Consider the following 43,254-nt stretch of genomic DNA (forward strand, 5'->3'; position numbering starts at 1 on the left):
AATCTCAGTTATAGACAGTACCTATACAAAATAGATCTACAACCTTTAGAAATAGTAAATTGTGAAGAAATTTTATACAAAATAGATCTACAACCTTTAGAAATAGTAAATTGTGAAGAAATTTTATATCCTTTAGATATAATGGTTGTAGATACATTTCTGGTTTTAGGAGAAAAAACTAATAATTCTTCTTCCCTTTTTATTTACAATACCAACAATAATCTTTTTGTTGATAGCATCCTGCGTCGTGGAGGTGGTCCTAATGAAAGTTCTGGATATTTAAAAATACTTCAATATGAAGTGGTTGATAATGATCCGGTTCTTTGGATCCGTTCCATAACTCCTTACATGGCACATTTGAACTTGAACCATTATAAAGACAAACCCAATACCTTCTTTGATAAAAAATATTTCTTTGAATCGGAAGGACGCTTGGATATTTTTGCAGAACTATCTTCCTACTACAATTTGGATGAAGATAATTCTTGTTCAGAAAATCTTTAAGTAATGCAGGACTGTTTTCAAAAGGCATTTATACTTATTACTGAGAAAAATACAACTATAAAACGAATACGGTAACAGATACATATTATGAGTATTCGTATAAAAAAGACGAAATAGAACAATATCATCTTGCCACCTTGCCGGAATCTGCATTAAAACCGGATAAAAAGAAATTGGCTTTATTCCAGGGAGGATTGGAAATTTTTTCGATTATAGATTTAGAGAAAAAACACGTAAGGATATTTTGTTGGATAAGAAAGGATTTGATATCGGTTATGCTGCAATGTCACGCAGGATAGGGATACATTATGATGCACAGGCGACAAACGAATTGATATTTTCTTTACGGAAAAACGGTCAATCAGGAAATAGCTATTTGAGGGTATACGATTGGGAAGGTATTCCTAAATATGGAATCACGTTGGATAGGGAAATCAGAGAGTTTAGCATACAAGAAAAGACGAAACGGTTATATGCTATTGCGGATGAATCAGAAGTATTAGTATATGATTTATCTAATATTTTATAAACACAAACACGAGGATTGCATTTGCTTGTGGAAATTAGGTATAGAATAAGATTATACAATAAAATATGGGGTTTGTACAATACAGAGGCATGAGTATGTGGTACTTTTGGAAATTGAAAACATTTTAAAATCAATAAACATGAAAAACTTATTACTTAAAACAATCTGGGTTGCCTTGTCCTGCTCTGTTGCAATTTTTACCCTTTCCGGGCAAGAAAAAGCGAAAGAGAAAGTCTTGAAATCGGCAGAAGGGAAAGAGTTGAATATGCCATATTCGCAAATGGCTCTGACTGCTAAGCTTATCGGACCGGCTATTGATGAAAAAGACTGGTTCAATTGGTGTGTTTCTCCTCTTGTCGGGAAAGACAAGAAAATACATATATTCAGTGGTAGGTGGCCAAAGTCGGATGGAATGGAAGGTTGGAGGAAGAAAGGAGCCGAAATCGCCCATTTTGTCGCCGATCGTCCTCAGGGACCGTTCAAATATGTATGTTCGGTATTAAAGTCGGATATGTTGGCCGATTCGTCCACAATGTTGGCACCTTGCAATCCCCGGTTGGAATACGTAGATGGCAAGTATGTCCTTCTTTATATTTTGCAAAACCCTTCAAAACCCAGACAGATGAGAATCGGTATGATGACTGCTGACGAATTGGAAGGCCCGTGGCATTTTGCAGGAAATAATAATGGCATTATGCTGGATGCCTCTTGGGATTCTTCCCTTTGGACATATAAGGCTCAAAGTGGCATTAATAATCCGGCTTTTTTGAAGATCAAGGATAAATATTATATTTATTTTAATTGTATAATCCAACCTCATGCAAAGGTAACCCACAATTATGGTTGTGCGGTCGCAGATAAATTGGAGGGACCATATAAAATATGTGATGTGCCAGTGACTGATAATATATCATATATAGAAGATGCCCAGGCATTTACTATGAATGATAAATATTATTTGTTGACTACGGATAATTTCGGGAAAAATACAGGCGCGTATGGTAACATTATTCTTTGGAAATCGGATAATGGCTTGCAGTTCAAGCTGAAAGACGCGAAAATCGCCATGGGGACATTGTTCGACTATTGGGGAACAGAATCTGACCGGGAGAAGTTAATGAAAACCCCAGGACTGTTTGTCAGAAGTGCTTCGGGTAAGTTGGAAAGACCTGCTATATTGAAAATAGATGGAAACCCCGCTTATTTTTATGCAGTAGGGGATGTTAATCTCGAAGGTGGATCGGTTGCCAAATCGTATGTGTTTAAGATCGAATGGGATGATGCTGATATGAGGTAGGCTTACTCGCTTATCAATTCTAGTAATAGGATAAGATCATACAAGAATATATGAATTTTATTCAATTGGATAATATGTGCAAGAACTACTTTTGTTTTTCGTAAAAGTAGTTCTTGCCATATAAAATTCATGAATTTACAGAATACTAGAAATGAAACTGCACTTTGGAAACTTTTTAGAGAAGGAGATGAACAAGCATTCTCTATGCTTTTCGAGTTAACATCCGATAGATTATACAGGTATGGTACTAAATTTGTGAATGATGGAGAATTGGTAAAAGACTGTATCCAGGAACTATTTATTAAGCTATATGAAAACCGCCACCAGCTCCCGCCTTTGAGTAATCCACTTTTTTATCTGTTTGGTTCATTGAAGAATTTATTGATAGATTCCCTTCGTCATAATCAAAGAATGGTTTATATATCTCCGGAAGAGTTGCCTTTTCATGCCCAATTTGTATTTAATCAGGAAGATGATGAAGAACCGGATGACGATATAAAGGCCAGGTTTGAAGAAGTGATGGCTCTTTTGTCTGATAGGCAAAAAGAGGTAATATATCTGCATTTTCAGGCGGATATGACGTATGAGGAAATTTCTCAGTTACTATGTATAAATAATCAGTCGGTACGCAATATTATTTATCGTGCTATGGAAAAGGTACGAACTTGTTTGAATTTAGATACGGCACTAATGGCCTTGTTTATTAACATGTTAAACTAGTAGTGAAATTTTTTTTATTTTTTTCTTTGTTTAGTGAGTACAAAACCGATTCCATATTCGTTTCCCTGATAAATATGTAACACAATACAGTGAAGTGAGTAATTCGAAAGAAAATAAACAATGCTCGGAAGAAGATCTCCGATTGCTGAAACGGAGGATTAAAGTTCTTGATGAAGGATTGTCTTCGGAAGACCGAATGGAATTGTGGTCAAAGATTGAAGCTGCAATTTATCATCGGAAACGTAAGACCGTATCTCTTTCGTTATTTATCCGCTATGTGGCTGTTGTCGCCATATTGTTTACTGCTACCTATTATATTACAAACATATCTTTTCGGAAAGAGGTAGATTACAGTAGTATCCTTTCTGCTACCCAATTGCCGGATGGGGCGTTGGAAAATGTAACAGTGATATTGGGAGATAAAGAAAAAATAGAAATAGAAGACAAAGATGTGCTGGTTTCTCATGATGAATATGGGAATATGTGTGTCAATAAAAAGAAAATAGATCTTCCTGAATCTTCCTCCTATGAATATAATCAATTAATTGTTCCATATGGGAAAACCACTCAAATAACCTTAAGCGATGGTTCGAGTATTTGGGCTAATTCAGGAACCAAACTGGTCTATCCGGTTGTTTTTGCTTCCGACAAACGAGAAATATATGTTGAAGGAGAGATTTATTTGGAAGTAGCACGCAATGAGGAACATCCGTTTGTTGTAAAAACAGATATGACGGAAGTCAATGTATTGGGAACTTCTTTTAATGTTTCTGCCTATAAAAATGATAAACAACAGTTTGTTACTTTGGTAACAGGTTCTGTGGCAATCAAAATTACGGATAAAAAGAATACGACAGTCATAAAGCCTAATCAACTGTATACTTTCGAAAAAGAATCACATAGTACTCGTTTGCAGGAGGTAGATGTTAATGAATATATCTGTTGGAAAGACGGTTTCCTGATTTTCCATAATGAGTCGTTGGCTGAAGTTCTAAAGAAAATAGAACGGTATTACAATGTAGTACTGGTATTTGATCCTGTTGAAATAAGTAAAGTGACGGTAAGTGGGAAACTAGATTTGAAATCGGATATTAATGAAACATTCCGGATTATATCAATTACGGCGTCGATTGTATATGAGAAGGAAGAAAATGTAATAAAAATTAGTGTTAAACCTTAAAAATAAATGCCATGAAAGAGAAGACATAAAAAAGAAACCGGAAAGTACTGGTCCTACTTCGGTTGGGTTCAAATTAAAAAAAGATTTACTAAAAACATTTTTTAATCAATTAAACAAATACAAATGTATGAATTTAATCGCAAATCTTAGGAATTCAGAGAAAGAATTTCGAAAAGTACTTCGTGTTATGAAAATAACTTTCTTATTTCTGCTGGTTGCTATTTGTGGTTGGGCAAATGAAACAACATCATATGCTCAGGTTACAGAAATTCGTTTGTCGGCAGGAACTAAAACACTTCAGGAAGTTTTCAGTGAAATTGAAAAGGAAACAGAATTTATTTTCTTTTACAATGACAATGCAATTGACTTGTCTAGAAAAGTCACAGTACAAAAAACTCAAGGTTCTATTGATGAGATTTTAGCTGGTTTGTTGGAAAACACTGGGGCTGGTTATAAAATTGTGGATCGACAAATAGTTTTTTACAATGTAAAGGATCTTAAAAATGAAAAGACAGCAATAGCCGGTCTCAATCAACAGAAGAAAATGGTCACAGGTCTGTTGACAGATACCGATGGTAATCCAATTATCGGAGCAACGGTAGCTATCAAAGGCACGAGCTATGGTGTAACAACAGATATAGATGGTAAATACATACTCAATAACGTCAGTGAAGGAGATGTTTTGGAGTTCCGGTATATCGGTTACAACACGGAAGAAAAGATATACAAAGGCGAAAAGACCATCAATATCCGTATGGTGGAAGCTCGGTAGGTTTGGAAGACGTAGTAGTGATTGGTTATGGACAACAGAAGAAAAGTAGTGTCGTTTCTTCTTTGAATACTATCGGTCCGGCGGAATTAAATGTAAAGCAGCGTAACCTGCGCAACACGTTGGCCGGACAAATTGCCGGTGTAATTGCCGTACAAAGAAGCGGTGAACCGGGTAACGATGCGGCTGCATTTTATATACGTGGACAGAGTTCGTATGCAGGTGGAACATCTGCGTTAGTATTAGTTGACGGTGTTCCAAGAAGCATGGATGATATTGATGTGGACGAGATCGAAAGTTTTACTGTGCTAAAAGATGCGGCAGCTACTGCCGTTTATGGAGCAGAGGGTGCGAATGGGGTTGTATTAATAACATCCAAACGTGGTAAAACACAAAAAACGACTGTAAATTTCAGTGCTCAATATAGTATTGTAACTCCGACACGTATGCCTGAGACATTAAATTCTTATGATTATTTATCATTGTATAATGAAGCATAATGGAATGATCAAGGAAATCCAGATAAGAAGTTTTTTAATCCACAATACACTGATGATGTATTAGAGAAATACAGATCGGGGATAGATCAAGACTTGTATCCTTCTGTCAATTGGTTTGATTTACTTAAAGAACATACACAGAGCCAACGGTATACAGTAAATTTTAGAGGGGGATCGGAGAAAGTACACTTTTTTACATCCGGTTCTTATTACTCAGAGGATGGTATATTTAAATCTAATCCAACAGAAAAATATAATGCCAATATAGGTTTGCAACGTTTTAATCTTCGTTCCAATGTGGATATGGATTTGACAAAAACAACCAAATTGTCTGTGGATATGAGCGGGCAATATTTGAAAAAAAATACCCCTGGATTTGGAACAAATGACATATTCGCATTTATCAGCCATTTCCCAGTACACGTTATACCTATGTATTATTCTGATGGTACGGCATCAGATCATGGTGCGCCTGGGTTCGGAGTAGATAAGCAACCATATAATATGCTTAATAATAGCGGTTATTCTAAAACTTGGAGTGCTTTTCTACAAACAAAAGTGACTTTAAAACAAGATCTGAAATTTATTACAGAAGGGCTTTCTGTAAAAGGAACTGTTAGCTTTGATGCAGATTTCTATTCAACAATGAAAAGATCCAAAACACCAAAAACAATTTTTGTTTCAGGTAAGGAAGAGGATGGAACATTCATAAAAAGGACTATTAAAGAGGGTTCTGAACTTGGTGATCCGGAAATAGGTGGACGCGACGGTACAAAGAAAATTTACATGGAAGCATCTTTGGATTATCGGCGTACGTTTAACAAACTCCATGATGTGACAGGTATGTTGTTGTATATGCAGAAAGAAACACAATATCAGAATAAAAATGGATTACAACTTCTGCCTTTCCGCAAACAAAGTTTTGTGGCACGTGCAACTTACGGGTATGACAATCGCTACATGTTAGAAGCTAGTATGGGTATGACAGGTAGTGAAAATTTTTCTCAAGGACACAGGTGGGGAGTTTTCCCTTCGGTTGGCTTAGCTTGGTATGTTAGTCATGAAAAGTTTATGAAAGGAATAGAAGAGTATGTCAATAAACTGAAGTTCAGAGTTTCATACGGAATGACAGGAAATGACAATATTGGCAATAACACTCGATTCCCATATCGGGAAAGCATAAAAACAGATATGGGAGGATATAGCTTTGGATTAACTCCTGGAGCAAATGGTTCTGCTAGCAATTCACCCGGTAAAGGAATTGTGGAAGGTAGTTTCCCGATGCCAAGTTTATCATGGGAGGTAGAAAATAAATTGAATACAGGTGTTGATTTGGGCTTGTTTAATGGACGTGTAGACTTTAGTGCTGATTACTTTTATAATCGTCGCAAAGATATTTTATTACAAAGAAGGACTATTTCTAATGTGACAGGATTTAGGACGATGCCATTTCAAAATTTTGGTATTGTCACCAATCAAGGAATGGATGCCAACTTGATTTTAAAGCAAAAAATTGGAGAGGTTGATTTGTCCGCCCGTGGAAATTTGACTTATGCAAGGAATAAAATTGTTGAATATGATGAAGTTCCTCAAAAATATGATTATCAAAATTATACAGGGAATCGTATAAATACTCCATTTTTATATGTAGCTGAAGGTCTTTATACCCCGGACGATTTCAATATTACAACCAATGAGTACGGAGCCCAAAGTTATAAGTTGAAAGACGGTCTACCTATACCTGCAGCCAATGTTGCACCCGGTGATATCAAATACAAAGATTTGAACAACGATGGAGTTATTGACGACTATGACAAAACATATAAGAATGGTTGTTATCCTAAGGTTCCGGAAATAGTGTATGGGTTTGGAGTGAATGCAGAGTGGAAAGGGATATTTGTTGGTGTATTCTTCCAGGGTACCTCGCATACATCTGCAAATTTGTTAGCAAATCATGGTAATATCATGCCTTTTTCGATAGGTGTAGATAGCGGTTCGGCACGTAGTGAATGTTTGGATCGTTGGAAAGCAGAAGATTCTTATAAGCAGGATGTGTTCCTTCCGAGAATACATACGACTCAATTTGATCATAACACTTTACCCAGCACATGGTGGCATAGAAATGCAGGGTTTCTCAGGTTGAAAAATGTAGAAATCGGTTACGAGTTCAATAAGCAGGTTCTTCAGAAATTGAAAATGAAAAATCTGAGAGTTTATTTGCAAGGTAATAATGTTGCCGTGTGGGATCATATAAAATATTGGGATCCGGAACTGGGAGATGCGGAGTCTGGGGCTAAATATCCAATTTGCGGAACATATTCTGTAGGATTAGAAGTAACATTTTAAATATATATAGGAATGAAAATTATAAATAGAATAATATCAATAGTATCTGCTTGCATCATTTTATTTCCTCTTGTTGGATGTAGTGATTATCTGGATGTCTCAGATGAAATTGCGGAAAATTTAACTTTAGATGAAGTTTTTGAAAATCCGGGATATATTCGTCGTTGGCATGGAAATCTTTTTAACTGTATTACGGAGTATTCCAGTTTTGGGAAAAATCAGCCACATGGATTTTCTGGTGTTTGGGTTCTCATGGGAGGAGAAGCGACAATTAGTGGTTCAGGTTTTACAGAGATGCAATCAGGTTTTACAGCTGCGACTGCTCCTTTCCAGCGTTGGACGGATTTATATAAATATATCAGGGATGCAGAAATTTTCTTAGAGAGGGTAGAACCTAAAGGAGATATAAATGATCAGTTCCAGTTAAATGAAGAAGATGTCAAGAGGATGAAAGCTGAAGCCAAGTTTCTTATTGCCTACAGTTATTTTTCTTTATTTGAATTATATGGTCCCGTTCCTATTGTAGAAGAATTAGCAAATCCCGAAGAGAAGGGGTTGGACTATCCACGTGCATCTATTGATGAAACAATTGATTATATAGATAAGTTATTGGTAGAAGTGATAGAGTCAGGAGATCTTCCGGAAACTCTTATTACGGATCCTGCTGCTATAGGAAACGATAAATATAATCTGAATGAAATAGTTCGTCCGACAGTTACAGCTGCAAAGGCTTTAAGGGCAAAATTATGGGTATATGCGGCATCTCCTGTTTTTAATGGAGGTTATAAAGAATCGTTGGATCTTATGAATGTTGATGGCAAGAAACTATTTGCTCCTTATAATGCAGATAAATGGAAAACTGCCAAAAAGCGTTTAGAGGAATTGTTTGCGGATACGGACAAGCATGGACATAAGTTGTTTACCGTACAGAACGAGGATGGGAGTATTAATCCAGATGAATCCATTTACCAACTTTTCCAAAGCTACAATGATGAAATTTTATGGGCTACCGGAAAAAATTATTGGAATGATCAGGCAATGGAAAAAAATACAAACCCAAGAGATTGTTATGTAGGTTGGGGATATATAGGGGTTTCTCAAAATATGGTTGATGCCTTTTTTGTAAAAGACGGTTTGACAATTGATGATCCTAATAGCCTGTACCGCGAAGATGGATTCACCGAGGTGGTAAATCCATGCAATGAGAATAAGCGTGTTGACCCGAATATTTTTAATATGTATGCAAACCGTGAACCCCGTTTTTATGCAGGTATCGGATATGAAGGTAAAAGTTGGCATATACAACCAATTGGACGGCCTGATTATGCGCTTGGGTTTGCAAAAGGTGAGGGAAGTGATAATTCGAAAGGGGATAATCCTCGTACAGGTTATTTACCGACAAAGTTTAAGAACCGTAAGATTTTGTTTACTGGCAATTATTTGAAAAAATGGGCACGTCCTTCCATTCTTTTCCGTTTGGCCGATTTTTATCTTTATTATGCAGAGGTATGTAATGAGATAGATTCCAATGATCCGAATATTATTGTTTACTTAGACAAAGTGAGGGAAAGAGCAGGCATTCCTGGTTATAAAGAACTGGCAGCCAGTGGTAAAAAGAATATTATTGGTAATAAAGAACTTCAGAGAAAAATGATCCAGCGTGAACGACATGTTGAATTGTTTGCGGAAGGACAACGTTATTTTGATGTTCGCAGGTGGATGATTGGCGGAGAAGGAGAAGATGGTGACCAGACTAATTTTTATGCCATGAATATGAATGGTTATAAAGATAAGCCTATTGGAGCAAATAATTCTTATTTTAGCCGTGTATTGTTGGAAAAGCGTGCCTGGAGACGTGCCATGTACCTTTATCCGATACCACAGGATGAAATACAAAAGAGTAAACTTCTTGTTCAAAATCCATTGTGGTAAAAAGATATATTGTTTTTGTAAATGAATTTAATAACTAATTGGGTGTGCCATTTAGTGTCTTTTGCATCTCTCATAAAATTTATATATCATGGAAATAATCAAAAAAATCTGGAAAGTATGGTTAAGACCAAATCTCTTGACTAAAGATGTAGATAACGACTATACGGCTGAAGTGTCTACTGTAGGGAAAACGTTACGCAATGAAAATATTGCACAACGTATTATCGATGAAGGGTCCGAAATCAAATATGACACGCTGTTGTCTATTATAAACCAGCGCGATCGTATTGTCCGCGAAGCATTGCAGGAGGGTACGAGCTACTTACGCAGGTTTGCCAATTGACCCCACGTGTAATCGGCTCTTGGATTGGATCTACGGCAAAGTTTGATCCGGAGAAACATAAAATCACTGTCACGGCTGTTCCTTCTGCTGAGTTGCGTAAAGCGTTGCAGAATGTAGGGGTGGAAGTGTTGGTGGTAAAAGAAACCAGTGCCTATATCGGGCTGGTAACCGATACGCTTACCAACCTGACAGATGGTTCCATTACTCCGGGCGACGATGTGCTGATTAACGGCGAACGTATCCGGGTAGCCGGCGAGGCCGAAGGTGTCGGTGTCTTTTTTGTCAATGCGGAAGGTGTGGCAACCCCGGTTACCCGCCGTTTGACACAAAACGATCCGAAGACGGTCATAGCACGTGTCCCCGCCGACTTGGCAGATGGAAATTATACGCTTCGTATTGTGACACAATTTTCTAACAGCGCTGTTCTGCTAAAGGAACCCCGTACAATCGAATACCCCATACTGCTTACCGTTAGTAAAGGGGGAGGTGACAGGCCGGAAATCGAATAAAAGAGATAACCGGTCAGAAATTTGTAACGAGGCTCGTTATAGCACTATAACGAGCCTCGTTAATGGACGGTAACCAGGTTCGTTAATGGGCGGTAACTCGATGGGTTATCGTCCTGTAGCGAACCTGGTTATTTTAGGGAGTTTATTTGTTGGGTATAATCCTGTTGCTATAACACAGATTAAGCCGTGATTGCATGGCCATTCAATAGAATAAGAATATACAATAAGATGTGAGTTTTGTACAATACGGTAATAGGGGGATATACTATTTTTGGAAACTGAAAACTTCCTTAAGTCATTAAGTTGAAAAATCGAATAATTTTTCAACATGCAGAGATGGCTTTTTTAATAATGATAGGTTAGTCATAAGGTAATAATAGATTAGTTATGTGAGGGAAACCAAGTGTCTTACAGGTCGGTAATTCAAAGAGTTACCGGCTTGTAACTAGCTTGGTTATTTTGTGTGGGGAAATATACGGTTATTTTAATATAATATCATGAGGAAAAATATATTGACAATATGAAACATTTATTTTTATCAGGAACCTGGATTTTGGGAAGTATTTGTCCCTGGGTGTCAATGGGACAGGAGCTGCCTCAGTCCCCTAATGTGATTATCATAGAGGCGGATGATTTGGGGTATGGAGATTTGAGTTGTTACGGTGCGCAGCAGATACAAACTCCCGGTATGGATAGGGTCGCCCGTGAGGGATTGCGCTTCACGCAAGGATATTGTACGGCTGCCACTTCTACCCCCAGCCGTTATTCCTTGCTGACCGGGAAGTATCCTTGGACGAATCCGGATGCCAAGATATTGCCGGGAAATGCACCTTTGATCATTGATGTAAATCAAGTAACAATCCCGAAAGTGATGAAGAAAGCGGGGTATACGACCGGGACGGTTGGAAAGTGGCATTTGGGGTTGGGAGATGGCAATGTGGATTGGAACCAAAAAGTGACACCCTGCCCCAACGAAATCGGTTACGATTATTCTTATGTGCAAGCTGCTACGAATGACCGAGTCCCTTGTATCTTTATAGAGAACGGAAAAGGAGTGGGGCTGCAAAAAGAAGATCCGCTTTATGTCAATTATAGAACGAACTTTGAGGGCGAACCAACGGGAAAGGACAATCCTGAGTTGCTCAGAATGCATCCGAGTGTGGGACATGCCGGGGCTATCGTGAATGGCGTACCTCGTATCGGTTTTCAAAAGGGGGGGAAATCCGCTCAGTGGAGAGATGAGGAGATGGCTGAGTTGTTTTTGGAAAAAGCCAAAGGGTTCGTGCGGGAAAACAAAGACAAGCCTTTCTTCCTTTATTATGGCTTGCACCAGCCTCATGTTCCCAGAGTACCTAATGAACGTTTTGTCGGAAAATCGGGCATGGGTCCCAGGGGAGACGTGATATTGGAGGCTGACTGGTGTGTGTCTGAATTTCTGGAAGAGTTGGATAAATTGGGGCTTACGGAAAATACGTTGGTTATATTGACTAGCGATAATGGTCCGGTATTGGATGACGGATATAAGGACCAGGCAGAAGAATTGGTGGGAAACCATCTCCCTTCCGGTCCGTACAAGGGGGGGAAGTGCAGTATGTACACCGGTGGCACTTGCATTCCGTTCTTGCTTCGTTGGCCGGCGGTGGTGAAACCCGGTGTGTCTGACGCTTTCGTTTGCCAAATGGATTTATTGGCTTCGTTGGCTGCTTTGGTTGGGGTACCCGTTGCTGGCAAAACGGATAGCCAAAACACGTTGCCGGCTTTCTTGGGAAAAAGTGACAGGGGACGGGAAGAGCTTGTGTTTGAAGGGTATTACAACTATGCTTTTCGGCAAGGAGACTGGGTGATGATTCCTCCGTATCCTCGCCACAATCTTGAATATCAGTTGTATAACGTTAAAGAAGATGTGGGTCAGACTCATAATTTAGCACAGAAGCATCCGGATATTTTAAAGAAGATGATGATGCGTTTTGAGGAGCTGAAGCGCACTACCGGTAAAATGACGAATTTCTGACAAATAGTTTTTTTATAATAAGCAAATAGCATGAAGCATATTGTTTTTTACTTGATTTTAGTCTGCGGACTATTTTTTTATCAGGGAAAGGTGGCTGCTGAAAATAACCTTTCTTTACGGGAACAAGTTGTCCCTGTCCCTTCGGAGAAATGGAATCGTCCTTCTCCTCAAGGAACTTTTTCAGATGATGTGCGATATATGTTGCGCATGAATAATAAGTATACGTTGAATAAATGGTACTATGAGATAAAACATTTCCAGGACCAGGCAGGTGATTATTTGGATTTCGGTGGAAAGACGGAACATTTCATCCGTCCTGTTTCCCATCATGTTTTCACATTGAGCGTTTGTCTGAAACTACAGATATATGATCCGGCTGTCACCGGTGTCCCTGAAAAGCAGGCTTCGGACAGGCTTGTCAGACTGATCCGTTCGGTTGCTTATCGCCACAAGGCAAATAGCGGGGAAGATGGCTGGGGCGACCAATGGCAAAGTGCTTTGTGGGCTTCACAAGTGGCGCAGGCTGCTTGGTTGATATGGGACAGGTTGCCTGCTCCCGACCAGGAGTTGGTGTGCCGCATGATGGTACACGAAGCCGACCGTTTCATGGATTACCAGGTCCCGTATTATCGGGACGCGGATGGCAATATTATCTCGAAAGGGAATACGCGGGCGGAAGAAAACGCTTGGAACTCGAATATCCTGACGATTGCGACTGCCATGATGCCGGGGCATGAACATTATGACCGGTGGATGCGGAAAAACATAGAATTACAGATATCGTCTTATGCAATGCCGGAAGATGTCTGTAAATCGACGTTGATAGATGGAATACCCTTGAATAAAATATTGAAAGGCAGTAACATGAATTCGGATGGAACTGTTATCAACCATGATATTATGCATCCGGATTATATGACAGCTTTTATGCACAATGGTATAAATGCCTGGGTTTATGAACTGGCAGGCAAGCCGGTCCTGCAATCGTCGTTATATAATGGGGAAGTTGTCTATCATGCTTTAACGGAACGCCTCTTCAATGGAAAAACGCTGTACCAGAAGACAACCGATGGAAAGGCATCTTCATCTATCTATTATCCGGAAGGGAATGATTGGGGTGGAAAGCGGCAAGCGAATTATTGGTTGATGGATATAATGGCTCATGTGTTCGGTTGGGATCGGAATGCCGCCGTAAAAGGCCTAGAATGGGCTTCTGCCCGTAACACGGAAATGATAGCTATGTTGAACAGGGATGTGACGGGACAGTATTACCAAGATTTACAGGAAGACAAATTCCCTTCTCGCGAAGAATGGTTTGGCTCGCATATTGCCTGGGGCTATTTGGGATGGTGGTTACACACAAAGACAGATGCTCAGCAAGCTCGTGCTCCTATGATGGGATGGAGCAGTTGGAATACTTATCGTGTGAAAATCAGTTCGGAGATTATCAAACAAAGTGCTGATGCGATGGTAGAGAAAGGGTTGGACAAAGTCGGTTACCAGTACATCAACATAGACGATGGTTTTTTCGGTGGACGTGATGAGGACGGGCGTTTGCTTAGCCATCCGGAGAAATTCCCCAACGGGATGAAAGAGGTGGCAGATTATATCCACTCCAAAGGCTTGAAAGCCGGTATTTACAGTGATGCCGGAGCCAATACTTGTGGTTCGATCTGGGATAACGATACGTATGGTTTCGGTGTCGGACTTTGGGGGCATCAGCAGCGTGATCTGAATCTCTTCTTGAAAGAATGGGGCTACGATTTCCTAAAGGTGGATTTTTGTGGCGGAGATAAACTCGGTCAGGATATAAAGGAACGTTATACTTCTATTTACAAAGGCATCCTGGCAACCGGTCGCACGGATGTACGTTATAACATTTGCCGTTGGGCTTTCCCCGGTACATGGGCGATACAGATAGGTGACTCTTGGCGTATACACGGTGATATTGCGAATAACTTCAATTCAGTAAAAAAGATCATTAATAAGAATCTTTATTTTGCCCAATATGCTTCTCCGGGACATTACAATGATATGGATATCTTGGAAATAGATCGTGGCCTGACATTGGAGCAGGAACGGACGCATTTTAGCATGTGGTGTATCATGAGTTCGCCTTTGATGATCGGTTGCAATATGAAAACGATCCGTGATGAATCGCTTGCCATTATAAAGAATGAAGAACTTATTGCCATTAATCAGGATCCGTTGGGTATGCAGGCTCGTGTCATTGCTTATAGTGGTAACGGCATAGTTTTGGCCAAGCCGTTGGAAAATAAGCGCGGTGGAATTCGTGCAGTAGCTCTTTACAATCCCTCGAATGAACCGACAGCCATGCGGGTAGATTTCAAAGATCTTTGCTTGTATGGAAAGGTAACAGTCCGTGATTTATGGAAACATGAAGATCTGGGCCTTTTCCAAGGAGGCTATGAGACAACTGTTCCTGCTAATGGAACCGTCGTATTGAAGATTGAAGGAAAGAAATGGTATGCTCCCTCTGTGTATGAAGGGGAATATGCTTTTATGAATGCTTTCTATGAAGATGGTTATTATCCGGAAAAGAACACGAAACTGTTAGGTCGACGTGAAGAAGCGTCCGGTCACCACGTAATGACCGGTATCGGCGGCAGCCGTGAGAACTGGGCGGAGTTCCGTGAAGTGTATAGTCCGCGAAAACAGCAGGCGACACTTCGGATACATTATTTTACCGAAACACCGAAATCTTTCGACTTGGCGGTAAACGGGCAACCTTTGCAATCATTGTCATTCCAACCGTGTAAAGGAAAAATTGCCGGAGTCGTCACAGTATCCATACAACTGGAGGAAGGTGATAACGTGATCCGGTTGAGTAATCCGAAAGAAACGGGTCCGGATGTGGATAAGATAGAGGTCGTCATGAAAGCCCGTTGATTAAGTCGTATAAAATAATTTCTTAGTTCAATGTAATTATGTTGAATTTGATAAATAAAATCCTTGTAACAGGATTCTTATATTTGATACCTCATGTCTCTTATGCGATTTTGTCCCCTCAAGCAGAAGTGAAAGATTTTGTAGGTGTTTACATGTTGAATACGGAGACGGATAGTTTGGCTTTAATAAACAGTTTTTCGGCTGTAAACAGTACTGTCGAGTTTGATTTATTGCCACAAAACTCTTCAGCTCAGGTTGGAGTGTTATTGCGTTATGTGGATGAAAGCAATTGGGTGTATGTTGGATGTGATAAGATGACTGATCTTTTTGGCTTTGCTCATTGGTATGTGGAAACACCCGGAGGGAAGACGGAAATAGCTCGTGATATTTCAAAACTTTATGCACATCACCTGCGGCGTATCAAAGTAAATTGTATCGGTCGCACGTTGACAGTCTATGTGGATGGCGAACAGATAGCACACCAATATATACCGGAGCTTCCATTGTCGGCCGGCGGGTAGGGTTCCGGGTACATGATAAAGGGAGTGCCCGGATATCCAATGTCGTTTGCCGTCAGCTGAAACAATGGGAAACAGCACCGTCCAAGAAAAAGAGTTGCTACACGTTGTCTTCTTCCTGTATGGATGTTTTATTGAATAAGGACTTCCCTTCTGTTCAAGCCTATATTTGGAAAAAAGACCGTTCGCGGTTGGAAGGACAGCCTTTTGATGTGAAGACGGTAACTATAAATGGGGATACTTACCAACCGTCAGTGACCGGGAAATTGGAGGCAGGACGTGTGGTTTATACTCTAAAGGTCAGGGAAATCGCCGTGGATCTACAGGTCTGCTGTGAAGCAAAGGAGAATATGCTTCAGTTTTCCGTTATGGATATAAAGGAAAAAGGACATTTTAAGGTCAAGACATTGGCCTTCCCGAATCATAATCTGGTTTCTGTATCTCATGCGATCCCGGGTAGTTGTTTGTCTGTTGCCAATAGTGTCCATTCGGATACCTTCTTCCCGTTAAAAGATAAAATGGTAGACAATACATGGCAATATGGTTCTATCCTTTTGTTGAATACCGACAAACTGGTCGCAACGTTGGAAAGTAATTCTATTTATAGTACGCGCCAGTTTCTGTACCAGTCTGCCCGGCTTGGGGATTCGGCTGTAACCGGTATATGGGGAAATGAGTGGATTTATCGGGGACATGATGGAAAGGTCGTTGATTTGCCTTACATCAAAGTGATCCTGGCTGATGACATGAACCAAGATAATAAGATAGATTGGCAGGATGGCGCAGTCGCTTTGCGAAAGGAATATCCGGCTCCGATGGGGGTAGACATGCTTCATAATTCGTATGCTACAATCACCATGAATTTTGCCAGTTGTGCACCGTATCCTTTCCTCCGTCAGTTGGATAATATAAAGAAGTTTTATCTGGCTACCGATGGATTCGGCCAGATGCTCGAACTGAAAGGATACCAAAACGAAGGACATGATTGTGCCCATCCGGATTATTCCGGTAATTATAATGAACGGGCAGGTGGACAGAAGGATTTGGCCTTTCTGGCTAAAGAGGCGCGGAAATATAACGCGCATATAGGTGTCCATATTAACCATAGCGAATCGTATCCGGAAGCAAAGGCGTTTAACGACCGGATCGTGACAGACATACCGGCTTGGAGTTGGTTGGATCAATCTTATTTCATAAACAAGGAAGCGGATATGTTGGCTGGAACTTTCGAAGAACGTTTGAATCAGTTGAAAGCTGACATTCCGGACCTTTCTTTCGTTTATCTGGATACGTATCGTGAATACCGTTGGCTGGCCTGCCAGACGGCACGTTTATTTAATCGGAATGGTTGGGCCGTATGGACGGAAGAAGATAATGTGTTTGATAAAGAAGCGATTTGGGTTCACTATAATCCGGAGGCAAAAAGTCTGATCCACCGCTTTGTCCATCATCAATACCGGGATGGGTATGCTGCTCATCCGGCTTTGCTCGGCGGTTATAACCGAGGGGCGGAAATCGGTTTTATGGGGTGGCAGAATGGGCGTGACTTTAACGGGGTGATCCGTAATTTCTTTATGAAACAGTTGCCTTATCGATATTTGATGCATTACCCTGTACTGCAATTGGATACGACTCGTGCGGTGTTGGAGGACGGCTTAATTGCCACTGGCAGCAAAGAGGATGGAACTGTTGTTAGAAAGGGGGAAGTTACATTCGTATCGGGTGATTGCGTATTTATCCCTTGGAATCCGGTAACGGAAGAAAAAATCTACCATTACAATGTACAGGGAGGAAAAACAACCTGGCGACTTCCTTTGTCTTGGAAAGAACAATCGGAGGTTTACCTATATAAATTGAGCAGCCTGGGACGCAGATTGGAAAAAGTGTTGCCTGTCCGTAACGGACTGGTTGAAATAGATGCGTGTCCGGACAAGGGGTATGTGCTTTATAAGCAAAAGATGGAACCGCTGCCGGAAATGCTTTGGGGAGAAGGGAGTCCGGTAAAAGATATGGGTTTTGACAGCCGTTCGTTTAACGTCTGGAAGAAGCAGGGGGCGACAGAAGCTCTTGGGATAAAAGAAACGGAATATGGACAAAACTATCTGGAAATAAGCGGGCGGAAACCGGCAGAGGTTTATCAGGTGATCAATGGGCTGACACCAGGGAAAGAGTATATAGCCTCGGTTTGGGTGAATGTTATCGGTTGTAAAGAAGCTGTACTGGCAGTACAATGTGGAAAAGAAGTGAATGAGCAAGCTTCAATCCGGAGTAGTTCGGTTATGAATTATACGGATGTCGATCGTTTCAAGACCACCTGGCAACGATTGAAAGTTCCTTTCCGTTTACCGGAAAATGGAAAAGAATTCGTGTTGTTATTACGAGGAGGGAGTGCTGTCGAAGATACGGCTACTGTCTGTTTTGATGATGTCCGTTTGGTTGAATGCCCGTATTTACGAAAGGAGGGCTTTGACTATTTTGAGGATTTTGAACATGTGGATGATGGGTGGGGACCTTTTGTTTCTTCTAAACCGAGTGGCCTTAGGACTCATTTGTCTCAGAAACATGATGGGTATACGGATAATACCATTCATGGAAATTGGTCGTTGACAACTTGGCGCGAGGGGAATGGTGAAGTGTACCGAACCTCTCCTTCGATGATTCGTTTTGCACCGGAACAAAAATATGAAATTGAGTTTAACTACAAAGTCGATCGTAGGGATGTTTATAAAGTTGTGGGTAAGTCATTGTCTACAGGTGAACAGGTTTTTTCTTATGAATTGAATCGGTCCGGTAAATGTAATATTAGTTTTACGACACCGGCTTGCACGGATTTTTATATTGCTGTAGTTAAACATGGGAATGCTTTGTTGGTGATTGATGATTTTGGAATAAAAGGGCTTCTAAATCCTTGACGAGGCCAGGGTCGAATGTGGATAGGATAGAGGTTGTCATGAAAGTTCGTTGATTAAAAAGATAAGATTATACAAAGATTGGTATTATTTATTCAATGGCCGGATACAGATAAAACCTACTTTTGTGGCATTCAAAAGTAGGTTTTTTATTGCTTTAAATACTATATAAGATCATGAGAACATTTTGGGTAAATTCTTTTTTATTCGGGCTGGCATTTTGCTCTTTTTTGTCTTGTGGTAGCAGACAGCAGGAAAAATACATTACTTCCTGCTCGTTCCCGGAAGGGGCGACTATCGGAGAGAAAGTTCGTATGGCTGCTCATGTCGTACCATCTGAACGCCAATTGGAATGGCAAAAGATGGAAAAGACTTGTTTCATTTGTTATGGGATCAATACCTTTACCGGTAAGGAGTGGGGAACGGGGAAAGAGGATCCTCGCTTTTCAATCCAACGGCGCTGGATGTCGGGCAATGGGCAAAAACAGCTAAAGAGGCCGGCATGAAGATGATTCTGCTGACTTGCAAGCATCATGACGGCTTTTGTTTATGGCCTTCTGCTTATACCGATTTCTCTGTCGAATCCACCCCTTGGAAAGAAGGTAAGGGTGATTTGGTGCGCGAAGTGGCAGATGCTTGTAAGGAATACGGTTTAAAGTTTGCGGTGTATTTATCTCCTTGGGACATGAATCATCCTGATTATGGGACGGAACGCTATAACGACTTTTTTGTTAACCAGTTAACCGAACTGTTGACACAATACGGGCGTGTGGATGAGGTTTGGTTTGACGGTGCTTGTGGCGAAGGACCTAACGGAAAAAAGCAAGAGTATGACTTTAAGCGTTATTACGAAGTGATACGCCGTTTGCAACCGGAGGCGGTGATTGCCGTCATGGGGCCGGATGTACGGTGGGTCGGTACGGAAAGCGGTTATGGGCGTGATATGGAATGGAGTGTGATACCGGCTTCAGCCAATAGCCTGGAAGATATAGCTGAATCTTCCCAGCAGGAGGCAGGAAGCGGAACATTCTTGCCGGAAGGAGATAAGCGTCAGCAGGACTTGGGTAGCCGGAAATTATTGGCCGATGCAAAAGGGGTGATCTGGTATCCGTCGGAAGTGGATGTCTCGATTCGCCCGGGATGGTATTATCATGCCAAACAAGATTCTTTGGTGAAGTCTCCTCAGAAATTAATCGACATCTATTATAGTTCGGTCGGCAAGAACTCTTTGTTACTATTGAATCTTCCTCCGGATAAACGTGGGCTCATCCATGAAAACGATGTCCGTAGTTTACAAGGAATGACACGTATATTGAATGAGACTTTCCAGAATAACCTGTTGAAGTCGGCAAAGGTTTCTTCAAAGTCGGTATCTGTCTTTACGGATGGAGCATTGGAAACCTATTGGCAAGGAGACAAAGAAAATAATCAGATTGAAATAGTATTCGGAAAGAAGCAAGTTTTTGACCGTCTGTTATTGCAGGAAAATATAACGGAAGGCCAGCGTATAGAAGATTTTACATTGGAGTGTTGGATGGATAATCAGTGGAAGGTCGTTGCGGAGGGAACAACCATCGGCTATAAACGTATCCTCGTTTCGATTCGGTGGAAACGGAGAAAGCTCGTATTATTATTAGGAAATCCCGCGATTTACCTCAGGTTTCAGAAATAGGAGTTTATAAAGCATCAAAAGAGGAAGTTGATTAATAAAATAGGTTAGCCATGAAATTGAAAGTTATTATTTTGTGTGTTTGTTTTTTACATTCATTATCTGTTGTCTCTCAGAAAAAGGGGACGATCATTCAAGAGAAAATACCGGATGAGGTCAGGGCAAAACAAATTTCGGATATGAAATTTGGAATGTTTATCTGCTGGTCATTCAGTACATTTTCCGGTATAGAATGGACTGGACAGGAGTTACCGCCTGAATTTTTCCGTGCGACAAAGTGTGATACCGACCAATGGGCAAGAGTGGCTAAAGAAGCCGGAATGAAATACATTTATGTATTGACTAAACATCATGATGGCTTTTGTTTGTGGGATACGAAGACCACGGATCTGAAGGTAACCAATGCTCCGTTAAAAAAGGATGTGTTGAAGATGTTGCGCAAATCGTGTGACAAGTATGGCATCAAGTTAGGAATCTATTATTCGGAAGCAGACTGGAACTGGCCGGGGGCGAAGCGCGGAAAAGGTGGCCGAGGAAATTATGATGCCGGAGGCGTTAATCCGGAGGTAAAGAAAGCTCAGTTAAAGGAATTATTGACGCAATACGGCCCGATTGAACTGATTTGGTTTGACCATGCTGTAGGTGATGGCGGTTTGTCGCATGAAGAAACGACTCGTTGGGTCCATCAATTTCAACCGAATTGCTTTGTCGGATATAATACAGGTGAACCATCAGGTCGCCTTTGCCTTCGTGAGAGGGGCAAGGCCGGTAAATTAGGAGATACGGATGCCAGTCATAACAATAAGGAAAATGAAGGAAGTTATAAAGGGTATTTGGTAGCAGAATTTACTTATCCAATACTTCCCAAGCATAAGGGAGGGGCTGATTGGTTTTATTCGTTGCCCAAACATGATACTTTATGTCATTCTGCCGATAAAATATTTAATGATTATAAAGAAGCTGTTAAATATGGAAATATATTTTCAATTAATGTCGGACCGGATTATGACGGTAAAATAAGAGATATTGATGTGAAGACATTGAAAGAGGTCGGGAAAATGATAGAGGAGTATCAGAGAAACAATTAGTGAAATGAAAAAAATGTATAGTCGTATTTTTACCATCGCATAACACAAGCCCCTGTCATGATTTCGGGAAAAACGATTATTATATCTGCGAAATCTTATGTGACCGGAGCTTGTTGGATGGAAAGAAAGCCGATTATTAAATAAGGATATCCTTTCGTTTCTTTTGGTATTCTCCGGGAGAAATACCGTAGTATTTCTTAAACGATCGGCAAAAATGAGCATCGTCTGTGAATCCTAATTCATAGGCGATGTTTTTTATTGTCAGTCGTTTGTCGGTTAATAATTGTAATGCAGCATTCATACGGAGAAGCGTAAGATAATTCGCCGGTGTCATATTTAAGGTATTCTTGAATACTTTATGAAAGTAGTTAGGCGACATACAGCATTGACTAGCCAATTGTTCTAATTTGATAGCCTCTTTATAGTATTGGTTCATATACATCATGGCTGGTTCTATTCGTTGGGTTTCAACAGATATTGATAGTTGATTTATAGGATATTGAGTGAACAATTCCAATGTGATTGTTTGCAGCAATGTTTGAATATGGAGAATGTTTAAAGAGTATTCCCAACTTGAAGAAGCGGTGGATGTAAGTAATTTTTCCAATTGAGGCATTAAATCTGGGAAGTTTATTTTTTCTGTTGGGAGTTTAACGACTGTAGGTAGCGATAGCAATCCTTGATAAATTGTTAGGCTTTTAGGAATAAAATGCAACCAATGTGTTGAAAATGAATAATTACAATATTGATTGTTAAGTTTATTCCCGTTTATGAAGTATAAATTGTTTTTCTGTAAATTGAAAGTTTGATCATTGTCGCAAACAAACACTTCTCCTTCTGTTAGTTGGTATATTTTGAAACAGTTGTCTATTTCTGTGTGTTTTTTGTTCCACGATGAGTTCCCCGAATAATACCCGCCTGTCAATAGCTCGTATGTCTGATTTAAGTATAGCATATTTTCATGTTTAGAGTAAGATTATGCAATGATATGTTTTTTTTGTGCAATATCAAAATTAATATGCATACTATTTTTGTCTCAGTATAAAAAAGTATTTAATATGGAAAACACAACCTCATTTACAAAGAGCGAACGTATCGAACGTTTGCACAAACGAAACAAAGATTTGGCACAGAATCATAAACGGGACATTTATGTCGATAATCCGGAGTTTTTGGTTTATCATTGGTCCGGGAAAGCGGCAGCATTTAGTCCGGCTACCGGTGAAACGGCGGCTGATGCGAATGAACGCATCAATTTGGGAGATCATAATTGCCGTATAGACAACGGAGAACCTTATCCTTTTGTAAAACAAATGCCTTCGAAGGTGTCCGGCTTTTCGTATGATCCGGTCAATTTTGCGGAAGATTATGCCTTCTTTTTAGATCATAGCCCGGTAGTGATTCATCCGGGAGAGCTGATCGCCGGTGAATTTTACTGGCAATTGGATGAAGCCCGTTATTTTAAATATCCGCAGGAAAATCAGGATTTGGGCTTCAAAGCTCGTAAACTGGGAGCCGGAGGAATGAGTTTGGCTCATACATGTCCGGACTTATCTATTGGGTTGAAACTGGGCTGGAACGGTTTGTTGAAGAAAATATGCCGTTATAAAGAACAATACAAGGCGTTTGACAACCGGAAAAGCTATGAGTATTTGTGTGCGGCTGAATTGGTTTGCGAGTCGATCATCCGTTACGTGCAACGGTATGCCGTAAAAGCAAAAGAGCTGGCTGAATGTGAAAGTGATCAGGGACTTAAAACGATGTATGCAACAATAGCCGGTAATTGTTTGAATCTGGTAGATAATCCGCCGGCAACTTTCCTGGAAGCTCTTCAATGGATGAACTTTTATCAGATAGCCGAACGTATTATCGGTCATGGTAACGGCTATGGACGAATGGATCAGCTATTGATTGATTTTTACCGGGAGGATGTCAGGAATGGTATTTTGACTAAAGAGATGGCCCGGGAATATATCGCTGAGTTGTATTTGAAATACGGTGGCAATTATTATTCTTTCGGGGGAAGAGACCAGTCCCTGAAAGATGCAACGAACGAATTGAGTTGGATCGGGGTAGAGGCTTATGATATGCTGGGAGGTTATAACCAGTTGGGGGTTATGTGGCATAGTGATATCGATCCTGCATTTTGGGAATATGCCTGTGATGTTGTCGGCAGGCATGGTTGTGGTGCTCCGACTTTGGTTAATTATGATGTATTACGGGCCAGCGAACTGCGTTCCGGCTATAAGGAAGAAGATGCATGGAACATCGCTTATTCCGGATGTCAATGGTATTGTTCGATAGGGAAAGAATATTGTGACCAGGATACCAATTCACTGGTTCCTCTTCAACCTATGTTTAGGACTATAGAATATGCAAAGGATAAGGTAACTCTCGAGTGGGATGATTTTATGGCCTGTTTTCGGAAAGAACTGGACCGGACTATGGATGTATTGGTTGATTTTAAGAATAACACCTACAAATGGCAACCCAAAGTATGGCCGGAAATCGTTACCTCTTTGTGTATGCATGGTCCTATAGAGAATGGCAGGGATGTTACCGATGTACGGGCAGTTGCCAATAATTATACGTCGGTCAATGTATTGGGAGTTCCTAATTTATGTGATAGCCTTTTCGCTATTCGTGAATTGGTCTTCAAGCAGAAGAAATACAGCCTGCAAGAATTGGACGCTGCGCTTAAGAATAATTGGGTGGATAAAGAGGTCATGCGTCAGGAATTTTTGAATCAGCCTAAATTCGGTAACGATATCGACGCGGTAGATAATTTTACAGTGGAAGTATGTACCCTGATACGCAGCATGTTGGAGGAAAAGCATAATATAAAAGGATTCCATTTCCGTCCGTCGTTGTTCCAGTTCATGGGACACACGTATGCCGGTCCTATGCTGGGGGCGACACCCGATGGTAGGAAGGCAGACGAACCTTTGGCGCACGGCATGAACCCGATGCATGGTAGGAATAAAGGAGGTATACTCCCTACTATGCGTTCGTTTACCAAGCTCAATTATGTAGAATATCAAGGCGGATCTTTCCAGATCGAATTACATCCGAGCTTTTTCCCGGAAGGGCAACCGAGAGGAAAGTTTGTAAGTGCTTTTGCCAATCATTTCTTTGACCGGGGAGGTGTGCAGATAAATTTGAATGTGGTAGATTTGGCCACATTGGAAGATGCGATGCATCATCCGGATAAGGAAGAATATAAAGGTATTGTTGTGAAAGTAACCGGATATTCCGCTCATTTTGTTTTCATGGACCGGCAGTTTCAGGAAGAGTTCATCAAACGTGTTAATTACCAGAATATATGATTTTTAATAAGTCGTGTGAGGCTTTGATAACGCATGTGGCGTCCTTGTCTTCGCATGACGGACCTGGATTGAGAACAACCTTGTTTTTTAAAGGTTGTTCTCTAAAATGCAGGTGGTGTCATAATCCGGAGACAATCCGGAATGTACCGGAGTTGGAGTGGGATCGTCGTCTTTGTATCGGATGCCGTACATGTAAAGAGCATTGTAGTAGTGGAGCCATTGATTTTTCCCTGGGACGGGATTATTTGGTTGATAAGAAACAATGTGTCCAATGTTTTGCTTGTGCGCGGCAATGTCCGTCCCAGGCATTGAAGGTTACGGGAAAAACGTATTCGCTGGAGGCGTTGGAAGAACTGATACTGAAAGATGAAAAATTGATTCGGTCGATGTCGGGAGGAGTTACTTTCTCCGGTGGCGAGCCCGTCCTTCAATCGGAGTTTATCGTTCAATTGTCACGACGGTTAAAGAATAGGAATATTCATTTGGCTTTGGATACATGCGGGTTGGCTCCTTGGGAAAGTTACAAACAATTATTGCCTTACATGGACTTGATATTGTATGACCTGAAAGAGATGGATGCTGCCAAACATATTGAATTTACCGGAGCAGACAACCGGATGATCCATGAGAACATACTCCGTATGGTCGATTATATTCATTCCAACCAATTGCTTGTCCGGATTTGGATTCGTACTCCTTTAATACCCGGGATGACGGCTTCTTTGGAAAACATTACTGCCATTGGTACATTTATCAATGCCTACTTGTCGGAAGATGTAGATAAATGGGAGCTTTGTGCGTTTAATAATTTGTGTAATGATAAATACAATCGTTTGGGCGTTCGATGGAGTTTGAAAGACACGGAATTATTATTGAGAGGAGAAATGGAAGAATTATTATTGGAGGCGAAGCGGTCGGCTTCTTCGATAAAACAAGTAACAGCCTCTGGCTTAAATAAAAAGTAAAATGAATACACGGTATACTTTGGTTAATCCTTTTTATAAATCTACCTTTATATGGGTTACGTTCCTCTTCTTTTTATGGGGAATTCCTAATAATTTGAATGGGATATTGATCAAGCAGTTCATGAAATCGTTTGAATTGTCTATTTTCCAGGCAAGCTTGGTGCAATCTGTATTTTATATAGGTTATTTTGTTTTTGCATTGCCATCTGCCATGGTGATGCGGAAGTATAGTTACAAAGCGGGGTTGATAAGCGGACTTTTATTATTTGCTTTGGGTTGTTTGCTGTTTTGGCCCGCTGCCTTGTTAGGTTCTTATTCGTTTTTTTTATTCAGTTTGTTTATTATTGCTTCCGGACTGACGTTTTTGGAGACGGGAGCCAATCCGTTTATCGTGGAACTAGGAGATGAACAGACTGCGGAAAGGCGTTTGAATCTTTCGCAAGCGTTTAATCCGATCGGTTCTATTTTAGGAGTACTTATAGGGACGGTATTTGTATTTTCCGGTACAGATATTGATCAAGCCATGATTGAAAACATGAAAAATACGGGTGTATATGCCAATTATTTGCAAGAGGAGACTTTGCGGGTTGTCAGACCGTATTTGTGTTTGGCTGTACTGGCTTGTTTATGGGCGCTTTTAGCATCTAGGATTCATTTTCCGTTGAAAAAGAAGGAAGAGGTTAAGCAGAAAATACAGGTTAAGCATTCTGTTTCTTTTTTAATAAAGGACAGAGCTTTTATGAAAGGTGTATTAGCCTTATTTTTGTATGTGGGAGCCCAGGTCGGGACATGGAGCTATTTTATTTTTTATGTGCAGGAATACGCCGGTGTAGATGAAAAAATGGCGGGCTATATGCTGTCTGGTACATTAATGGCTTTCGCTTTAGGACGTTTGTCTGCAACCTGGTTTATGAAACGGATTTCTCCGGCTGTGTTGATGAAAATATATAGTTTTGCAAATATCATACTAGTTGGGGCTTGTATTGTATTTACAGATGTTTTCGGGATGTGGTGTTTGTTGTTGACCAGCTTCTTTATGTCAGTGATGTATCCGACCCTATTTTCTGTCAGTGTCAAAGGGCTGGGAGAACATACCAAGATTGGCGGATCGATTTTGGTGATGGCTATTTTAGGAGGCGCACTTCTTACTCCTTTAATGGGATTTATCATGGAGATAAGTAATGTCGCTTATGCTATGTTCGTGCCTTTGTGTGCTTATATGTATATCTTTTATTATAGTCGTAAATAGTAATTGAATTATAAATATGGAAAGCAAATCAAATAAACTGATTGTAATTGCAGGATTGTTATTGTTCTGTAATTTGTTGTTTGCACAAGTGCCATTAAAATATGGTGCACAACGTGAAGGTAAACGTACCGACTCGGCTATGCAGAAGTGGCGTGATAATCGTTTCGGACAATTTGTGACTTTTGGGTTGTTTTCGGTTCCGGGAGGACATTGGAACGGAAAATATTACGGAGGTGCGGCTGAGTGGATAAAATCCAGTGCCAAGATAAGTAATGAAGCCTATGATTCATTGCGGGCAAATTTTAATCCACAGCGGTTTGATGCAAAAGAATGGGCCCGAACAGCAAAGCAGATGGGTGCTAAATATGCACTGGTCACAACCAAGTTTCATGATGGTTTTTGTTTGTGGCCAAGCAAATACACCGATTTCGATATTGAAAACACGCCTTACAAGAAAGACCTGTTGAAAGAATTCGTAGATGCTTATAACGCCGAAGGTATCGATGTCGTTTTCTATTATTCTGTTTTGGATTGGCATCATCCGGATTGGCGGTATGATATCAAAAGCGAACAGGACAGTATCGCTTTCGACCGTTATTGGAATTGGATGACATTGCAGATAGAAGAACTTATGCTCCGTTATCCGTCGGTTATCGGATTTTGGTATGACGGAACCTGGGATAAGTCGGTCGTAAAACGGGGAAAATATACCTGGGATTTGGAAAAAAAGATGCAATCCATCAATCCTTATATTATTTCCGGAAGCCGTTTGCGGGCAGATGAAACCGGTGCACGCCATTTTGATGCCAATAAGAAAATGATGGGCGACTATGAACAGGGATGGGAAAGGAAGTTGCCCGAAAAGCCATTGGAAAATGACTGGGAGTGTGTGATGACTGTCCCCGAAAACCAATGGGGGTATCATTCCGACTGGCGCGGACATGTAAAGACCCCGTATGAAGTTCTCGAGATGGTTGCGGCTTGTACTTCGTTGAGTGGTAATTTTATGTTGAATTTCGGTCCTAAAGGGGATGGATCTATCCGGAAAGAAGAACAGTTTATTGCCGGGGAAGTCGGGAAGTGGATGAAAATAAACGAGGAGGCCATCTATAATTGTGAAGGAGCCGGACTGCCGGAACAGAAATGGGGGTATTATACAATGAACCATAAGACAGGAAAAGTCTACATGGTTGTATTTAATAAACCGGTGAATGGTGCTTTACGGGTGAAGTTGCATAAAGGAACCCGTTTGGTTGAAGCTCGTTTGTTGGATGGCAAGAAAAAATTGGATACGGAGGAAATCTCCAGGCAGGAATATTTTGTCCATATAAACGGAAAAGCGAAAGGAAAGTATCCTTTTGTGATTGAAATAGATTTGAGGCAAGGTGAGGGGGATGCCGAAAAACAGTATGTCGCCCCTAAAATTTAATTTATACGATGAAGATAAGTAAGTGTATGCAATTGGCTGCTATCGGCTGTTTTTCTTTTTTGGCTGGTTGCCGGCAATCCGGAATGTCTTTTTGTAATTACGAAGCGTTGCCGGTCAATGTCGAATTGGTGAAGAAGGGAGATAGCCGCTTTGTCAAAGGTCCATCAGCATTCGGTATTGAAGATTGTTTCGTTTGGGGAGCATCTGTTTTGAAAGCGGAAGAGGATGGTAAATATTATATGGTTTATTCGGCTCAGGAAGCCGGTGTGTATCCTTTTGGAAATGCCTGGGTGTTAGGCTCCAAATTAGGATTGGCTGTCTCTGACCGGCCTGATGGAGGTTTTAAACAGTTAGGCTTTTTCTTGAATCGGGACGGTTATGCGCCTGATGCCTCTTCCTGGGATGCACAGACCTTGGTAAACCCGCATCTTCGTCGTTTCGGTAATAAATACTATCTTTATTATGTAGGCAGTAAAGATCCGGGAGATGTACCGGTTAAATCAAAAACGGGGAAGTTGGATCGCCGAAGCCGTATTCAACAGATGCAACAGATCGGAGTGATTGAATTCGATTCGTTTGGTGATTTGTTAAATGGGAAGTTTGTGAAAAGTGAAACACCTTTGTTGTCTCCCCGTACACGGGTCAAGCCGGATGATATCGTGTCTCCGTCTCCGGAAGGGACCGTTGCCAAACCGGATAATATTATTGTGGTGAACCCCGCTGTGGTTTACCGACCTTCCGACGGAAAATACTTGCTTTACTTCAAAGGAAATATGTATGATCCTCATTGGCGGGGAGTACATGGCGTTGCTGTCGGAGATTCACCGACCGGACCTTTTGTCTCGTTAGATGTCCCGGTATTTGATTTGTCGTTGGATGACGGGCAGAAACTTTCGGCAGAAGATCCCTATGTGTGGTATAACAAGAAGGACAAACTTTTTTATGCGGTTTTTAAAGATTTTACGGGACATTTCACCAAGGCCGGTCCTTGTTTGGCCATTATGTATTCGGAAGATGGCATAGATTGGAAATTGCCGGAAAACTCTTTGTTTATGAAAAAAGAATTGATACTACTGTCGGGCGACACGCTGGATGTACACCGTCTGGAACGTCCGCAACTTTTTTTAGACGAAAACGACGATCCGCAGGTACTGTTTGCCGCCTGCTCCATCGATGACGTTAATCCGAAGAAAGACGGAAGTTCATTCAATATACATATACCATTAGTAAAAAAGTAATCGATCATGCAACAGAAAAAACAAATTCCGGTTTTATGTTGCCTCTCTTTATTCCCCTTGCAGCAACTTGCCGCAGAAACGGAAAACACGAGCAGGCAACCCAATATCATTTTAATTTATTGCGATGATTTAAGGTATGGCGATTTGGGGGTAACCGGTCATCCGAATATCCAAACACCTAATTTAGACCGTATGGCATTGAACGGTATGCGTTTCTCCAATTATTACAGTGCTTCGCCAGCTTCTACGGCAAGCCGATATGCCATGATGACCGGGAAATATCCGCCCCGTTCCGGTTTTGAGTGGGTCTTGGGGCCTAAGTCCGAGCGAGGGATTCACCCCGATGAAATAACTCAGGCTGAGGCTTTGAAAAGTAAAGGATATAAAACTGCTATATACGGAAAATGGCATTTAGGTTCCACAAAAAGAGAGTATTTGCCTCTTCAAAACGGTTTTGATGAATATGTCGGTTTTCCATATAGCAATGATATGATACCGCCTAAATGGCAGGATATCGCTTTGCTTAATGGAAATGACACGTTGGAAATGAACCCTGACCAATCTAAGTTGACGGAGTTATATACGCAGAAAGCGATTTCTTTTATCAAGAAGAATAAGAAGGAAAAGTTTTTTGTCTATCTGCCCTATGCTATGCCTCACGTTCCGCTTCATCCCGGCCCGCGTTTTGCCGGGAAATCCAAACGGGGCGCATATGGGGATGTTGTGGAAGAAATAGATTGGTATGTAGGTGAGATATTGGCTACACTAAAGAAAGAGAAACTGGAAAAGAACACAATCGTGTGGTTTATCAGCGATAACGGCCCTTGGATCATCATGAAAGAAGAAGGTGGTTCTGCCGGATTGTTCTGTGACGGGAAAAGCAGCACGTGGGAAGGTGGCATCCGTGTCCCTTGCATAGCTTACTGCCCTGGTCAAATCGCTCCCCAGGTAAATGATGAACTCGTGACGGCCATGGACGTATATGCAACAAATCTTTGGCTGGGAGGATACCGGTTATCAGAAAATCATGTGACAGATGGGAAAAACATTGCTTCCTATTTGGGTTATGCAGATGCAAAAAAAAAAGAGGATACACCCTATTTTTATTTCGGACAAGGACACCGTCTTTATGCCGTGAGGGAAGGTAAGTGGAAATTGCATGTAAAGACATTTTCGCAAACGGGAGCTGATTATTTCAGAGGGAAATTGCCCTTGTTGTTCGATTTGGAACGGGATCCTTCTGAGAAATACGATTTGTCGGAGCAGAACCCGGAAATCGTTGTGCATTTACAACAGCTTCTGAGGTCAAAAGATAAAGAAATTAAAGAAACCGGCAATTTTTTTGACAAAAAACAGAATAAATAACCTGGTTGTATCCCTTGCGGCAAGTTTTCGGAATTCCCGAAAGCTTGCCGCAGGTTTGCAACGACCTATCGGAAGTTCCGCTGGGAATATGATCGGATGTATATAAAGAAAAATGATATATGAATAAGAAAAGCATACTTATATCCCTATTCGTTTGTTGTTTATCCACTCTGTGCAAAGGGAACGATTCGGGTTTGTTGTATGGGGTGGAGAACCGGGTGGATTGGAAAGATTTTCTGTCCCGTCATGATTTGGTCTGGGAAAAGACACCGCGCAGTTATTTTGATGCTCCTTTTGTCGGTAATGGATTATTAGGTGCCATGTTGTATATGCCCGAAGGGGAGGCTTTGCGTTTGGATGTGGGAAGCACGGAAGTGGTGGAACGGCGGAATACGGAGGCCCGTAGCATTGTGGATAACGGACGGCTTCCGGTAGGATATTTTGAGTTTGCCTCGACTTATCCGATTGACCGGGCGACAGGACGGTTGGATTTGTATAATGCACAGGCTCGTTTCGATTTGCGTACAAAAAAGAAACAGTCTTTGCAACTGGATCTGAAAGTTTTACGAAACAGGGACGTGATTGTCCTTGAATATGATTCTCCAGCAGATGCGGACGGGTATTGGGTCTTTCGTCCGGCCATGTCTGTGGTGCCGCGGCTTCCGATGAAGGGAACCTCCCATTTGAATCCGGCTGCCGAAATGAAAGTGATAAACAACGTGAACGTCGCTATTCAAAACAGGGATGCCGGTGGTTGTTATGTCACTGCATGGAAAGAGATAAAATTGCCGGAAGGACGAAAACGCTTGTTGATTACCATTCAAGATAGCTACCCGGATCATTCGGCAATAAACAAGGCGGTGGATCTGATTGATTCTTCTGTCTCGGAACATGTTATGGCGCAAGAAAGAAAAGCACACGCCGACTGGTGGAATAACTATTATACGGCAAGTTTCGTCTCCATCCCCCATCCCCAAATGGAGTCTTTGTATTGGGGATTGCAATATAAGCTGGCTTCCATGATGCGTAAAGGAGCTCCCTTGTGTGATCTGATGGGGCCTTGGTATAAATCGACAACATGGCCCGGGATATGGTTTAATCTGAATACACAGATGTTGTTCAGTTCTTTGCATATCTCTAACCAGATAGAACTTGCTTCAACTTTGCATGATTTTATTTATGCAAATGAAGAAAATTTGATCAATAGCATACCACAACAATGGAGGCATAACGCGGCGGGGTTGGTCCGTTGTACGGGAAAGGATCAGATAGAGCCTGTCTTTGAGTGGCCGAATGCCGAATATCCCGAACGTTCGAACCTAATTTATCTGATGTATTACATGTGGGAACATTATCGCGTATTAATGGATGACCGGTATCTGGAAGAACAGTTTTTTCCGCTGTTGAAACGTGCTGCCAATTTCCTGTTCAATGTCGTCACTATAGATGAGAGCGGGGTGATCCATATCCCTGAAAGCCATTCTCCTGAAGCTATTTATGATACGGATACGAATTATGACCTGTCTTCACTTCGTTGGGCCTGTACGACCTTGTTGGCGATTGACGATCGTTTGCATATCGGTGATGAGCAGCGGACTGAGTGGAAACGTGTTTTAAAGAAGTTGGTCCCGTATCCGACTGATGAAAATGGGTATATGGCATCGGCCCATCATAAAGCGCCGCTCGGTCATCGTCATTGGTGCCATCTTTTCCAAATTTATCCATATGCGTTGATTAATTACGATCAACCGGAAAATCGTTCGATCATTATGCGTTCGTTGCAACATTGGGGAAGTCCTTCTATCCCTAATACTTGGACGCAAGCGGTTATAAGTTCCATGTACTCATATCAGCAGAAAGGGGAAGAGGCTTTAAAACATTTGGAGCTGGCTTTGAATACCTCTAATTTGTCTGCCAATTTTACACATTCCGAGGGTAAGAATCCTTGTTCGGAAACGTATGGCGGTTTGAGCCGTATGCTTCAGGATATGCTGTTTCAGAGTTGGGGAAATAAAATACGTATATTTCCTGGAGTTAGTGGCAGTTGGCGGGAGGCTGTCTTCTATCAGTTACGTGCGGAAGGTGGTTTCCTGGTTTCTGCCGGACGGAAAAATGGTACAACAGATTGGATTAATATTCATAGCTTGGCAGGTGAGCCTTGTATTGTAGAGCATAATTTTGATGCTCCTTTTACAGTGAAAGGCGTTAAATACAAAAGACTTGATGAAAGAAGAGTCCGCCTTTATCTTGAAAAAGGCGGAACTGCTTTGCTCTACACTGGGGATGAAGGAAAAAAGATTACTCCTGTAATTGTCTCGAATGGAAATTATAATAATTATGGACTAAGGAAATGAAGATTTGCCCCCTTTGTTTTTATCATATAAACAAGTAAAGTACGTATTGTCATTAGGCAGTCCTCTGAATTGCATTAAATTGTAGAATTCGGATTTGTTTTTAGAATTTAAATTGTATATTTGTCACAAACTTAAAAACTTAATAATTAATTTTTATCATGAACAAATTATTCTCGTATGGCGTGTTTGCGATCACATTGCTTTTGTCTGCCTGTGAATCGCAACCCAAACAGGAACCTATCGCAGATGTAATCGACCGTGGTTTGAAGGTCTCAACCGAACAGGCTCTTCTGATGGCTAAAGACTTGGAGAACCAAGAAGGCCGTCTTCCTAAGACAATTAATAAAGAAGGGAAACTGGCAACCAGCGACTATTCCTGGTGGTGTAGTGGTTTCTTTCCCGGCGAATTATGGTATCTGTACGAAAACAATCCGACTCCGGAATTAAAGAAATATGCCGAAATGTTTACGGACCGTGTGGAAGAAGTGAAGAATATCACTTACAGCCACGATGTCGGTTTCATGCTATATTGCAGTTATGGAAACGGTTATCGCCTGACCGGCAAACCGGAATATAAAGAGGTGATGCTGACCGGTGCCAATTCGCTGGCGACTCGTTTTGACGAGCGGGTGGGAGCTATCCGTTCCTGGGACTTCAATAAAAAAATCTGGCAGTTCCCGGTTATTATTGATAATATGATGAATCTGGAGTTTTTCAGTTGGGCTTCCAAAGCATCCGGTGACGACCGTTTTTATAAAATGGCTGTTTCTCATGCCGACAAGACAATGAATAATCATTTCCGTGACGATTATAGCTGTTATCATGTGGTTTCATACGATACGATAACCGGTGTTCCTCATAAGAAACAAACCCATCAGGGAGCTGCCGACGAATCAGCATGGGCTCGTGGACAGGCCTGGGCGTTGTATGGTTTCACCATGATGTATCGCGAAACCGGCAAACCTGAATATCTGAATCAAGCTAAACATATTGCGGCATTTATCATGAACAATCCGAATATGCCGGCAGACAAGGTTCCGTATTGGGATTTTGATGCTCCGGGTATCCCGAATGTGCCGAGAGATGCTTCTGCCGCGGCTATTATGGCTTCTGCACTGATTGAACTGAGCCAACTGGATAAGAGCGAAGAAGCAAAAAGCTACCTCGATTTTGCAGAACAGCAGGTTCGTTCTCTGACAACTCCCGAATATCTGGCTGCGAAAGGGACGAACTGTAATTTTGCTTTGATGCATTCTACCGGCCATTTCCCCGGAAACAGCGAAGTGGATGTTCCGTTGAGTTATGCTGACTATTATTATGTGGAAGCATTGATGCGTTTAAAGAAACTGACTGAAAAATAATGCCATTATGACAAATCTTCTGAAAACAACCGCTATTTTGGTTTGCTGCCTCTGCATCTCTTTCGCAGGAAAAGCGCAGCAAAACGGTACCCAGGACCGTGCCTTCTGGGTAGAAACATTGACACGTATCGCTGACCCGGTATTGACAAACCTGAGCAACAATACGTTGAAAAAAAATATGCCTTACGAGTCTTTATCGAAAGACAGAAGTGACTTCTCGCACTTGGAAGCGGTAGGCCGTCTGGTATGCGGTATTGCCCCCTGGCTGGAACTGGGTCCGGACAATACGCCCGAAGGACAACTGCGTGATAAATATATCAAACTGACAGTGAAAGGTCTGAAGAATGCCGTAAACCCGGATTCTCCCGATTATCTGGTCTTTGGAAAACCGTATCAGCCGTTGGTGGATGCCGCTTTCCTGGCTCAGGGATTGTTGCGTGCCAGAACCCAGCTGTGGGATAACCTGGATCCGCAGGCTAAGGAATGGATGATTACGGAATTTAAACGTAGCCGTGCCATTAAGCCTTGGGAAAACAACTGGCTGTTGTTTGCTTCTATGGTCGAGGCCGCTTTGCTGGAGTTTACCGGCGAATGCGATATGGACCGCCTGACGTATGGTGTCAAGAAGTTCCGTGACGAATGGTATAAAGGAGATGCGCTGTATGGTGACGGTCCTGCTTTCCACATGGATTATTATAACAGTTTTGTTATCCATCCGATGCTGACAGATGTTTTGCTGACGATGAAAAAGCATAACCTGGAAGGGGCGGACTTTCTCGATGTGCAATTGCCGCGTTTAACCCGTTATGCCGAACAGTTGGAACGTTTTATCTCACCGGAAGGAACCTTCCCTGTAGTAGGCCGTTCTATCGTGTATCGTTTTGGCGCATTCCATGCATTGGCACAGGCCAGCCTGATGCACGTGCTTCCGGAAAGAGTGAAACCGGCTCAGGTACGCTGTGCTATGACGGCTGTTATCCGTAACCAGATGAAATCACCGAAGAACTTTGATGCAAACGGTTGGTTGCGTGTTGGTTTCACCGGTGAACAAATCGATATGTCAGAGTCTTATATTAACACAGGGAGTGTTTATCTGTGTGCCGTAGGTTTGCTGTCTTTAGGATTGCCGGCTACCGACGAATATTGGTCGGCCCCTTACACCGAATGGACGAATTTGCGTGCCTGGAAGGGTGAAAGCGATGTAAAGGCAGATCATGCGCTTAAGTAATTGAAAATGAAGAATTGAAAAATGAGAATTAAATACAGATAAGAATATGAAAACAAATTATGAATTGCGTTATGCTGCGCATCCGGAAGATGCCAAGCAATATGATACGAAACGTATTCGTCGGGATTTCCTGATCGAAACAGTTTTCGCGCCGAATGAAGTGAACATGGTTTATTCCATGTACGACCGTATGATTGTTGGCGGCGCCATGCCTGCCGGCGAAGTGTTGCAACTGGAAGCGATTGATCCGTTGAAAGCTCCTTATTTCCTGACACGCCGTGAAATGGGTATTTTCAATGTGGGTGGTCCCGGTATTGTAAAAGCCGGCGATGCCACTTTCGAGCTCGATTTTAAGGAAGCTCTTTACCTGGGTTCGGGAGATCGTGAAGTGACTTTTGAAAGCAAGGATGTAAAGAATCCGGCTAAGTTCTATTTCAACTCGACTACGGCTCATCGTAATTATCCGGATAAGAAAGTGACGAAAGCGGATGCCGTTGTTGCCGCTATGGGTTCACTGGAAATGTCGAACGACCGTAACATCAATAAGATGATCGTGAATCAGGTATTGCCTACCTGCCAGTTGCAGATGGGTATGACCGAGCTGAAACCGGGTAGCGTATGGAATACAATGCCGGCACATGTTCACAGCCGTCGTATGGAAGCATATTTCTATTTCGATATTCCGGAAGACCAGGCCATCTGCCATTTTATGGGTGAGGTGGATGAAACCCGCCATATCTGGATGAAGGGCGACCAGGCTGTTTTGTCTCCCGAATGGTCTATCCACAGTGCAGCTGCTACGCACAACTATACCTTTATCTGGGGTATGGGCGGCGAAAACCTGGACTATGGCGATCAGGATTTCTCTAAAATTACGGACTTAAAATAAACAAATACTAACATGGTAAATTTTTCATTAGAAGGTAAAGTCGCACTTGTAACAGGTGCTTCTTACGGAATTGGTTTTGCGTTGGCTACTGCTTTTGCTCAGGCTGGTGCAAAGGTCGTTTTCAACGATATCAAACAGGAACTGGTGGATAAAGGTATAGCTGCTTACAAGGCGGAAGGAATCGAAGCAAAAGGGTATGTTTGCGACGTGACTAGCGAAGAGCAGGTAAATGCAATGGTTGCCCAGATCGAGAAAGAAGTAGGCGTTATCGACATCCTGGTAAACAATGCCGGTATCATCAAACGTATTCCGATGCACGAAATGAGTGCTGCCGAATTCCGTCAGGTAATCGATGTGGACCTGAACGCTCCGTTTATCGTTTCTAAAGCCGTTATCCCTTCTATGATAAAGAAAGGTCACGGAAAAATCATCAACATCTGTTCGATGATGAGCGAACTGGGACGCGAAACGGTTTCTGCTTATGCGGCTGCAAAAGGCGGTTTGAAGATGCTGACACGTAATATCGCATCCGAATATGGTCAATATAACATCCAGTGTAACGGTATCGGCCCGGGTTATATCGCAACTCCGCAAACGGCCCCGCTTCGTGAAACTCAGCCGGACGGCTCACGCCATCCGTTCGATTCTTTCATCATCGCGAAGACTCCGGCAGCCCGTTGGGGAACTCCGGAAGATCTGATGGGACCGGCTGTGTTCCTGGCTTCCGATGCTTCCGACTTCGTAAACGGACATGTATTATATGTAGACGGTGGTATCCTTGCTTATATCGGAAAACAACCCTGATAAATACCGGATAAAGACTCGTTAGTCTTACTGATATAAAAGATTCCTTCCGAGAGAAATTCGGTTTTCTTTCGGAAGGAATTTTATTTTCTCCCGGATGGAGTAAAAAGAATTGCTGATTACGTAAGTATGATTATTATAAGATAATAATTATCTTTGCGTAAAAAGATAATTGTATGCTTCTGATAAATAATCCATTTGTAACAAGCGGCTATATTGCTCCCGAATATTTCTGTGACCGTGAAAAGGAAACGGAAGAGTTGCTTCGCTGGCTGTTGAACGAGAATAATGTGGCTATCATTTCTACCCGCCGTATGGGAAAGACCGGATTGATTCAGCATTGTTTTCAATTGGCAGAGGTGAAAGATCATTATTATACTTTTCTTATCGACATCTATGCAACGAAGACACTCCGCGAGTTTGTTTTTCAATTGGGAAAAGCTATTCTTACTGCTTTAAAACCTAAGGGACGGAAGGCGTGGGAATTGTTCATCAATAGTCTGACTTCGTTGAAGGCTGGATTTACCTTTGATATGTCCGGTATACCTCAATGGAATATAGAGTTGGGAGATGTCAAATCACCGGAGACGACGCTGGATGAGATATTTCATTATCTTTCCTTGTCAGACAAACCTTGTATTGTTGCTATCGATGAGTTTCAGCAAGTCGCTCAATATCCGGAAAAGAATACGGAAGCATTGCTCCGTACCTATATTCAGCATTGTCCTAATGCCCGCTTTGTGTTTGCCGGTTCTCAGCGTCATCTGATGGGAGAAATGTTTATCAGCCCGGCCCGTCCTTTTTATCAGAGTGTGTCGATTCTTCATTTGGCAGCTATTGATAAGCAAAAATATATCGAATTTGCCCGGCATCATTTCAGAATGGCTCAAAAGGATATAGATGAGGAGGTTGTAGCTTCTTTGTATGATCGTTTTGAAGGAATTACCTGGTATCTTCAGAAAATATTGAATATCCTTTTTGCTGTAACTCCCCCCGGTGAGGTTTGTAATAAGGAGATGATTGAACAAGCCGTACATTTTATCCTGGATTCTTATTCGTTTACCTATTCGGAATTGCTCTATCAGTTACCGGAAAAGCAAAAAGAATTACTGATTGCAATCTGTAAGGAGGGAAAAGCGACCGCATTGACTTCCGGGAAATTTATCCATAAATACAGTTTACCATCGAGCAGTTCGGTTCAATCTGCTTTAAAAGGTTTGTTGGAAAAGGATTTTGTAACCAAAGAAGGGGCTTTTTATATGGTTTATGACCGTTTCTTCTCTTTGTGGCTGAGACGTATGTAATATATTGGAGTTACAATCTTTAAAAACTCGTTTAAAACGGGCAGTAACTTCGTTTAAAACAAGATTTTTTTCATTTAAAGCGGACTGTAACCTTGTTTAAAACGAATTTTTACTCGTTTTAAAGAGATTTGAGTCTCTCATCGATTTGAACAAAAAAGTCCCGAAGTGTTTTGGCACTTCGGGACTTCATATGATATAAAAAGTCGCAATTACTTATTATACTTGCTCCAGTCTACATTGTGCATATCGCCGCTAGCAGCCAGTTCTTCGTGGAATGCGAAGCAGCATTTCAGGTTTTGCGGAGTATGGCCTTTTACGCCCATTGCCAGATATTCTCTTAACAGAGGTTTGTAATCCGGGTGAACGCAATTGTCGATGATACAGTTGGCACGTTCGATCGGAGATTTACCGCGCAGGTCGGCTACACCGTATTCGGTGATGATGATCTTCACTGAGTGTTCGCTGTGATCCAGGTGAGATACCATCGGAACGAAAGCGCTGATCTTTCCCTCTTTCGCTGTAGAAGGAGTAGTGAAGATAGACAACATCGCTGAACGGGTAAAGTCGCCCGAACCACCGATACCGTTCATCATTCTTGTTCCTGATACATGAGTAGAATTGATATTTCCGAAGATGTCAGCTTCCAATGCTGTGTTGATAGCGATCAGGCCTAAGCGGCGGGCAACTTCCGGATTGTTGGAAATTTCCTGCGGACGAAGAAGGATCTTATCCTTGAAGAAATCAAGATTTGCATAGATTTCGCGAATTACTTCATTACTTACAGATAATGAGCAACCACTGGCAAATTTAACGCGGCCTTCTTTCATCAGGCTGATTACCGCATCTTGGATAACTTCAGTATATACATTGAACGCAGGGATATTTTTGTTGGCTCCCATGCAACCCAAAACAGCGTTGGCAACATTACCTACACCACTCTGTAACGGAACGAATTCTTTCGGCAGACGGCCGGCTTCGATTTCACTTACCAGGAAGTCGGCAACATTTTTACCGATTGCCATTGTGACATCGTCCAGCGGAGAGAATTTACCGCCTTCGTTCGGCTCTTCTGTCTTAACGATACCGACGATCTTAGCCGGATCAACCTTCACATAAGGAGTACCGATACGGTCGGAAGGAGTATAAATAGGGATTTCACGACGGTAAGGAGGATCAGCCGGTTCATAAATATCATGCATACCGCGTATTTCCTTCGGGTGGCGGCTGTTCAATTCAATGATGATGCGGTCAGCCATCCGGCAGATAGTCGGAAGGATACCTACACCGCTCGTCGGAACGATTTCACCATCTTCGGTTACATCAGCAGCTTCAACGATGGCAACGTCGATTTTTCCCAGGAAACCGTAACGCAGGTCTTGTGCCAGTTCAGACAGGTGCATATCGAAATATTGTGCCCCGTGAGAATTCAGCAAAGCGCGCAGATCCTTATTTGATTGGTATGGAGTACGGAATTTGATTGCATTGGCACGAGCCAGTTCACCGTCCAGCTTGTCTCCGGTAGAAGCACCGGTAAACATACCGATCTGGAAAGGATTACCTTTTTCATGTTCCTCCATCGCTTTTTTAGCAATGGCTCCCGGAACAACTTTCGGACATCCGGCAGGGGTAAAACCACTGAATCCTACGTTATCGTCGTGATGTACGAACGAAGCAGCTTCTTCAGCTGTAATGAATTTTAAAGCCATGATATTATACTGTTTTTATATTAGATAAATACTTGTTAGTCAGCTAAACGGCTGCAAAGGTATTAAAAAAGAATATAGATCAGTACTTGCGGTTGAGTATTTCTGAATAAATAACTGCTTTTCTTAACTCTTCGGCATTATTGAACTCTATATCTTCCAGCATGGAATGTTCCTCTTCGATGGGGAAGTTCATAGGTTGGGATGAACTGACTTTTGACTTTTGGATTTCCTGCTCGGTGGATAAAAATGGTTTTGAGGCAGGTGTCTTTTTTTTCTTTTTATGGATCGGTGCAGTTGGTGCTTCCGGCTTTTGAGGGGTAGTTACCTCCTCTAGAATTTCCCAAAAACCTTTTCCCGAAGAGGTATTTTCCTCCGGGTATGTATCGTGTCCGGGCTGTCCGAGGACTTGTGTCGGGTGCTTTTTTTTGTTTTTTGAACTGAATAAACCGCTTATTGCTGCAACTATCAGAAAAACAATATAGATCCAATCGCCTACGTTATCCATAACTTTGATTATTTTTGCACTCCAAATGTACGAAGAATTATTGAATAGTGAAAGAGATAAGAATTATAAAGGGTATAAAAGTAAATAAGGGTAACTTCACAGCCACCCTTATTCGATTTAACCAAAACCTTAACTATGAAAAAATTTACGTTTTTCGTATGCAAATATAGTGCTCGGAATTGAACTGTGCAAACCTTTGGAGGTTTATTTTTATAGAATACAAGATTTTAAATTTTATTAACAAGAACGAAATGACGAATCAGGAAAATGGCGTAGACTTAAAATCTACAGCCGGAAATGAGGAGAAAAAATTGTTCATCGAGACCTACGGGTGCCAGATGAATGTAGCGGACAGCGAGGTGGTCGCCTCCATTATGAAAATGGACGGATACACCCTGACTGACAAGATTGAAGACGCTGATGCTGTCTTCGTAAATACCTGTTCTGTGCGTGATAATGCGGAACAGAAGGTTTACGGGCGACTACAGTATTTCCAGTCGCTGAAACGCAAAAAGAAATCGCTGATCGTCGGCGTACTGGGATGTATGGCCGAACGGGTGAAAGAAGAGTTGATCAATGTGCATCATGCAGACCTCGTGGTCGGGCCGGATTCTTATATGGATCTGCCGAATCTGGTCGGAGCTGTCGAGCATGGGGAAAAGGCGATCAATGTGGAACTTTCCACACAGGAGACCTACAAAGATGTAATGCCGCTGAAGCTGGGTGGCGTGCATATCTCCGGTTTTGTGTCGATCATGCGCGGATGTAATAATTTCTGTACCTATTGCATCGTGCCCTATACCCGTGGCCGGGAACGTAGCCGGGATGTGGAAAGTATCCTGAATGAGATCCGGGATATGCGCGATAAAGGTTTTAAAGAGGCCACCCTGCTGGGGCAGAATGTCAACTCATATGCTTTTGAAAAAGATGGTGAAACTGTAACATTCCCGATGTTACTGGAGCGGGTTGCGCTGGAAGCTCCGAATATGCGTATCCGTTTTGTGACCTCCCATCCGAAAGATATGAGCGACGATACGCTTCGTGTGATTGCCGCCCATAATAATATATGTAAGTATATCCATCTTCCTGCCCAATCCGGCAGTTCGAAGATTCTGAAAGTGATGAACCGTAAATATACCCGTGAATGGTATCTGGACCGTATCGCTGCTATCCGTCGCATCGTGCCGGAAGCATCTATTGCTACCGACCTGTTTTGCGGTTTCCATTCGGAGACGGAAGAAGACTATCAGGAAACACTTTCGCTGATGCGTGAAGTGAGGTATGATGCCGCTTTCCTGTTCAAATATTCGGAACGACCGGGAACATATGCAGCCAAGCATCTTCCGGATACCGTATCGGAAGAAGAGAAAGTACGCCGTTTGCGGGGAATGATCGACCTGCAGAATCAGTTATCCGAAGAAAGCAACCAGCGTGATATCGGTAAAGAGTTTGAAGTGCTGATCGAAGGATTTTCCAAGCGTTCACGTGAACAGTTATTTGGCCGTACCAGCCAGAACAAGGTGGTTATTTTCGATAAGAAGAATTATAAAGTCGGTCAGTTTGTGAAAGTACGGATTAACCGTGCGTCTTCAGCAACGTTATTTGGAGAAACGATAGACTGATAAGATTTTGTGTCCTAAAGTCTTAATATAGGCTATATATTGTCGGTGCGTTACTGATAATATGCAGTCTCTATTATTTTTTGTGTGTAAAAAAGTTAATAAAGAACGTTTGTATTGTTAAAATAGAGGAGTAGGGCATTGTATTCTAGTTTTATTAATAACAGTTACTGACGTT

The 43,254-nt window shown here is 41.8% G+C and carries 33 protein-coding genes and 1 pseudogene; 31 read left to right on the top strand and 3 right to left on the bottom strand.

The features are described 5' to 3' along the window. From DXA15_RS25275 to DXA15_RS13760, 18 genes and pseudogenes are all read left to right on the top strand, one after another. The coding region (locus DXA15_RS25275; protein ID WP_158579663.1) for a hypothetical protein at positions 1-504 on the top strand (504 nt) is incomplete at its 5' end. 247 nt (positions 505-751) lie between these two features. Continuing rightward, complete coding sequence (locus DXA15_RS13695) at positions 752-1,033, top strand: hypothetical protein (RefSeq protein WP_128134395.1); 282 nt, start codon at positions 752-754, stop codon at positions 1,031-1,033. Between the two features lie 139 nt (positions 1,034-1,172). Continuing rightward, positions 1,173-2,330, top strand: coding sequence for a glycoside hydrolase family protein (locus DXA15_RS13700; protein ID WP_128134396.1), 1,158 nt, complete (start codon positions 1,173-1,175; stop codon positions 2,328-2,330). A gap of 129 nt (positions 2,331-2,459) precedes the next feature. Next, a complete protein-coding gene (locus tag DXA15_RS13705; protein WP_128134397.1) occupies positions 2,460-3,050 on the top strand; it encodes an RNA polymerase sigma factor in 591 nt (196 codons plus the stop codon). Positions 3,051-3,144: 94 nt separating this feature from the next. Then, positions 3,145-4,230 carry a FecR family protein gene (locus DXA15_RS13710; RefSeq protein ID WP_128134398.1) on the top strand — a complete coding sequence of 362 codons (1,086 nt, stop codon included), beginning with the start codon at positions 3,145-3,147 and terminating at the stop codon, positions 4,228-4,230. After that, positions 4,217-5,002 (top strand): carboxypeptidase-like regulatory domain-containing protein, encoded by a 786-nt coding sequence (locus DXA15_RS28015; RefSeq protein ID WP_369683068.1) that lies wholly within the window; start codon positions 4,217-4,219, stop codon positions 5,000-5,002. Before DXA15_RS13710 ends, DXA15_RS28015 begins: the two co-directional genes overlap by 14 nt. A gap of 2 nt (positions 5,003-5,004) precedes the next feature. Continuing rightward, positions 5,005-5,499: a TonB-dependent receptor plug domain-containing protein gene (locus DXA15_RS28020; protein WP_369683069.1), complete on the top strand. Its 495-nt coding sequence runs from the start codon at positions 5,005-5,007 to the stop codon at positions 5,497-5,499. An 81-nt stretch (positions 5,500-5,580) separates the two neighbouring features. Then, complete coding sequence (locus tag DXA15_RS28025) at positions 5,581-7,845, top strand: SusC/RagA family TonB-linked outer membrane protein (protein WP_369683070.1); 2,265 nt, start codon at positions 5,581-5,583, stop codon at positions 7,843-7,845. Positions 7,846-7,857: 12 nt separating this feature from the next. Then, positions 7,858-9,777: a RagB/SusD family nutrient uptake outer membrane protein gene (locus DXA15_RS13720; protein ID WP_128134399.1), complete on the top strand. Its 1,920-nt coding sequence runs from the start codon at positions 7,858-7,860 to the stop codon at positions 9,775-9,777. An 88-nt stretch (positions 9,778-9,865) separates the two neighbouring features. Beyond that, positions 9,866-10,191, top strand: a pseudogene (locus DXA15_RS26550) (DNA-binding domain-containing protein); the annotation flags it as partial. A 60-nt stretch (positions 10,192-10,251) separates the two neighbouring features. Next, positions 10,252-10,629 carry a DUF4469 domain-containing protein gene (locus DXA15_RS26555; RefSeq protein WP_233567272.1) on the top strand — a complete coding sequence of 126 codons (378 nt, stop codon included), beginning with the start codon at positions 10,252-10,254 and terminating at the stop codon, positions 10,627-10,629. A gap of 580 nt (positions 10,630-11,209) precedes the next feature. Continuing rightward, positions 11,210-12,640, top strand: a complete 1,431-nt coding sequence (locus tag DXA15_RS13730) for a sulfatase-like hydrolase/transferase (RefSeq protein ID WP_233567273.1) — start codon at positions 11,210-11,212, stop codon at positions 12,638-12,640. A 30-nt stretch (positions 12,641-12,670) separates the two neighbouring features. Beyond that, positions 12,671-15,550 (top strand): alpha-galactosidase, encoded by a 2,880-nt coding sequence (locus DXA15_RS26560; protein ID WP_233567270.1) that lies wholly within the window; start codon positions 12,671-12,673, stop codon positions 15,548-15,550. Between the two features lie 38 nt (positions 15,551-15,588). After that, positions 15,589-16,071 carry a hypothetical protein gene (locus DXA15_RS13740; RefSeq protein ID WP_147349097.1) on the top strand — a complete coding sequence of 161 codons (483 nt, stop codon included), beginning with the start codon at positions 15,589-15,591 and terminating at the stop codon, positions 16,069-16,071. A 104-nt stretch (positions 16,072-16,175) separates the two neighbouring features. Beyond that, entirely contained in the window at positions 16,176-18,980 is a 2,805-nt protein-coding gene (locus tag DXA15_RS13745) for an endo-alpha-N-acetylgalactosaminidase family protein (protein WP_255419966.1), read from the top strand. 173 nt (positions 18,981-19,153) lie between these two features. Then, a complete protein-coding gene (locus tag DXA15_RS13750; protein WP_128134403.1) occupies positions 19,154-19,483 on the top strand; it encodes a hypothetical protein in 330 nt (109 codons plus the stop codon). Next, on the top strand, positions 19,480-20,649 hold the full coding sequence (locus tag DXA15_RS13755) for an alpha-L-fucosidase (protein ID WP_233567271.1): 1,170 nt from the start codon (positions 19,480-19,482) through the stop codon (positions 20,647-20,649). The genes DXA15_RS13750 and DXA15_RS13755 overlap by 4 nt, the downstream gene beginning before the upstream one ends. Positions 20,650-20,825: 176 nt before the next feature. Continuing rightward, complete coding sequence (locus DXA15_RS13760; protein ID WP_158579664.1) at positions 20,826-21,734, top strand: alpha-L-fucosidase; 909 nt, start codon at positions 20,826-20,828, stop codon at positions 21,732-21,734. Positions 21,735-21,870: 136 nt separating this feature from the next. Here DXA15_RS13760 and DXA15_RS13765 read toward each other — a convergent pair whose 3' ends face one another. After that, a complete protein-coding gene (locus DXA15_RS13765; RefSeq protein WP_128134406.1) occupies positions 21,871-22,689 on the bottom strand; it encodes an AraC family transcriptional regulator in 819 nt (272 codons plus the stop codon). Between the two features lie 103 nt (positions 22,690-22,792). On the opposite strand from DXA15_RS13765, the gene DXA15_RS13770 reads away from it, so the two are divergent. The 12 genes from DXA15_RS13770 (at position 22,793) to DXA15_RS13825 (ending at position 39,246) form a co-directional block, all read left to right on the top strand. Continuing rightward, positions 22,793-25,060: a pyruvate formate lyase family protein gene (locus DXA15_RS13770; protein WP_158579665.1), complete on the top strand. Its 2,268-nt coding sequence runs from the start codon at positions 22,793-22,795 to the stop codon at positions 25,058-25,060. Next, positions 25,057-26,025 carry a glycyl-radical enzyme activating protein gene (locus tag DXA15_RS13775; RefSeq protein WP_128134408.1) on the top strand — a complete coding sequence of 323 codons (969 nt, stop codon included), beginning with the start codon at positions 25,057-25,059 and terminating at the stop codon, positions 26,023-26,025. Before DXA15_RS13770 ends, DXA15_RS13775 begins: the two co-directional genes overlap by 4 nt. Position 26,026: 1 nt before the next feature. Beyond that, complete coding sequence (gene fucP, locus DXA15_RS13780) at positions 26,027-27,274, top strand: L-fucose:H+ symporter permease (RefSeq protein ID WP_128134409.1); 1,248 nt, start codon at positions 26,027-26,029, stop codon at positions 27,272-27,274. A gap of 16 nt (positions 27,275-27,290) precedes the next feature. Then, a complete protein-coding gene (locus DXA15_RS13785) occupies positions 27,291-28,703 on the top strand; it encodes an alpha-L-fucosidase (RefSeq protein WP_128134410.1) in 1,413 nt (470 codons plus the stop codon). 8 nt (positions 28,704-28,711) lie between these two features. After that, a complete protein-coding gene (locus DXA15_RS13790) occupies positions 28,712-29,941 on the top strand; it encodes a glycoside hydrolase family protein (protein WP_199676318.1) in 1,230 nt (409 codons plus the stop codon). 6 nt (positions 29,942-29,947) lie between these two features. After that, positions 29,948-31,306 (top strand): sulfatase, encoded by a 1,359-nt coding sequence (locus tag DXA15_RS13795; RefSeq protein WP_128134411.1) that lies wholly within the window; start codon positions 29,948-29,950, stop codon positions 31,304-31,306. 119 nt (positions 31,307-31,425) lie between these two features. Beyond that, positions 31,426-33,660 carry a hypothetical protein gene (locus tag DXA15_RS13800; protein WP_128134412.1) on the top strand — a complete coding sequence of 745 codons (2,235 nt, stop codon included), beginning with the start codon at positions 31,426-31,428 and terminating at the stop codon, positions 33,658-33,660. A 158-nt stretch (positions 33,661-33,818) separates the two neighbouring features. Then, complete coding sequence (locus tag DXA15_RS13805; RefSeq protein ID WP_128134413.1) at positions 33,819-35,021, top strand: glycoside hydrolase family 88 protein; 1,203 nt, start codon at positions 33,819-33,821, stop codon at positions 35,019-35,021. Between the two features lie 7 nt (positions 35,022-35,028). Then, the gene (locus DXA15_RS13810; protein ID WP_010800597.1) at positions 35,029-36,249 is read left to right on the top strand and encodes a DUF2264 domain-containing protein; all 1,221 of its coding nucleotides are present in this window, start codon (positions 35,029-35,031) and stop codon (positions 36,247-36,249) included. A 46-nt stretch (positions 36,250-36,295) separates the two neighbouring features. Beyond that, positions 36,296-37,138 (top strand): 5-dehydro-4-deoxy-D-glucuronate isomerase, encoded by an 843-nt coding sequence (kduI, locus tag DXA15_RS13815; RefSeq protein ID WP_048315773.1) that lies wholly within the window; start codon positions 36,296-36,298, stop codon positions 37,136-37,138. 12 nt (positions 37,139-37,150) lie between these two features. Beyond that, positions 37,151-37,942 carry a gluconate 5-dehydrogenase gene (locus tag DXA15_RS13820; protein WP_009859644.1) on the top strand — a complete coding sequence of 264 codons (792 nt, stop codon included), beginning with the start codon at positions 37,151-37,153 and terminating at the stop codon, positions 37,940-37,942. Between the two features lie 176 nt (positions 37,943-38,118). After that, positions 38,119-39,246 carry an ATP-binding protein gene (locus tag DXA15_RS13825; protein WP_128134414.1) on the top strand — a complete coding sequence of 376 codons (1,128 nt, stop codon included), beginning with the start codon at positions 38,119-38,121 and terminating at the stop codon, positions 39,244-39,246. 209 nt (positions 39,247-39,455) lie between these two features. Here DXA15_RS13825 and DXA15_RS13830 read toward each other — a convergent pair whose 3' ends face one another. Beyond that, positions 39,456-40,952 (bottom strand): acetyl-CoA hydrolase/transferase family protein, encoded by a 1,497-nt coding sequence (locus DXA15_RS13830; RefSeq protein ID WP_128134415.1) that lies wholly within the window; start codon positions 40,950-40,952, stop codon positions 39,456-39,458. Between the two features lie 79 nt (positions 40,953-41,031). Next, positions 41,032-41,457 (bottom strand): hypothetical protein, encoded by a 426-nt coding sequence (locus DXA15_RS13835; RefSeq protein WP_128134416.1) that lies wholly within the window; start codon positions 41,455-41,457, stop codon positions 41,032-41,034. A gap of 251 nt (positions 41,458-41,708) precedes the next feature. Here DXA15_RS13835 and miaB point away from each other — a divergent pair, with 251 nt between their 5' ends. After that, entirely contained in the window at positions 41,709-43,079 is a 1,371-nt protein-coding gene (gene miaB, locus DXA15_RS13840; RefSeq protein WP_128134417.1) for a tRNA (N6-isopentenyl adenosine(37)-C2)-methylthiotransferase MiaB, read from the top strand. Positions 43,080-43,254 lie beyond the last annotated feature (175 nt).

Origin of the sequence: Parabacteroides sp. AM58-2XD (assembly GCF_003463685.1) — a bacterium.
Lineage (GTDB): Bacteria > Bacteroidota > Bacteroidia > Bacteroidales > Tannerellaceae > Parabacteroides > Parabacteroides segnis.

What these genes read in the sequence shown, in the direction of transcription:
- DXA15_RS13810 (WP_010800597.1), top strand. Translation starts at nt 35,029, where the DNA reads ATGACAAATCTTCTGAAAACAACCGCTATTTTGGTTTGCTGCCTCTGC.
- DXA15_RS13820 (WP_009859644.1), top strand. Translation starts at nt 37,151, where the DNA reads ATGGTAAATTTTTCATTAGAAGGTAAAGTCGCACTTGTAACAGGTGCT.
- DXA15_RS13740 (WP_147349097.1), top strand. Translation starts at nt 15,589, where the DNA reads ATGTTGAATTTGATAAATAAAATCCTTGTAACAGGATTCTTATATTTG.
- DXA15_RS13770 (WP_158579665.1), top strand. Translation starts at nt 22,793, where the DNA reads ATGGAAAACACAACCTCATTTACAAAGAGCGAACGTATCGAACGTTTG.
- DXA15_RS13825 (WP_128134414.1), top strand. Translation starts at nt 38,119, where the DNA reads ATGCTTCTGATAAATAATCCATTTGTAACAAGCGGCTATATTGCTCCC.
- DXA15_RS13775 (WP_128134408.1), top strand. Translation starts at nt 25,057, where the DNA reads ATGATTTTTAATAAGTCGTGTGAGGCTTTGATAACGCATGTGGCGTCC.
- DXA15_RS13795 (WP_128134411.1), top strand. Translation starts at nt 29,948, where the DNA reads ATGCAACAGAAAAAACAAATTCCGGTTTTATGTTGCCTCTCTTTATTC.
- DXA15_RS13705 (WP_128134397.1), top strand. Translation starts at nt 2,460, where the DNA reads ATGAATTTACAGAATACTAGAAATGAAACTGCACTTTGGAAACTTTTT.
- miaB (WP_128134417.1), top strand. Translation starts at nt 41,709, where the DNA reads ATGACGAATCAGGAAAATGGCGTAGACTTAAAATCTACAGCCGGAAAT.
- DXA15_RS13755 (WP_233567271.1), top strand. Translation starts at nt 19,480, where the DNA reads ATGAAGATGATTCTGCTGACTTGCAAGCATCATGACGGCTTTTGTTTA.
- DXA15_RS13785 (WP_128134410.1), top strand. Translation starts at nt 27,291, where the DNA reads ATGGAAAGCAAATCAAATAAACTGATTGTAATTGCAGGATTGTTATTG.
- DXA15_RS13700 (WP_128134396.1), top strand. Translation starts at nt 1,173, where the DNA reads ATGAAAAACTTATTACTTAAAACAATCTGGGTTGCCTTGTCCTGCTCT.
- fucP (WP_128134409.1), top strand. Translation starts at nt 26,027, where the DNA reads ATGAATACACGGTATACTTTGGTTAATCCTTTTTATAAATCTACCTTT.
- DXA15_RS13730 (WP_233567273.1), top strand. Translation starts at nt 11,210, where the DNA reads ATGGGACAGGAGCTGCCTCAGTCCCCTAATGTGATTATCATAGAGGCG.
- DXA15_RS26560 (WP_233567270.1), top strand. Translation starts at nt 12,671, where the DNA reads ATGAAGCATATTGTTTTTTACTTGATTTTAGTCTGCGGACTATTTTTT.
- DXA15_RS13790 (WP_199676318.1), top strand. Translation starts at nt 28,712, where the DNA reads ATGAAGATAAGTAAGTGTATGCAATTGGCTGCTATCGGCTGTTTTTCT.
- DXA15_RS13720 (WP_128134399.1), top strand. Translation starts at nt 7,858, where the DNA reads ATGAAAATTATAAATAGAATAATATCAATAGTATCTGCTTGCATCATT.
- kduI (WP_048315773.1), top strand. Translation starts at nt 36,296, where the DNA reads ATGAAAACAAATTATGAATTGCGTTATGCTGCGCATCCGGAAGATGCC.
- DXA15_RS13835 (WP_128134416.1), bottom strand. Translation starts at nt 41,457, where the DNA reads ATGGATAACGTAGGCGATTGGATCTATATTGTTTTTCTGATAGTTGCA.
- DXA15_RS13765 (WP_128134406.1), bottom strand. Translation starts at nt 22,689, where the DNA reads ATGCTATACTTAAATCAGACATACGAGCTATTGACAGGCGGGTATTAT.
- DXA15_RS13750 (WP_128134403.1), top strand. Translation starts at nt 19,154, where the DNA reads ATGAGAACATTTTGGGTAAATTCTTTTTTATTCGGGCTGGCATTTTGC.
- DXA15_RS13800 (WP_128134412.1), top strand. Translation starts at nt 31,426, where the DNA reads ATGAATAAGAAAAGCATACTTATATCCCTATTCGTTTGTTGTTTATCC.
- DXA15_RS13805 (WP_128134413.1), top strand. Translation starts at nt 33,819, where the DNA reads ATGAACAAATTATTCTCGTATGGCGTGTTTGCGATCACATTGCTTTTG.
- DXA15_RS13830 (WP_128134415.1), bottom strand. Translation starts at nt 40,952, where the DNA reads ATGGCTTTAAAATTCATTACAGCTGAAGAAGCTGCTTCGTTCGTACAT.
- DXA15_RS13760 (WP_158579664.1), top strand. Translation starts at nt 20,826, where the DNA reads ATGAAATTTGGAATGTTTATCTGCTGGTCATTCAGTACATTTTCCGGT.